This window comes from Mesorhizobium sp. M0276, assembly GCF_040321755.1.
GTDB lineage: Bacteria > Pseudomonadota > Alphaproteobacteria > Rhizobiales > Rhizobiaceae > Mesorhizobium.
Window position 1 is genome coordinate 1 of sequence record NZ_JAMYSC010000051.1, and the last position, 42,421, is coordinate 42,421.

Below are 42,421 nucleotides of genomic sequence, written 5' to 3' on the forward strand. Positions count from 1 at the left end.
CGCGGCTTCCTCTAGCCCCCGCTCCCCCTCTTCCTACTTCTGAGTTGCTCCTGGCTCCGTGGCGGCGGCGCGGGGTGGGGGCGGGCCGCCGGCGGGCCCCCCCCCCCCCCGGCCGCCGGGTCGCCCGAATTGGAGACCTGTTTGGCAGAGCTGCTGTTCACCACCGATGACTTTGCGCCGATTGGCATTCCTCGGTCGCACGTTCCGATGCTGCTCGATCGCGAGATGCGGCTGGTTGAACCAGCTTGCGCCTGGCTATTGCATGTTGCCCTCGTGAGGGGACGGACGCGCAGCATCCACACGTGGCGCACTTACGGTGAGGTTCTCTACGACTGGTGGCAGACGCTCGAAGCCAATGAGTGGGCCTGGAATGTGATCGGGGTGGCGGAAATCGCTGCCTACCGCGATCGAATGCTCTCCGGTCGCAGCGATCATACGAGGCGAGCGTTTGCACGGAGCACCATCAATGGCCGGATCAGAACGCTCGCTCTGTTCTACCGATGGTGTGTCAATGCTGGCCTGACCGAAAATGCTCCGTTCACTGCGAGCGAACTGGCCTTGTCGCGGAGCCGGCCGCAAGGCTTTCTTGCGCACGTTGACGCGACAGGCGGACAGCAGGTCGTCAACGAATTGACTGTCCGACATACGCCGACGCTTCCCAGGCCGCTTTCGCCAGCCATGCTGCGGCGTGTAATGGCCAATTTGGGATCACGCGACCGACTGATCGTTGAATGGGCCGTCGCCACAGGCATGCGCCGGATGGAAGTCGCCGGATTGGGACAACGGGCGATTCCGCGATCCAACTCGGATGCCCTGACAGCCATCAAGATCGAGGAGACCAAGGGTGGCAAGCCGCGGACCGTTTATCCACCATCGCCTCTGGTCGATCGGACACGCGCCTATATGCGTGAAGAGCGCACCATCATTGTCCGGCGTGCGCGATCGCGACATGGCGACTATAGGGAACCGGACGCGGTCTTCCTTACGGAATCCGGACGCGCGATCAGTGCGCGGCGCATCGGTGCAATGTTCGCGGCAGCTGCGGCTGCCGAAGGTGTCACCGCGAGCTTTCATGCGTTGCGCCACACCTTCGCAACGGCGATGCTCCGGTTCCTGCAACGGCGGGCACAGCACGAGCCGGAGCTCAATCCCCTCCTGACCCTCCAGGTGATCCTGGGGCATGCCGACCTCACCACGACCGCAATTTATTTGCGCGTTCTGGCAACCGATCTTACTTTTGTGGAGGCATCGGTCGATGAGCTGTATGAGGCTCTTCTGTGATGGCCCGGCGGCGCAAGGATTATCGGCTCGCGCCATCACCGGTACCGCTGGCGGGCGTGCCCGGTTCTCTGATCGTCAACTTCCTTGATCCCGACGGCAAGCTGGAGCGCAGCTTCGACTTCTCGGTCTATCGCAACAGGCCTGGGGTCGCGGCCGACAGCATCATGCGGGCCACAGCGCCGCAACACGCAGGGGCGCCTTCCACATACTCTGTCGCTGGTTCGGGTTCCTGGATGAGCGAATGCCCTCTCGTCTCAATGCGCGAGGTCACCTCGGACGTGTTAAGATCGTTCATCGCATGGCTCAATGCCAAGTCATGGGCAAAAAGCACGCGTCACGCCAGCTGGTCGCAGCTCAAGCAAATGGTCCGTTGGTTGAAGCGGAACTGGCCAGGGCTAGTTGCACCAAATCTTGAGATCCCGTTCAACGCCTTCCCAAGGAAAAACGCAGAGACGCGCCCTCGCGACGCCTTGACCCGATCGGAAATAGAAGCGGTGCTAGTCGCGGCCAGGAGAGACATCGAGGAGAGCTGGTCGACTTTCCAAACAGGACAAGCCCTGCTCTCGCAGGTCGATCGCAAGGCCATCGCGCGGGAGCACGATCTTAGCCGCCTCGATCTCAACGATCTCGGCGTTATGCTTGCTGTCATCGTTGAGCATTATGGCGGCGTCGTTCCTCCGCAGAACGTCACATTGGAAAGGGGTGCGGGCCGGTGGCGGCTTTACTTCGCAGCGCTCAGACATGGCGGGACCCCAAAGCTCGTCAGCTATCTTCATACCCTGCCCGAAACGCTCATTCCCTACATGATCGCTATCGGAGCGCAGAGCTATGCGAACCCAGAGGCACTTCGCGAGATGCGGCGGGACTGCATGAGCGAGCATCTGCTGCTCGATGGACGCGAGGTCATGACCTGGTCGAAAGGCCGTTCCAATCGCATGCAACGTCGCAGCTTCCTACGTGACAAGAGCCTCTCAGTGCCGAACCTGATCGACCGCGTTCTGGCGATGACAGCACCACTGCTGTCGCATGTCCCAGCGAAAGATCACGATCGGCTGTTCCTGGCGGCAAGCATAAACGGCACGCGGGCGATCAAGCTGATTCCCGACTATCTGATGAGCAAACATGTTCGGCTGTTCGCTCAGCGCCATGGTCTTGCCGATGAGAGCGGCGCGCCTCTTGCATTGACCCTGGCGGCATTGCGCACAACGGGACTTACACTGGCGCATGAGGCGCTTGGGCACGACATCCTGAAAACCCAGATACTCGCCAATCACTCTACGCCTGACACGACGCAGCGATATGTCGATCGGCCGATTGCACGCAGGGCGCAAGAACGGGTCATCGGCAATCTTCAGGCCCGCTTCATCGACGTTGTTCGAGGCGCGGATGGCAGCCATAGGCACATCGAACTCGACACGCAGGTGATCGACGCCAGACATGCCACCGCTGCAGGGTTCACCTGCAGCGATCCTCTGGCGGGTGTCGCAGAAGGTCAGAAGGCAGGACGTCTCTGCACGGCCTGGCTTGGCTGCTTCACCTGCCCGAACGCCGTGATCCCGCTCGATTCGGACGTTTTGGCGCGCTTGCTGTCCACCCGGGACGCCCTCGTTGCTGCGCGCAAGACATTGGCGCCAGACCGTTGGAGGCTCCTCTATGCACCGAAACTGGAAATCCTCGAGAACGACATCCTGTCCCGCTTCTCTCCCGAACTGCACCTTGCGGCGTCAGGCATGACGGCGCCAGCTTTGCCGGTGATTGAATGAAAGCGCGGCTTGATAAGACTACCTCGATAGCAACGTGGATGGATGCAGCGGTATCGCCGAAGAGCCGCTTTGGCGACGACGAATGGCTGCTTGATATCCGAACGGCTGGTCGTCGCGCCGATCAGAACAGAATAGGCTGGCTGCTGCCGGTACCGAAGGAAGCGCTGATCAGCACAAAGGCCTGGATTGCCCTCCACGTTGCGGCAAAGCAGTTCCTCTGGTCCATGACCGTCAATCCGCCCACAGGTCGAAAACGACTGTCGGCAAGCTCGGTGCAGAGCAAGAGCATCAACCTGAAAACCATGATCAGGTGGATGGCGATAGATGGACTGGAGACGTTCAGCAGCATCGATGCTGCGGCGGTGGAGCGGTTGCGGGCCTGGCTTTTGACGCGGCCCGGATACAGCGGAAAGCCCATTACCGCCAACACCATTGTCAATTACATGGTGGTGCTGAAGGACCTTTATCGGCAACGCGCAAAGTTCGAAGATGCACCGTTGATCGATCCTCTACCACAGGAAACAACCTACGAAGCGGCGGGACTGACGCCGGCAACGAGAGGTGCGATCCCCTTCATCCCCGACGCCATCGCGATCTCCCTGCTGAACATCGCCTTGCAGTGGGTCGAAGAGCATGGTCCGACGATCGTGAAAGCGGAAACCATCCGTCGCGAAGCGCGGGCCTTTGGATTGACACAGCGCCATCGTCGCGGCCCATCGCATTTTGTCCGTAGCGCCTTAGCCCGTGCCGCATTGGCGGGGCCGGCAGGCGAACCCTTGTTGGGTGCCTATGCGGTCCGCCATGCCGCCACCCATCTCGTCGAGGCCTGCTATATCGTCATTGCCGGCTTCGTCGGCATGCGCGTGAGCGAAATCCTCTCGATGGAGGTTGGCGCAATCGAGTTCCGCGCCATCGGCGAAACCGGCGTCAAGCAGGCCTATGTCGTGGCCAGGCTCTTCAAGACCGTCGACCAGCATGGCGGGCGGGCGGAGCGCTGGATCGCTCCAGAACCTGTCGTGACAGCGGTCAAGCTGCTCGAGCAGTTGAGCGCGCCGTTCCGGGAGGTGTCTGGCAAGCGCGAGCTCTTCCTTGTGAAAAATACGCAGTACGGCGAGATCGTACCGGTCACCCAGATGCACATCGGCTGGCGGATCAATGACTTTGCCCGTCATGTCGGAGTGCCATTGCATGAAGGAAAACCTTGGCCCTTCAGCACTCACCAGTTCCGCAAAACCTTCGCGCGCTTCGTCGCGCGTAAAGACCGATCGCAGCTCCTCGGTCTGGCCGAGCATTACAAGCACGCGTCGGTCGCGATGACCGCGCGCGGATATGTCGGCAGCGACTTTGATCTTCATCAACTGGTCGACCATGAAAGCCGCGAAGAGACAGCGACAGCGCTGGAAAGGCTGTTGGTGAGCGACCGGCTCGCGGGACGGATGGGCGAACGGATTGTCGCGGGCAACGCGCGCTTCCGGGGACGCGCCGGCGAGCAAGTGAGGCGCGATTACATAGAGTTCGTGCTCAAGGAAACGGACCTGCGGATCCATGCCTGTGACTACGGCTGGTGTGTCTTCCAGTCGGAAACCAGCCGATGCAGCGGCGAAGTTGCGCCGAACGAGGCAGGCCGGAGCCCTTCGGTCTGCCTGGGGTGCGCCAACATGGTGATCGAGGCGCGTCATGCGCCGTATTGGCGGGACCGGCGGGCCCGCAATGAAGCCTTGATGCCGGGCGCCAATCCGATGACGGCCGCCGTTCTCACAGAAGCGATCGACCAGTGCGAATACGTCCTGAACAAGATCGGAGGAGATGATGAGCACATCTAATCCGCCATCCGCGTCAGCAACGTCCGCCGCTCGTGCCTATCGCGCGGCTCTTGCCCGTCTGGTCCGCGGCGAAGGACGTCATCCGGATCATCAGGGCCGAGTGGTACGGATCAATCCGGCTTCCGTTGCGCGGGAGGCAGGCAAGAGCCGCAATCCGCTCTACACGACCCACCGCGACATCCTCGATGAAATCGAGGCAGCTTCGCAGGCACCGGGGCCGGCCAAGGATCTGGCTGCAAGAGTGCAAGAGATGGGAGCAGAAATTGCGCTCCTGCGATCGGACGCCCGTCGGCACGCCGAAGAAAAACGCAAGTTGGCGACCGAGAACCTTTCCCTTCTGCACAGAGCAAGGGTTGCCGAAGCGCAACTGGCTTCATTGCAGCGGCGAGCGGCAACGGCGCCCGCCGCTGAACTGTCTGTCAGGCCGCTGCGCTGACCTGGCTGGATGGTTGCCGGGCATGCATCCAGTCGGCCGCCTGTTGAGCCTTGCTGGCGGCGGTGAAGATAGCGGAAGAGTCATTGCGCAGGACCTTTAGCCAACTTGAGATGTACGAGGCGTCATCAGGTCGAGGACCCGCCACAATACCGAGGTCTGCAAGGATCATCGATGACCCCACCTGGGCAATAATCTCCTCCATGGCATAGGCCTCGGAGCCGAACCGTCCGGATAGATCGCGGTCAAGTCGATGCTTTGCTGCCGTTGCATGGAGCCCTTCATGAAAAAGCACACTATAATGAGAGGCAGCATCCCTGAATGAACTGAAACTTGGGAGATGCACCCGATCAGCCGATGGCAAATAATAGGCTTCATTGCCGCCATAGACGGTATTGATGCCAAGGTTGGCGTAGAAAGCATCGGCATGGGCGACGCGTTCTTCTTCTGAGTGCGCAGCAATAGGTTCCGGCTCGTAGCCATCGACCTGCGCGCAGTTGAACACGGAATAGCCGCGAGCAAAGAAGCGGCGGCGCTCCGCTCCATCATCCGAACCGCTGTCATCCTCGTCACCGTCACCGCCGATCTGCTTCCAGAAAACGACCGTCGTGGAGCGCTCGCCTTTACGCACCTGAGCGCCAAGCGCCTGCCACTGCCGATAGGTTCCCCAGAGGCCTGTTGGATACGCGGCGCTTTGCGCCGCGACCCACAAGGCGAGTGTGTTCACGCCCCGATAGGCCTTGCCGGAGGCGACGTTGACGGGCCGCGCCGTCGCGGAGCCGTTGTGGTGCCAAGGCATGACATACTCGCCGGCGCCGGCTTCGATAGCCGCAACAATCTCGGCTGTTATGCGGGCGTAGACATCCGCGCGATCGAGAGAAGCCATGGTCAGGCCCTCCCAGCAACAGGCGTCGCGACAAGGAGGACACTTGCGATGAAACCTAACTCGTGTGCGACGCACGAAACGTAAGAGTCCGGCGACTCGAACGGCTCGAAGACGGGCATTCCGATGATGTCGTCAGTGAGATTGTAGTAGGCCCTGTTGCCGCCGTGACGGATCCTGGCGCCGGTATTGGCGAAGAAGGCGTCGGCGGTGATATAGCGCTCCATCGGCGAGAGCGGCTCGATTGGCGCGGGGGTGAACTGCGCCGGCAGGTTGTCGATCTGGTCGCAGTTGAAGACGCAATAGCCTTTCAGGAAGGGGATGCGCTGCTCGATTTCCTCGCCGTTTTCGCCTTCCTCGGTCTTTTCGATTGCACCGGCATAGACGACGAGTGTGGAGGTTTCTCCCTTTCTGACCTGTGCACCCAGCTCCTGGGCCTGGCGATAGGTCATCCAGTAGGGGGAGGTGTACCCATTAGCCGTCGCCTCCATCCAGAGCAGAACGGTGTTGATGCCGCGATAGGGCACGCCATTGTGGCGCAGCGGCCGTGTCGGCGTTCCGTTGGCGCCCCATGGCTGGTGCCAGGGCCGAACGCCGGCCTCGAGCTGCTCGACGATGTTGTCGGTGATGCGTTGATAGACGTCCTTGTCCGGACGGCGGACGGTGGCGGGACGCTTGCGGGATTTGCTGGTCATGACGCTTTCTCCGGTCACGGGACCGGGGAAAGCCTCTCTCTCCCACTCAGGCCCGTTCGACCGGGCCTGTGCTTTCTCTTACTCTTGAAAGGAGGACCTCGCCCGCCCACCTTCTGCCGGCCAGGCAGGGGCGATGCTTGGCGCATAAGGTTTGTGAGCGGCCGCAGCCTGGGCGTCGCAAGAGCGATCGTAGCCCGGACGGGGCGAGACCCGTTTCGGGGCTCGACGAAGCTTGGCAAGCGCGTCCGCGCAGCGGATGCCGAGCCTTAGCGGAGCTGAGCGCGGCCGCGCAGCGGCTTGCCCTTTTCGGCCTGGACGTTCACCACAGCGCGACTAACTCCATGGAGAAAGCGCTTTTAGAAGGTATCCCAGGCGCCCCTTCCGCGTCAGGCGCCAGCCGAAGCCAGGGGAAGCGTGACGCTGATCAATTCGATGGGCGTATCGGAAGGGAAATGGCGAATAATTTTCGAGAAACTTGGCATACCTTTCTCGGCTCCAGTTTCTCGAGTCCTCGTACGCGCTCTCATCGAAAACAATATCATCCACGTGAAAGTCAACGACGCCGGTGGGAGAGCGATTGACAACGACCCACTCAGCCTCTTCCACGGCGCGGCGTTGATCTCTGGCCGACGCGTCGCGGCTGGCAATCATATTGCTGAAATACAAGATGTCCTGGGCCGGCAGGCTTTGGCGCAGAAGGATCGGGTAAAAGGAATAGCCGCTATCGTCTCCCCAGGAATTCAGCACATCCATCTCGAATTGGACTTTGTCAACGCCCACGGCCTGCGCTGCCTTTTTGAGGGTCATGATTGTCTGGGCATAGTTTTCGCGGGAGGTGGCGCAATCACCGCGGTCAATAATCTTCCGGGTCAGATGAACTTCGCCAATCCCTTTCTCTTTGAGCAGGTTTTGCGCGTGCTGATGGATGTCGAGAAGCTCGTCACAAATTGCGTTCACCCGCCCGGGGGAGAGCATTTGGATGACATCAATGACCGTTTTCTTTTGTTTGTCAGTCAGATAGCCGCACAGATTCCGGTCAGAAAAAAATGGGAAGCGGTGGATGCCAAAAGCCCGTTGGACAAAAAAGGCCAGGAACGCATACCCCAAGCCCTTGCCCCATGTAAAACCGCTGAATGGCTTGTTCTCGAGGCCGTCGCCATAGGTAATGCAGGCATAGAGAAAGTCGTCCTTTATCGAGAAAATCTGCCTTTCCAATTGTAGATGCCGCTCTTCGTGGTTGACGCACAACATATGACCGACCGGAAAGAGGGCGTCCTGTTTTGTCGTTGTCGCGATGATCTCCCGCGCTGCGACCTTGTGAGACGGCAGGGTTTGAAAATCGGATTGAAACTGCACCTGGTTCCTCCTCAGATGACCGCGGTGTGGGCGTTGTCGACTGTGCCGAGGTCCGTTCAGAGAGGCGGCGTGTCGTTGGCGGTTTCTTCGTCGAAGCCGAGCGACCTCTTCGGGACCCTCATACCATGGCGTGGCGAACGCAGGCGCAGAGGAACAGGAATGTCACGGTCCACACCCCGATCGCGGCGTTGGGGTTTAGGATGAAGGGGGTGAACGATGCGGCGAAGATGAAATAGAACAGGCAAAGTCGAATGCCGAAATCTGGCGCCCGAGATCGAAACAGTCTGACACTGCATCACCTGTTTTAGCTGAACGAATGAGACGTTGTCAGGATAGCCACTCAACAGTCGATTGTCGAACGGCGAATTGTAGCGCAGTGCAATTTCTGGGTGCCGGGATCGACTCGCGCCAGCTTGGTCGTTGGCGGAAACCTGGGATCTTCCAACAACGAAGGCCCGGCCGCAATCCCGGGAAACTGGCGAACTGCGCACCTTCTCCGCCGGAACCGGGTATCGGCGCTTTGCGCGCCGCTCGATGCACGCGAACGCCTCGCTGGGATCTGCGTTTCGCGTCGAGCGTTTGCATCGCTACCTGAACCCCGGGCAGTTCGACGATGATCGACTGCCATCATTAGCCCCTGTCTGCGGCCCAATCTCGACATAGCGTCCGATCGACCACAGGTACGCGATTATTTCTGCCACGAGATAATCGCGTTCGCCGTAGATTTCGGCAATCCGTCGCAGCTGTGGCTGGATGGCCTCGCGTTGGGCTGGCGGTAAATCAACATCGCCGAAGACATATCCGAAGTGGCCGATTGCACAGATGTTGCAGCCGAGATCGACAATTGATTGTACAAACGCCGGAATGTCTTTTTCTTGCATGGTCTTCGTATCAAGGCTTCGATGGCGACGCCGTCTGGCCCGTCGCGTCTCGAACTGCTTCCTCCAGCACGGCCGCCGTGTATCATTAGTAATGGCCGCCAGCGTCGACGCTTGAGTGCACCGCCTTCGGCAGGGAAGAAAAAGCCGGACTCGAATACGGCCCGGCGAAGGAAGCGTCAAAGCCTTGGGGGGAACTCTGTCCAGCGGCTTGGGAGGAGATCGCTGAACAAGCCTCTTTTGGCCCTGTTTTCGCTCGGTTGCGACGAAGATGATTCCAAATTGCGCCCGCGAACTGGATTTTTTTGCCACATTTCGGATTTGTTGAGACGAACAGAATGTCGGCGTGCAGCCGGATCCATTCTTGTGCGGACCCGGAGTTGGGCAGGGGAATCGCAGATAAGTTGATTTGCTCTTGCCAAGTAGGAAAAGAGGGATTCTTGAGAGGCTTTCTCGTTACAGAGGGGGCCGCAGTGCCGTTGGTCATGTCTATCCTGCGAGAGGTTCGAGATCCGCGCGATATCAATGCGCGGCATAATCTTGCGGAGCTTCTGTTCCTGGCGCTTGCAGCGACGCTGTGCGGTGCCAAAAGCTGTGTGGACATTGCTGAATTCGTGGAGGGGCGGGAAGACGATCTGAAAGAGATCGTCGAACTGAAGCATGGATGTCCGAGCCACGACACCTTCAGCCGGGTGTTTCGGCTTCTTGATCCGCAGGAATTGTCGAGCGCGCTGAGCGCCTTCATGTCGGCGTTGCGGCGCGAACTTGGACTTGGCCCGCCGCGTGGCGTGGTGGCTATCGACGGCAAGGCGCTCAGGCGCGGCTATGAGAAGGGGCGTGCCTTCATGCCGCCGCTGATGGTCAGTGCCTGGGATGCCGAGACCAGGCTGGCGATTGCGGCAACGCGGGCGCTGGCCTCCGACGAGGTCGGGGCGACGCTGGCGTTGCTGAAGAGCTTGGATCTTAAGGGCTGCACGGTCACCGCCGACGCCCTGCATTGCCGCCCCGACACGGCCCAAGCGCTGATTGCGCAGAAGGCGCATTACGCCTTCGGGCTGAAGGCCAATCGTGGCCGTCTGTTTGCCGCGGCTGAGAAAAGCTTTGCCGCGGCAGGCGAGATCGCCTGCTTCGAAACGCGCGACACTGCTCACGGCCGCACCGAAGTGCGCCGAGCCAGCATCTTGCCGCTTGCCAAACTCAAGGACCTGCCTGTGTTCCCAGGCCTCAAGGCCATCGGTCGCAATCGAAGCCCTGCGCACGGCCGACAATAAAACGGCTGCGTCGGTCCGCTACATCGCACTCTCCAAGCTGCTCACGCCCAGGAAATTGGCCGAGACCGTACGTGCCCACTGGACAATCGAAAACCAGTTGCACTGGAGCCTAGATGTTGTCTTCCATGAAGATGACGCCCGCACCCGAAAGGACAACGCTCCACAAAGTCTGGCCGTCATCCGAAGGCTCGCGCAAAACATCTTGGCTGCCCATCCGCTCGACAAACCAATTGCCAGCAAGATGCGAAGGGCAAACTGGAGCAAAGATTTCTTCTATGACCTCTTTACTCATATGCGATAGCCCTGCGGAGTTGGGGGATTCAGGCTTTGTCTTATGTCGCTCGAGGGTGAAGTACGAAATTTTGACCGGGCACGAGGTGTCGGTACTCTAAGGCGCTGCAACGTCCTTGCGCGCTTGCTCGCGCGGAATAACCAGCTTCGCCGTCACGCTTTGGAGCGGCTTTGCATGCGATCCCGCAGGTTTTCGAAGTAGCGGTCGTCGATTGGCTCGGTCGGCGGCGATGATGCACCGTCCATGAGCAGGTCGCGCAACTGTTCGCGATCCCGATCACGCCGGATCAATTCTCGAACGTACTCGCTGCTTGTGCCGTATCCTCGTTCGGAGACCTGTTGGTCGACGAAGGTTTTGAGGTTATCGGGCAAGGATATGTTCATGGTGCTCATGCGCGCAAAGATGCTTTATGGCAAAAAATGGCGAGGATGACGTAGCCGTTACACCTTCACCACGTATTCCGTCTTAAGCGGCGGGATGCCCTCGCGAATTGAAGAGCCGTGTGTAGTCGCATTTCGTTCCGTCGATATTTGACGCGGCGCCCGCGTCGAATGCCGGGAATGCTCGAGCACCCAATATAGCAGCCTCTTGCCGGTCTCTTCGGCGTTCGCTTGCGAAAATATCCGCCGGCCGGATTTCGAAGACAGGCCCGATCTCGCGCATCCGAGGGAGCGTTTTTTCCTTCGCGGCCTTGTATTCTTCGGTGTCCATGCCGAAGGCCTCGACGAAAAGGTTCACTGGGTCATAGTTGCCATAGACTGTCTCGAGCACGAAGTCGGGGCGGCATAGTCCCGAAGGCGTTTGCCATGCAAACAGCGGTTTGGTGATCCTGATGCGCAGTTGCGGCGCGGCTTCAAAGAGGGAGCGCTGCAACCAGAACAGCATGTGTGAAACGTCGCGTTCGAAGCCAGATTTCGACGGGAAACAGTGTATCGCCGTTGTAGACTGGCTGCGCATAGCCCTGAATTGCCCTGATCGGGCCTTGGTCATTCTCCTGAAAATCGGCATTGAGGATGGTGAGGAACGGACCGCGGCTTGCGGGATCGCCTCGCAGCGGCTGGCGCACTTTGGAGTGGATCTCGATCTTGCGCGCGTTCGAGGCAGGCGAGACGGCCTTGGCCGAGACTGTCGGCGAAAAGAGCAGCATGAAGCCGGTGCGGCGCAAGGCTTCGGGCCAGTCGGGGCGTGATTTGTCGAGCAGCGCCTGCCAGCGGCTGTATGGGTCAAAGTAGTCTGCCGCCCAAGTGGACATGAGCGCGCCGAGCGTCCAGGTGCGCAGAACCTTGAGCTCGCGTGCGGCATGGCGAAGTTTGGAGAGCTGAGGGCTGAGAGCGAATTCCGGCCGATCCTGCAGCGGCGGGATCACGTTCACGCCGGCTTTGCCCATCAGCCTCCAGAGGATGACGCCGAGCTTAGAGGGCCTGTCGTTGCGTTCAACGGACCGCCCCGGCGCCGACGCGTCGCGATCGGCAAGCCGGTCGGGGATAGCAGGCAGAGCATCAACATAGGCGCGCTCGGTTTTGGGCAGCGGTCTGATGTTGTATCCTTGGTCGAAGAGCGCAGGGGTATCATCCTGATCGACATGGAAGGGACACGTGTCGGCATGGTTTGGCCGATCTCCATGTTGATGCGGATCTCCGTCCTTTGGTGTGAGGCGGCGCAGCGTGAAGGTTTTTTCCTGCTGAATCGGCGCGAGCAGCGGCTTGAATTGGCTGGAAACGCAGTCGCATTCGATCCAGCCGTCCATAGTCTTGGCGCGTTTGATGGCGGTAAGGGCGATGCGATCATCGTCTTTGTTGCTGGAATTGCCGTACCAAGCGCGCAGCGCCATCGCTTCCCGCTCAGTGATGGGGGCAAGTGGATGGCCGGGGCTGTTGCGGACGACGATGCGCATTGGATTCTTTCGATTAGTACCCCATGAGCCAGACTTCATAGCCGAGATAGGCGGCGGCGATGACAGCGGCGACGAGCGGTTCGAGCCAGGAACGGGAAGCTGCGAAGCGGCTCCTTTCGATGCGGGCCGAACTATAGATGAAGACCGAACGACGGCGAGCGCATCATCGATCGTCAGGCATCCGACGATGGTGGGCGCCAGCGCCATTTGATCCTCCCCAATCCTCACGGATTCTAATGGCGGTGCGGATTGATCGCAATCTAAACGGGCATTTTGTACCGAATTCGTTTGGCGTTTTCCTGTTCGCAGGCGAGCTGCCCGCCTGTTCATCACCATGCAGCGCCCCGGAAGACTTCCGGCTATTTCGCAGGGGGCCGCTTCGGCTCGAAAGAAATGTCTCGATATTTGCCCATGATCATCTCGACTGGCATGGATGGCGAACTGCGCTACCGTCAAGATAATCTCAATCGGGCGACGCGTTTATGTCAAATGGCCGTGGTGGCCGCAGCTGTGCCCGGCCTATCAGCCGAACCCTTTGAAACTAGATTCATTTCCCCTCAAACAATAGTGCCGGCGAGTCGATTTACTGATTCGCATAGGGTTGTGGGAGTGCGACGCGCGGGCGAACTGGAAGGGCTTTTACTGGGCAGTGCGGAAAGCCTGCTCCGGTTTCCTTCGAAAGGTCCCGAACGGCGGATCGACGACCATCAGCGCCGGCTCCAGGCCACGGCCAGCGCATGATCATCAACGAGCGTCACGCCCAGCGTTGACGCCAGGCCCTGGAAAACCATGCCGCGCTGTCGCCGACGAGAACAATGTCGCAATTCGATCGACGAGCTTTGGAATCGGCGCAACCTGTGTTCGTTGGCAATGTACGAGCGCGTGAACACCTGCTCTCCGCCTCAACAGCGCAGCCGAGACCGGGCAGTTCTTTCTGGAGTTCCCAACCGCCGGAGTGCATTTTTCGCCAGACGCTCAAGAAAGAGCCCCGGGTGTACGAGATTTTATTGCCCTGGATCCAGACGGAACTCTCATATTGTTTGCTGGTCCAGCCGACGAAAGGAGGCTGGCATGGCTCTCGGGCAAAAGGCCGCTCCGTGTGTCGCAACAGACCACGAGCGGTTCTTATAGACCGCCAGCAACCTTGCGCGGCCATCCAACGCTTGGAGCCGAACACACCTTGCAGCAGCGCCGGCACATCCACATCGGCATCGAGCTGCGGCCAGTGCAGGCCAAGGCCGGTCGGGCTAATCCCGCTTTCGGTGGACAAGGCTCAGAAGAGCCGACATGGATAAATCGGTTTGTCGGGGGCGAGGATCGCCGGCAAGCGACACTCTTTCCCGAGTGCCTGGACGTTTAGGTGATGCAGGACAATCCGGTCCGACGCATCGAAGTCTTCATCGAGAACTCGACCTCGGCGCCGTCGGCTTTGCCGGGTCGTGCTGTTAGCGACCAGCGGCCTGCCTATCATCCGAGGCCGATCCTGCGGAGCCAGTTGCTGCGCCGTCTGTGGGGAGACCCGCTCCGGGGCACAAGCGGCGCGAACTCCCTTCTCCTTTCCATCAAGATATCGCAGTGCCGCTCTTCGCGGCGAACGGCTGCTCGACGCTGAAGCCGAACGCGGTGCTCGAACCTGGGCATAGCCAACCGATATCGCGCGGCTTCACTTTTTAGTCACTGCGCAGGATTTTTGCTTCGAGCGCGGCTGCGACGAAAGCTCTTCGTGCAGTTGGTGGATGAGCCTCGCCACGCAATACTTGCCGACAGGCGTCCATCGCTATCTTCCGTTTCTCGGTCCGACGACTAACATCACGGAGCAAGATAGCGGCCGCGTCATTGACGTCGAACACGACACGCTCCGAGCTGTGACGGCTAACCTTAACAACCACTGGCCGCTCAAATCTGCTCAAGCCGATCATCTCTCCGCCTCCTCGGTCGCACTTCTTTGCCAGCCGAGTGGTTCCGCTGCATCTTCGTCGCTGGACTTGGCACTTGCGACCGAATGCAGTGGGTCTGGTTTGTGATGGGGGTTGCGCGAGATCTGCCGTTTTGCTGTTGATTTTGAGAAGCTTTTGCTTTCGGCGAACTGTGAAATCTCGACACAGTGCCCTCCTTGGCGTGCTGCCCGCGCCAGCCTCGCACATTTCGCCTACGCCTACACTTGCACTTTTCCACCGCCCGACTTGCAGGCAGCGAGCCACTGCATCGCGGCGGTTGTATCTTCCAATATAGCGGCCCGTCTCGCAAAGCCGAAAAAGGCATTGCGCGCTGCGCTTACAGGTATTCGCCCGTCATATGCATCATAGCACGCCTTGAGGGCGGCTTCGTGGATCAAGTCTCTGCGGTCTCCTGGCCACTCATTGAGGAAATCGATGGCGTCGGCCAGGCTGGCAATCTCTTGCACGATGTACGTTGCACGCTTAACGAAAACTGGGCTGCGGAAAGCATCAGGGTTCATTCGTTCCTCCCGACCTGCTGAATACCTACTTTGCGTGATGAGCCGCCTCATCGACATCCGCCGAGCATTGCAGAATGTGTTGTCAGAGCGATGACGGTTTAAGAGGAAGGCAGCGGGTCGTAGTCCTCTGGTGCAGTAGGGGAGCTTGAGAGTCACGGTTTGGCAGCCCATCACCTCGGGCCATTGGGCAAAGATCTGCACGCTGACTCGAGCGTGGCTTGGCAGTCTATTTGGGCGCTCACATGCCAATGCGGCTTCGCACCCGCGATCGGTCAAAGTTCTCCTGTTGGTCGCTATTCGCTGAAGGAAGCCTCGACATTACCGACACGAGCGCGGGCGGTCGGCAGACCGCCGGTCGGTGGTACTCCGCATGCAGCGCCGTCGCCTTCTCCGAGAAACGTCCTCTGTGGATGGCTCCCGCGATGCAAGAGGTAATTGGACGTTACGGCGCGTTGGGCGGGTGCAGTCTTCTGTCCGGCCTGTTGATGCAGCCATCCGAGACTGCTGGCCCTGATGGGACCGGCGAACTGGATCTCAATCTGCCTATCAGGCTATGGTGCTCGGACATTCGACGGGTTGTCCCTGTTCCCGGCCTGACCAGTCTCGCCATCACATCGCGTCGCTCTCACAACCTACTGGTAGCCGATCGATCGGCCCGCCTGTTCTCTGTCCTAAAATTTATCTTCTTCGCAACCTTACACCGCAAGGTTCGCGGCATGACGAGCTTGAGGTCTCGCGCGTACCATGATCGCCCAGACCACACGGGCCATCTTGTTCGCCATGGCCACACTCGCCAAGCGCACGGGTTTCCTGGCGAGCAACGCGACAAGCCGAGGATCCGCTGCCGCCCCTCGAGTTTTGCGAAGGTGTCGGCCCGAGCCAGGCGGCGAACTCCCGACCCGTGCGGGTGCGACGGCAGTCGGCCACGAAGCGACGGGCAATATCCTCGTTCGACACTGCCAAGTCGGCTTCCCGAAACAGCCATTCCTTCAGTTCGCGCGCACCGCCCGGAGAAAGTACGAAGCTGTACAGCGTCCGCAACTACGGCAAGGTGCTCGTGCCGCGTTTCCTTGCGCGCGGCGTAGTCAACGAGATCGTCGGTATGTAGGCCAAGCTGCATCGGGGCGAGGCTTAGAGACCGCGCCGAGGTCGTTCGGGCCGCTCTGCGAGCCGGAAGCCGCCTCGCCCTTCGACTTTTCATTTGCGACAGGCCCTGATGAATTGCCAAGCCGAGCTGCAGCGGGAAACCTGTCAGGATAACAGGATCACAGCGTTCGGTTGCATGCCCGGCAGTCGGACTCATTGTCGGCCTTCTGACAATGTTGGGTATGAAACACTGCACTATCAAAACGATCGTGTTGTCTAAAAATGGTTTTCTGGATTGGCACGGCATTTGCTTTGCTGAATCACAAATACCTACGGCACGAACCTGCAGGAGTTCCTCCATGAACAGCCTCAGGCAGTCGCTACAGCAAGATCTGTGCATGCGAATCCGCCCTCCGGTTGCAATCGGAATGGGCCGAGCTTGTAACCAAACACTCCCCCTACTGCATGTGGGGACGCCAAAATCTCGCGACGCGGGCCACGACTGGACAAAAAGCCGCTCGATCGTCCCGCCGCTTAATGAAGTCCAGTGGTGGGACATCGATGAGCGCCTCGCGGAAGGCCGGACAGTTCCGCGATACCAACGTTACAGGGACGGCCTAATCTGTTTTGACTCGTTCTGCACAGTAGGATGGATGGCTAGCACAAAGGATACTTGAACGTGGACGTTTTCGAACGTGCTTCAATACCTGCGAGGAGGTCACTGACCTCATCCTTCTCGGCCGACCTGGCCGTACTGGGTGTCGCATTCGTTTGGGGCGCGAGCTATCCGGTCGCGAAAAGCGCACTATTCTATGCGCCGGTTTTGATCCTCATTCTTTATCGTTTCCTGATTACCACGATCTTTATGGCAGTGGTGGCAAGACATGAGATCGCGTCGATCTCTTGGGGCGATTGCATCCGTGGCCTCGTATTGGGGACAATACTTTTTTCAATTTTTATTGCTGAAACTTACGGTGTTGTATCAACAAGCGCAATGAATACGGCCTTGATCATTTCGCTTTGTGTAATTTTCACGCCGATCATTGACTATGGGCTATCGGGGCGACTTCCACCTCCGGGCATATTGGCAAGTGCCGCCATATCCTGCATCGGTGTCGGCCTTCTCACTGGCGGGATCGGCAAGTTCAGTCCGGGTGACGCGCTTGTGCTGGGGGCTGCGATTCTGCGAGCAATTATGGTCGTTTCCACCAAACGCCTTCTGGCCGGCCGGCAGATTTCGTCTGCGGCACTGACGGCCATCCAGGGATCGGCGGTGGCAACACTCACTTTCGTTTTAGCCGTGGGTCAATTCGGAATCTACGGCCTTATTGTGAAGGCCCCCCTTCAGTTTTGGGGCGCCGTCGCCTTCCTTTCACTCTTCTGCACGATCGCTGCATTCTACATTCAAAACGCCGCGGTCAGAAAATCCACGCCGACACGGGTTGGCTTGCTGATGGGAACAGAACCCTTTTTTGGTTTCGTCCTCGCGCACCTTCTCCTGACAGAATCTTTGACCGCAACGGGCTTGATAGGTGCCGGCCTCATCCTCGCCGGAACCTTTGCCGGCATCTTTTTTGAGAGCAGGACCTGACAAATGAACCCCGTTGCGAATATTGAAGCTGTCGCGGTGGATGTCGGAACTTCCATCGATAAGCCTTTGCTGGAACAGACGGTAGCCGGGTTCGGCGCGCGCTTTGTCTGTCTCGAAGGGCGGGAAGCTTTTGTCGAACGAGGCGTGAAACCCGCCATTCGGGCCCACGCCAAGTACCTTGGTAACTATCCGCTAAGCAGTTCCTTGAGCCGTCCCGTAATCGCCTCGTTGATTGTTGATCATGCAACATCAATCGGCTCACGGCTGCTTCTTCATACAGCAAGTCTTTCGCAGAATAGTCTTCCGCGCCTTAACAATAGCATCAAGAGCTCGGGATTTTCCGGCAACTTCGGCAGTCCGTATGAATGCTCGGTGATTTCCCGGCAGCAGAAGGCCGCCGCCCTCTCCAAGTTCGGGCTGACTTTTGTGACGGACCGCACCTGGAGCGGAGACGAAAACCTCTGGTGCCGGGAATTCGAGTCTGGACCTTTGGAAGATCCCGAGAACTTTTCTATCCCGGAAGAGGCGTTTGATTGGACGCGCAACATCGCCACAGAGCAGCCGGTAGAGATCAAACTCGGATTTATCGACGGAAATCTCGTGTCAATTGATGACCGTGATGTTGCACTGATCGACACAATCCCGCTCCTGAATAAAGCAGTTGGTAAATTCGGACACGGCCGCTTTGTCGGGCTCGAACACATCTCAACCGGTGAAAAGGTTCTCGAAGTCCGCGAGGCCCCCGCAGCGGCCATCATCATGGACGCGCTGCGGCACCTCGAAACCGCTTCCCTTGGCGTCGGATCAATCGTGTTGAAGGAAGGGCTTGAGCAAGCCTGGTCCCAGGAGGCGGTTTCAGGTGCATGGGTCCGCGCTCGAGGGCGTCAGCGGGAGCGTCAGCTACATAGTCGATAATACGCGCTTTTTACCTCGGTCCATCATAGCCAGCACGCCGAAATACATTACGGACCGCCACCTTTGGGAACACCAAGCCGCGAGCCACCAAGCGTCCTTTAAAACTTCCCCCTCGCCAAATTACCAAGACGGGAGACACCCATGAAAAAGGTCGCACCCCAGGCGCTATGCAGCCTCAGTCAAGAATGCACTGATCATCTGGTGACGAATGGATGGTGGTTTTCGAGAGGTGAGCGCACCGAAGCCGGCTTCGGCATCGAAATTGATGCTGGCTGGAAGAACTTTGCTGACCACTGGAATCGACTGCTTCTCGATGAATACATGCGTGACGGCGGGACCTATCGCTACCGGCGCTATGGTGCGTTTGAATATGACGCAGTTGACGGAATTTTTCGGCTCCTGCCGCATGCCCCTTACGAGCAATCGAAAGCCATCAACCACTTGAATGGCGGCTTCAAGCGCTACTTCGAGCCCTTTGAACAATCCTTTATAGATCATACTGTCTTAAACAAGATTCTGACAGGTTTCTGCAGAATTCTTTGTGAAACCACAGGACATGATCGTTGGAATATTAAGCTTCATCCCTACCGGATTGTTGCACGCGACGGTGTAAACGGCAAACCAGCACCCGAGGGCCTTCATCAGGACGGGGTGGATTTCATCGTTTCTTACATGATCGGGCGGGTTAACGTGACCGGCGGTATGAGCACGATTACTGATGCCTCGCAGCGGTTCCTCGGCGATGTCGAAATGAACCTTCCAAATGATTTCGTGATTTGCAACGATCGCAAGACGTTTCATGATGTATCACCGATCGTGACCGAAAATCCGAAAATGCCGTTCTCATAAAGCGAGATCGCTGTCCATACCTGTGGGAATGCTTGAGGCAGGGTCGGACATATCAAACGCCGCCTGATCAGTCGGATAATCTGCAAACGGGTGGAAGACCGCTCTTGTGATGTGTAGTTTGGGACTATATTCGAGGCTTGATTCCGTTGGACGCGAGTGCCTTCCGGCGCAGTACCGCCAAGAGAATTCGTCCACTGTCCGAGTCACCACACGGGCTCGCCGAACAGGAACTTGGAACGCTTCTTCATGCTGTCTTAGGTGATATAGCCGCCCGGAGTGCTGCGACATGTGCACGATAGCATCAGCTCGCGACGAAGGATTGCTAACGGCGAACTCATGCCGGTCGGCGAGGCGATACTGGCTGGAGCATCAACTCGGCCGACGAGAGTGGCCCACCATCCTAGGCAGGATCGGCCGACATGGCCGGCAGCCGGCATCGCGCGCCGCTCTGAAAAGAGCACAGCGGGCATCCAGACGCTGCCGGGTTGACTATGGGTGTCCGAACCGCGAAAAGGGGCCGCTCTTCATGAGTGGCGTGCGCCGGCAGTCTAACCCCAAGCCCCCCGCCCAGGCTGCCGGCGCGCTTCTAGCTTTCAAATACTTGATGCATTTGCGCTTTGCGTACCTCCGTGCATGTTGCTCGATGCCAGGCGGAGGCCTCTGTATCGCGCATCGATGCAACGCCCAGGCGTTGATCCCCATCATCGCGGCGATCGCTTTGCCGCGATCGCCGCAGCCGTTTTCGAGCACGACAATCATGCCAGGCGGTGTCGGCAGCGATGCGCATGCAAAAATTCACAGATGCATGCTAGACTTAGACTAGCGCATCCTCGCCATCGCGCTCGGCTATGAAGCCGCCTTCTTAGCTACGTCGCAAAGGTTATCCGGCCAAGGCCGGTTCAATGGAATGAAATGAGGCCTTTTGGGTCCTGAACTTTCAACTTCCAGACTGCCTTTTATGCGACTTTTCGAGCACAAATGGCGAACATACAGCAGGCTGAACGTCAACCTTTTGGCGCGTTCAATAGCGTTTCCAACTGTCCGACGCTTTCGAGCACCAAGTTGAAATTCGGCACAGGCCCAAAAATCATGGCGGTCATGGCACCATAGTCTCGCCGCAGGGCATCAACCATTTCGTCATGAGGCAGCAGGGCGAAGGTCGGCGGTTCAGCTGATGCAAGGTCGTAGTCCTTGCGGTTGAAAAACATGCGAGCATGAGCCACGCAGTCGGCGCCAAGGTCTGTATTCGCGATCGCCCGGCGGCCGGTTTCGGACTCCATGAGCCGATGAATATCATAGTAGTGTCGCGAGATCCGTTGGCCGCCACCACGCAGTTCACCGCGACGCTCAAACCAGCGCCGCAAGCCATGAAGGATCACGACCTTGTCCCAAAAGGTCCGCTCCGGATCGACCGTAGTGACGTCTGCCACACTTAGATCGAGACCTGGCGCGTCCTCGTCGACATAGGGTCGGATGATCTGCGGCGTGTTCGGATCGAGCGCTGACTTCGCGCCTGACTCAATCTTTACCGCCGGACGGACATACGCCTCAACAGGCGTCGCGGTCGGATACCAAAGCAGAAGGGTCTGCCTGTCATCGTCGTCAGTTCGTACCTGAAAGTCATTTTGCGGCAGTCCCGTGCGCTCTGCGGCTGCGGCTACCAATACAGTCAGGGCCTCCGCCATCGGTCCTTGGATATAGGCCGTACAGGCGTCCTTGATGGCATCCAGCTTCGCCTCGCGCTTGGTTCGACTGAGGTTCTGAAGTTCGGCGATCGACGTCCCCTCCCCCAGATCATCGCGGAACACAGTCACGTCGACGTCTTCCGAAAACCGGCTGATCAGGCCGAACCCCTTGGAAAGGGAGGTGCCGCCTTTGAATAGCAGCCGTGGACTGTCGTCGGGCATGCCGTTGAACAGCGCGTCCAGGGTCCAGCACACCCAGAAGTCCTTTTCGATATTCTGCGGCGTGGAGCTAAGACGCTGAGCTGTTGTCGTAAACAGGCCCGCCCTTGTCTCGGCGTCGGCGCTCAGAACTTGGTCATAAGCAGAATTCATTGGCTCGGCATTCTCGGTGGCGTAGTCCCATTCGGCTGGAGCTGGCCTTGGGATATCTCGGCCGCGTCCTTCAGCAGGGACTTCAAAAGAACTTGCATCCAAGCGGGAAGGGTTGGCAGGCCTTCGGCCAGATCGGCCCGGAGGCGCTCACCTTGGTCGGGATCGTTCAGCAGTCGGCGCAGACGCCGCAACAGTTTCTGGTTTCCGTCATCCTGGCCCAGCATATCGCGCAGCCAATGCAGCGCCTGGACGACGCGCATTGCCGGGCGCCCTGCCCAATAGAGTTTGCTGGCCGACGTGGGCCGGAAGGTGATGTCGAGGTTGCCAAGGCGAATCGGCCGCAACCGCGCGTCGGCGTGAACGACGATGCGAGCCGGCACCGCGTCAGTCAGACCGAGGTCATTTGCTGCGGTCATGCCGTCGACGAGGACCCGGATCTGATCGCGCCGTGCCACGGCGTCAATGACGCCACGGGGGTCTGGTGGGCTTTTCTGCTGGGTCAGGGTGTTGAATGTCGGTCGATCGTACAGTCCGCGATCAATCCGCCGCAGCTCAGCGGCCTTGACCATCCGCTGCAGCACCTTGTCCACCGCATCGCGATTGCCAAGGTCAAGAAAATCCGCGGGCGTCCAGACCGTGCGTGGTGGACTTGCCACCATGCGATCTTGGATGAGAGCCTTCAGGTCGGATCGAGTCTCGCTCATGTCCGAAATATGTATACGTATTTCGGACGAATGCAAGCCTGGAATGTCCGAAATATGTCCACATATTTCGGACCAGCAACCTGGCTAACTTGCTACCTAACAATCCAAGTAGCTGCCGAGGTCGACGTCCTCATCAAATGATTGATAGCGCAAAACGCCCTCATCGACGTAGAGCGGTTCGACACAATCACCCATTACTATCCAAGTTCGTGAATCGCTACGCTCGGCACAACAGCCTTGGCGATCTCACATAGGTGCTGGTGATGCGTAAGATAGATCACCTGACCGGCACTTGCCATTTCGCCAAACAACCTGAAGACCTCCTCGGAACGGACATGGTCGAAGGTTTCCATGATGTCGTCTGCGATAAAGGGTACGGAGGGCCGAAACTGCGCAAACTCGTAGTACCCCGCAAGCCTCAGGGCCAGATAGAGCTGAAAGCGCGCGCCCTTTGACAACGCATCGGCGACCTTGGATTGCCCATCGCGCTGCAACGCGATGAGCACTTCCCCACCCTTCACAGGTTGAGTTGTCAGGCCAGAGTACTGGCCGCGCGTCATAAGGGCGAACGCGTCTGATGCGCGCTCCATCATCCCGGAGCGGTGACGCTCGCGATAGAGACGCAGAGCATTTCCAGCCGACATTATTCCCAATTTGAGCTCGATATAGCGGACGGCCTTTTCCTCGATTTCCAGAAGGACGGTACGCCGTTCGGCATCTATGCGGGCAACAGCGCTGTCGCCGCCAATGGCGTCCAGCTTGTCGGTCGCACGCGTCTGCCGAATGAGCTGTTGCCGCAACGCCTCGTCAAGGTCGCGAAGCCGTTGCTCCGCTTCGGCCTTCTCGATTGCGAGACTGTCGAGATTGACGGCATCCAATATCGAACGCGCCTGCTCGAACCCTTCTACCGCGAGCTCGGACGACACCTGCTCCTGGAGTTCGGCCACGGCTGTGCGCAGGCGATCCCTGTCGCGCAGCAGTTCGTCGCGTTGCACGACTTCGGATAGCGTGGCCACGCCAAAGACGCTCAGGACCTCGTTCTTGCGCCGCTCATGTGCCGAAATCTCGGCATCGAGGATCTCACGCCCATCCTGCAGGCGCTGCAGGTCATTGACGAGGCTTACCTTGGCCTCGCGCGTGCGCTCGGCGCGCTCCAGGCGCTCGGCAAGCCGAATCGCCAGCTGTTCCGGTTCTTCGTCGTTGGTCGCCTCGCCTGCCTCGGCTGCAACGGCGGAAACCTCAACTAGGAAATTGTCCCTGTCGGCCTCCATCTTCTCAATACGCAGTTGCATGGCGTCCCGGTCTTGAAGACCTTTGGACAGTTCAGCCAATTGATCGAGGACGCCGCCGACGCCGGGCGCCGAGATGCCGCTCTCGAGCCAGGTCCCCTTGAGCGCTTCGGCAACGCCGGTTAGCCATTCCTCCTCTCGCCGCTCAGCGACTTCGATGGCTCGGCGTCTGGCGGCCAAGTCATCTTGCCTTGCGCTAACGGTCTTGAGCGCCTCGGTGCGCTCAGCGTCCACTTTGAATTGCCTCTCAAGGAACAGCTCTGCCACGGCCATGACCGTTTCCAGGCTGTCACCAAGATCTGAACCGACGCCTACGCTCGCCAGCGCACCGCTCAGCTCCAGGCGTATTCGCCCTTCCTCACCAACCGAGCGCTTGGTCTTCTTGCGGGAAAGCTCGATCTCCTCACATGCCGCGAGCGCATCGATCCGGGCAGCAATGCGATCCTCGATCATTTCGATCAGCTGTTCGGGGGATGTTTCCTCGCACGGTCCGAGCAAGTCTCTTGCCGCTGCGCGAATTTCCAAGAACACTGCCTCCAGATCCGAGCCGATGCGTGCAAGTTGATCGCGCGCATGCGCGATGTTGGCCGCGGCTTCAGCGAGGTTGCGGTTTGTGCTGCGAATCTCAACGAGCTCCCGGGCGTTAGCCAGACGGCCTGCCGCGACGCTGTCGTCTCGGGCCAGTGCTGCCGCGAAATCATCCGCAGTTTCGCCAGTCAGGTCATCGCGATGCCTTGCCCAAGCCTCGTCCCGGGCGCGCCGAATGGCGCCCGCCACATCATCGTCGGTGACATCGACCGAGGCACGAAGGGCATCCAGCCGCGCCGAAAGCAAATCGTGATTGCCTTGGTGCTCGGCAAGACGTTCGGAAAGTACGCCCCTGCTCTTACCGAGCTCTGAGGCCAGCGCCTTCCATGCGCCAAGCCGCCCAGCATTCGGAATAGCTATCCTGGCCAATGCCTGCGCATCTCCCGACCAGGGATGCAAGCGCGCGCTAGCGGCCTCCCATCGAATTGCACCTGCATCTGCGGCCTCGCGTGCCGCCTTGGTCTCCCTCATGTGCCCGCTGGCCCTTGCCGTAGACAAAGCCGAAACCAGCCTCGCCCTGGCAGGCTCGGGCACGGCCCGTTCTTCGCCGACCCGCTCGCGTGCCGCCTGGAGCGCATCAGCAGCGGCCGCAGCCTCCTCGCGCGCGACGTGCACGCTGGTAACGATCCCGGATCGCTGCTCGACCATGGTGCGCACCGCGCCAATGGTTGCAGCAGGCAAGAGCAGGTTGGCAGGGTCTGGCGCGGAGGACCTGCCAAGAGCGGCAAGGCAGGTCGCCACGGCATTGTCGAGGATTTGCAGCTCCGTCCTGCGACTTGGCAGGTCGAGGCCGGCCGAGACGTGGCGCACCTTTCGGTCGGCCAAGCCGCGAACCCGTTCGGAAATCGCAAGTATCACCGCGTCCACGTCGACCGAGGCGATTTTCGTCGTCACCCGTTCGAGCTCTTCCACACTCGCGGAAAGCCGCGTTCTCAGACTGGCATCGGTCTCGATCATGTCGGCGACGCTGCCCGTCCAGGTCCGTGACGGGGAAGCGATTTCAGGCAACTCGGCTAGTTGGGCTTCCTTACGTCGGATATCGGCAAGGATCGGGATCGCGCGAAGATATTTGGCGATGGTATCGAGCCGAGCCGACAGCACCGACCGTTCGGCGATGCTGCGGTCGTATTTTTCTGTCGCGTTCAGGCGCTCTGTCTCGAGAGTTTCGAACGTCGACGCCAAGGTGTCGATCGCCTCCTTCCCGGACTTCAGTTCCGCAAGCCGCTTCTTGAGCAGTGCAAGCTCGGTTCCGTGTGCCTGCTTGCGATAGAGCCTGTCTGCTTCGGCCTCGAGCACGCTCAGTGTATCGCTTGCGTACCCGAGGCCGGCGCTGGCCGTGAACAGCAGCTTGCCCAAGTCGCCGCGCGATTCCAGGATTGATTTTCCACCTGCTTCCAGCGTTTCGTCGTCCAACGAGAACATGGTCTCGTATGCATCGCGAGATAGCCCGGCGAGATGTGCTGATATCGCCATTTCGCTGACTGGTTGGCCATTTGCGTTCAACAATGAGTTGGTGCGCTGTTTCGTGCGTGTGAACGTGTGCTCCGCGCCGCCGAGTTCGAGCACCCCGCCGATCCGCATCGCGCTGTACTCGTGCAGGAAATTGTAGCGGCTGCGTTCCTCGATGCCAAACAGCAGGTCGAGATAGCCGGAAAGCGCGGTCGACTTGCCGGCCTCGTTCAGGCCGAAGACGATATGCAGGTCGGGACCGGATTCCGGTTTCGGCCCGAAGTTGATCGCTCTGTCGGTGAACTTGCCATAACGGATGAGATCAAGTCGCCGGAGCCTCATTGTGATCCACCGGCCTTGAGGCGGGCGGTGACCAGGTCGGCGCCGTTGGCAAGCACCCTGTCGAGGAACAACTCCAGCTCAGCCTCGTCCTTACCCGCGAAATCGCGCCCGTCAGGCGGAAGATCCGCGATCATCTTCTGTACCAACGCCCTCGCCTCGGCACGGAAAGCTTCCGAGCTGGCATCGGCACGCATGGATTGAGCGAGTTCGAAAATCGGATCAGCGACGCCCTCAGATGTTTCGGCTGCGGGTGGCGAGACGTTAAGTTCGAGCTTCTCCACCCAGGTTTCGCCTACCTGTTCCGAGACCTGCTCAGCTTCCGCGAGCAGCAGATCCCGGTCGCGGATCAGTGCCCACGACGAAGGCGACATGCCGGTCAGACCGAGGCGTACCACGGCATGGCGGGATCTGACGGAGGCCCGGATAGCTTCCAGCGCGGATCGGACACGCCCGACGACTTCGGACCATTCCACCGTTTCGGTCAGGTCGACGCTAACCCGCTCGAATTGCGCGATACTGGTCAGCCTTTCCTCGATCTCGATGGTGCGGTCGTCTCGTATCGTTACCAGGGTGACGGATTTCTCTCCGGCCTCGTTGATGTCCCTGCCCTGCGGAATTCCTGGCATCACCACTGTGCTCGCCCCAGGATGGACTTGGCGGACATGGATGTGCCCGAGCGCCCAGTACTCGAAGCCATGACTGTGCAGGTCGGCGACGTTGCAGGGCGCGTAGACGTCGTGGCCGGGCGATCCGGCCAGGCTCGTATGCATGATGCCGACATTGACCGCGCCTTCACGCGGAGCTGAATACTTGGGAAGCAGACTGTCCGGCGCCTTTGGGCTCGCGAAGCTCAAGCCGTGGAACATGACGTCAAGCCCGCCGGCTGTCTGCAGCGCTGACTGGGGACGGCCGCCGAAGATCGTGACCGTGTCCGGGAACACGAGCTGTTTCGATATCCGCGACATTGCGTCATGATTGCCACGGATCTTGAAAACCCTGATGCCGGCCTGATGAAGTCGTGTCATCTGTGACGCCAGAAACCGCGCCGTTTTCATCGACGTCTGGTCGCCATCATAGAGATCGCCGGCAATGACCAGGGCATCGACACGTTCCGCAAGGCAGAGGTCAACTATGGAGATGAATGCCTGACGGCTGGCGTCTCCGACAAGTTCGGCAAGGTCGGGGTTTCGCATCGCCAGCGAACGCAGTGGCGAGTCGAGATGAATATCGGCCGTGTGTACGAATCGAAATGCCATCGAGCGGTCTCCGCCCACGAACATATCGATGTTCGATCGCCGCCCGATAGAAGAATTTCACGACACGCGGTGTTGGGTGTCCAGACCCAGGTTACTGTCAATGGGCCCTGCCGCCGCTATCGTGTTAGAGGGTGCGGTGGTCAAAGTTCGACCCGCTATCCCGGCAACAGCCAGCGGAGTACAGCGGCGAGCGTTTCCTATCGACACCATTCTGGCTCAGCCAAAGTCAAGACGTCCTCTTCGTCCTTCCCGTCGACCAGGAGGAGCGCGACGAATAAACTATCTCAAACCCTCTCTTTTTAGGGGGATTATTTTGTAGAGGGCTAGTAAATTCGGCTCCTTTAGTTGAAAGAGCCATATAGGCGAATACTGTCGGGGCAATCTGCCTGCGCTTGTTTGATCTAACGGCAATATGTCCCGGCGCTGGTACGCTTGGCTAGGGAGGGAATATGAGCTTTGCCTCATGGAGAAAGTGTGATTTTCAAATTCATACGCCCCGCGATCCGGCTTGGGTCGGGGTAAGGACCGTTGGGTTAGGCGAAACCACAAAGGGGGGAACTGGCGCCCCAGCAACGGCGCAGGACGTGGATGTAGCGCGCAAACAGTGGGCGAATGAATTTCTGGATCAATGCTTCGCTGTAGCTTTGAACGCCATCGCCCTCACCGATCACCATGAGATGGTGTTTGTCCCTTACGTTCAGCAAGCAATCGCGGAACGAAAGGCGGCCGATGCCCAATTTGACTTCTGGCTTTTTCCAGGAATGGAACTCACAGCGGCTGGTGGGAAGCAATGCCTGATCATCTTTGACGCCGACATTTCGGAGGATTGGCGCAGACAGGCACAGGGGAAGCTTGGCATCGTCTATGCCGATCTTGAAGAAAAGCACGCCAAAGGGCCAAAGGTCACCCAACTCGCCTCCCACTACGCCGACATCGGCTCCGAGTTGGATAAACTCGAAGGGCTTCGCGGCAAGTACATCGTTCTACCGAATGTCTCCCAAGGCAACAGCCACACAGTCTTGACCGACGGGGGCCACGCGGATTTCCGTCGTATGCCTTATGTCGGCGGCTATCTTGATCAAGGCCAAACGCACTCCACGCTGGGGAGCAAAAACCAAAAACGGCTTTCCGGTCTCGACAAGACTTGGTGCACGCGGGAGATTTTCCCGCTTCCAACGTCGGACAGCCGATCGGCCGATTTTTCGATGGTTGGGTCAAACAGTACCTGGATAAAGCTCGCAGCTCCGACAGCGGAGGCAATCCGCCAAGCATTCCTTGGTCACAAATCCCGTATCACCATCAAGCCACCCCAACTCCCTTCCCTCGTGGTGTCTGAGATCGAGATCGACGGCTCCGCAATTTTGGAGAAAACTAAATTCCCTTTCAGCCCCGAGTTCAACTCCGTCATTGGCGGACGGGGGAGCGGGAAGAGCTCATTCCTTGAATATGTGTCCTTTGGCTTAGGCCGCAGCTGCTATGATGTGGAGCGCGACCATTATTCGGGAACACAACGCATGCGTGATCTGATCAACGACACGCTCATTGCAAAGGGTGCACGGGTCAAGCTAACTGTCACACAGGACAATGCGGCTTTTGAGATTGTTAGAGGCCCTGCCACCGCCTTTCAGCCGACGATTACCTATCCCAACGGCTCGAAGCAGACAGCAACGGTCAAAGAGCTCCGGGCATTATTCCCTGCCGTAGTGTATAGCCAAGGCGAGCTCGCAGAGATTGGAAAGCAGGCAGGCAAAAAAACCCAGCTTTCGGACTTACTCCAGTTTGTAAATCCGGATTACAAGCGCGAAGACGACCGCCTGACCCTCGACATTGAAGCTGCCAAGGTCACGGTCAAGGGCGGCGTACAAAGCCTCGCTGCGCACTGGATATTGCAATCTCAACTGCGCAAGCTCACCACGACCAAGGCGTCGCTCACTCAGCGCGTCGAAGCACTTGAAAAGACGCTTCCGGCCCTGTCAGAAGAAGATCAGTCCATTGTCGCGTATTTCGATAAGGCGAATGACTTTGAATCGAAGCGGCTCCAGGCGTCAAAACATGCGGACCAGATAGTCGAAGAGCTGGACAAATCGATTACGGAGCTCGTTAACGAACGCGATCTAGCGACCGATTTGGCAGATGACTCGGCGGCAATCCGCAAAGGCTATGGCGAATTGTTTTCAACGTTCAGCGCCGGCATAAAACAGTTCAAATCCGATATGAGAGCCAAGCGCTCAACATTGGCCGCTGCTGAAACCGAATGGGCGGCAAATTTTAAGGTGGCAAGGACAGCAAGAGACGAGGTTCTCGAAAAGCTGGGCGCACACAGGACCGCTACAAGCCAGATCATCAAGCTTCGCGAAGAGATCACCGACCTGACCAACCAGATCGGCGATTTGGACGCGAAAATCAAGGCCAATGCAGACCCGGCCGCCGGCTTGGATGAAAAGCTCGTTGCCCTCAGAGCACTAAATGATCGTCGTACGGAACGGACGCAGGAGTGGGCGAAAGAAATCGAGCGTCTGTCGAACGGGAAAATCAAAGCGATCGTAGATGCGGCGGGCGACGTTTCGGAGATCAAAGACGCAGTCGATCTTCTCGCCAATAAAACCGGATCACAAGAGGCAACCCGTCTCAAAGAATTGGATGATGCGGTTGCCAAAGACACGCCCATAGCGTTCCTCGATAAAATGCGCGCCGATAGCCTTTCGCTGTTGTATTGGCGTCAGATAGGCGCTGCTAGCGGTGAGAAGCAGCCAGATAGTGCAGTCTTGTTCGCAGTGCTTGGTGACACAGATCGCATTCGCGCGGCCTTGAGCGAAAAACTGGACACGACACGGGTAGAAACAGTTGCGGCCGCACTTCCGAAGCCCATGATTACCCTTTCCTATTCAGATGGCGCTAAGGAAATTGCCTTCGAAAAGGCTTCGGAGGGCCAGCGTGCGGCGGCGTTGCTCTTTATGCTTCTCGAGCAACCTGGGGGGCCGTTGATCATAGACCAGCCCGAAGGCGATCTCGATAATCGCATCATTGCTGAGCTTACTGACAAGCTGCACACTGCAAAGCAAAACCGGCAGCTCATTTTTGCCAGTCACAATGCAAACATTGTCGTCAATGGATCGTCAGAGTTGGTTGGCCATCTTGACGTAAAAGATACAGGCGAACGCCAGTTTGAATGCGCGGGTGCAATCGATACGCCATCGATTTGCAAGGTCATTACCTCCACCATGGAGGGCGGTGAGAAGGCATTTAAAGACCGCCAAAACAAATACGGGTACTGATTTCGAGGCCGCCGTTCAGGTGTATCTGGTGTAATCTGAACTCACCTGTTTCCCATCGGCGACATACTTCACTCGGCTCCATCACCTTCGTTGCTGAGCAAGAGGGCGACGCAGAAGCAAACTGATAGAAAAGTGCCTCAGCTATTGCGAGGAAGATGGCCCTCGCCCCGGAGCTTTCCTGACCATGACCGACTTTACAGTTTTTCCTCCTTCACGTGGTGATCCTCCGTCCTTCACAGGAGTGGCATTGCTGCAGGACCGGTGGAACGACTACAGTTTTATGACTCAGTACCACCTTGTGGTTTCGGTGCCGGAGTTCAGCGGCCTGATTGGAGCAGTGAAGATATTACGCCGCAGTCAGACCGAAACTGACGATCTGCAACTTCCAACTGGGCCTCTCTCGCCACTCGGTGACGACTTCGTTTCGCTCGGACAAGAGCTTGACTACTACGAAAGACTGGCCGGGTTGCCCGAGACGCTTCGCCAGGAGATACTGGCCTTTCTCCGCGATGCGCTAGCATTCCCGCAGCACGCTGAGACGTTCGCTACGGACAAAGGATGGAGTACCTCCATCCTGCGATATGTTGACTGGGACAGCTTCCGCCGTGACGCTGCGGTTCTGCTGAACCGCGACTACGATCGCGTCGCGCGCCTTGGCCTAGAGGTTTCCTTCCACGTTGAGGGTTGGGTCGATCCGCTTCGGATCGATTTCAAAGCGCCCGGTGGTCATTTGTTTTGGGACACGAGCGTGCTGCCCGAGAGAGTTGCGGTACTGATAGGTCGTAATGGTTCGGGCAAGAGCACACTGCTTTCGCGGCTTGCGCGCGTGCTCCACGCCTCCCAGCGCGAACGCGCGAGCGAGCCGCTGAAAGCACTCGGTGCGATCTCACCTCTCGGGATCGGCTTCACGCGAATAGTCAACGTTGCCTATAGTGCGTTCGATGCGTTTCAGCTCCCCGGGGTCGATTATCGTGAGCGGAAACAGATTGTCGACGACCTGGAGCGTGGCGTCGGCCGCTATCACTATTGTGGCCTTCGCGACATTGCATCGGAAGTTCGTCAAGCGGAAGGCATAGGTGACATCGATGGCACGCCCATCCAACCGCAGGACCTTGATCGGCAAGAACGTATTATTCTCAAGACGAGTGAGCAGCTGTCTAACGAGTTCGGAGCCATTGTTCTTCGCATCAAGGAGAGCGGCCGGCAAAACCTCTTCAACGAAGTCTGTCGCGTTCTGGCTTCAGACTCATCGTTCTTCGATCTCGGCTCCGATCCTGCTGCCTCAATTTTCGAGTATGCTGTTCCTTGGTTTCGTGTCTGGAGCACCGGCCATAAGATAGTTATGCATGCCGTTGCGTCGCTCGTCGCCTATACCGAGCCTAAGTCAATCGTCCTACTTGATGAACCCGAGAGCCATCTCCATCCACCGCTACTAGCAGCCCTCATGCATGCGGTACGCATCATTCTACGGCAGAACGATGCGTTCGCTGTTGTCGCAACACACTCACCTGTGGTGGTACAAGAAACGCTCGCTCGCCATATTGCGATCGTTCGGCGGTCGGGAGCGGAAATAAGGATATTCTCACCTCGCATAGAGACTTATGGCGAGAGTATCGGCGAGGTCACCAACGAAATCTTTGGCCTCAACGTCGACGCGACGGATTTCCATAGCGTGCTGTCTCAGCTTGTAGACACCGGGCTTTCCCTCGAAAGCATTGAAGGCCTGTTCGAGCGTGGGTTGAGCCTGCAGGCTAGGGCCTTTGTGATGACGAAGCTTGCGAGCAAAAGGACCTGAAATGTGGGTCATCACTCCCCAACAACTCGGCGATGTTGATGAAGCGCTAAATGCCGCCCTAACACTGACGAACGGTGCCGCAGTCTACGCGATGTCCCCTGCCGAGCGTGCAGCATTGCATGAGGTCTACCAACTATACGACGCGTGTCTCGGTCAACCACATTTGGACCTCACTCCGAACGTGCTCGATACCGCTCGTCCCCACATGCGTTCGGCATACGATCAGGTCCAAATTGGTGGGCGCCTGGCAGCGCTCCGTGAGCAACTCTTAGCGTCGACCGATCAGTGCCCCTATTGCGGTTTTGGGGAACCGCGCGACCTGGATCATTACTTACCTCGCAGCGTATATGGTGAGCTCGCGATATATCCTCGCAATCTGATTCCAAGCTGCAGTCCATGTAACAATGCAAAGAGAACGATAGTTCCTGGCTTGGGCCCAGCGCACGGCCCTGGATTAATACACGCGTATTTTCAAGCTTTGCCCGATATTGAGTTCCTAAAGGCGCAGATAACCTTCGAAGGTGGTGCTCTAGAAGTACGGTTTTGGATCGGTAGTCCTGATTTAGAGGCGGATCTCGCAGCTAAACTCGAATTTCAACTCGGTCGACTAAAGCTGAATGAGCGATTCCGCAGCCAGATTAATAAATTCCTCTCAGAGCAGCGTACCGCGATGCGCATGTTCAACGAGATCAGCCCCGAACTTTTCGCACAGTACCTTGGTCGCTGCGCAAATAGTCTATCCGGATCCTTTGGGCGGAACGATTGGCGGGTTGCACTGTTGCGCGCGCTATCCGAACATCCGGAATTCTGCACTGCGCCAGAGCTGTATATTGGAGTATGAGTTTCTCATTGTCGTACGACGCATCTGGCTAGGTTGCTACAACTCACCTGCAGCACTCTTCATCCGCTCCAGATGTTCCAGACAGATTTGTTCCTCAGACTTCTGAAGCTCCGCCGTCCGCTCGCCCAACCAGACAAGCTTCTTCCAGTCCGCACTGCTTTCCGCCAGCGCGTCCTCGAATTCGGCATGCAGGATTTCGACCACGCGGGCCAGTTCCTCCTGCTTGTGCTCCGGGAAATGCTCGATGCTGGTTTTCATCCTGGTCAAGTCTGATGAGCACAGATGGGAGTCGACGTGTCCGTTATAGCAGCCTTCGACATATACGAAAGGCTGCCATAGCCGAGGGCGAGCAACCGATTCCGCGGGTTATGCGACTTCATTCGTCGTATGGTTTCCCACTGCGTTGGCGGCGATTATGGGCAGGTCTTTGGCGCTGATTCTCTCAGCCATTGTGACCAATGTCATCAGGTGATCGCTCAGGAAATTGTCGAATTTTGCCAATGCCGGTTGGGCCAGTCGTGCAGCCAGGTCTTCTCCGTCTGGCGCCGGCGAACCGGCTATGTCCTGCAGAGTTTCCATGGCTTTCCCGGCCTCGCATTCCTGAAGCTCTATGGCATGGCCGAAATGCGATGCTTTGAACTCACGGGCCAGCAATGCCAGGGTTAGAGTCTGCAACTTCCTGGTTCCGACCCAGGGGAAAATCAGGACGCCTTCCCCATGCGCTATTATTGAACGGCGATCCAATTGGAGGTCCAGGAACGAACTGCGCGCTTCATCCAGCAGCCGGTTCGCGACAGGATCGAGATAGGGGTAGGCCTCGTCGGACGCGAGAACCGCGCGCATCGTTGCCACCACATGGTCGTGGATGGCCGCCCCCTTGCCGTTGAAGTGCGGCGGTTTTCCAGCCTGTGTAGGCTTGACCATGATAACCCGAGCGCGATCATCGATTTCGATGACTTGCCAGCGACGCCCGGCAAAAATGATCGTTTCGCCCCGTGCAACCGGAGAGCTCAGCGGATAGGTGCCGAGTGTGCGGGCATCGTGAATGATCCGGTACTCTCGTTCACTGGCGAATACTGCATAGAATTCATGCGATTCTGTAATGGTTTCCCCGGTGGATCCAATCATGAGCAAGCCTTCCGGAGACTGCTCAAGCAACTGGTTTTCAGGTGTGGCCATGCACCGGAGCAATTCGGCAAACAGCGTCCTGTCCACGGCTCGGAAGGGGCCGCGCTCGCATAACAGTTTCCAGGCGACCGTTGGGCTTGCGCCCCCGGTCTGTACTATCAGTGCCATCACTTGATGGACGAGCGTTGAAAGATGCAGGCCAGCTGGCAATGGCGGCTCACACCATCCCCCCCGCAGGCACTCAACCATCGCAATCGACTGAACCAGATCCAGCCTTAAGCGATCAATTGGGTGTCGCCCCTTACCAATGGGAGGCTCGATGACGAACATGCGCAGCGTTGCGGGCTTTCCGGCCCTGCGGCCGGATCGGCCAAGGCGCTGGCGAAGTGACGCCACCGAAAAACCCGGCCCGATCTGGGCGATTGTCTCCACCTCGCCAATGTCGATTCCGAGTTCCAGGGTGGTGGTCGCGACCGCCGTGGTCGGGCGCGGATCGTCTCGAAGCCGCGCTTCGACCTCCTCGCGCATGGCCCTTGCGAGATTGCCATGATGCGGGAAGAACTCATTTGGAAAGCTCGCTCCGTCGCACATCGAACGCAGCATGTCGGCATAGACCTCGACATTGGCGCGAGATCCGGCAAACAGCAGATTGCTCTGGCCGCGCAGCAGACGAAACAAGTCGGACGCAAGCGCCGCTGGGACCGTCGATTGTTCAAAAGGTTCGGCCGGCTTTCCCGGCGGATCGCTATCGTCTGCGGTAGCCGGAGCGGTGCCGTCCAGCAGGTAACCGCGGATCTGCAAACGGACCCCGTTTCCCTCGTCCTTGCCTTCCACGATCGTGACGCTAGCGCCCTTGCCGGGCCGCAGCGCCTCGGCAGCCAGGCTCATGTCGCCAAGTGTTGCCGACAGCCCAATTCGATCGATGCGGTCTCGCGCGGTCGCCACTTCGATCCTGTTCAGGATCGACTGCAGCTGCATGCCTCGCTCAGTGCCAATGAAGGCATGTAACTCATCGATGACCACCGCATCGAGGCGCGAAAACATCTGCGCAACCTCCCCGCCCCTGCGGACGAGCAACGCCTCAAGGGATTCCGGGGTGATCAGCACGACACCCGACGGTCGCTTTCGTGCACGGGTTTTGGCGTCCGCCGACACGTCGCCATGCCATTTGTGCAGGAGGACGCCACTCCCTTCGCACAGGCTTTCCAGCCGCCTGTGCTGATCGTTGATCAGCGCCTTCAGCGGGCTGACATAGAGGATAGCGAACCCATCGGCGCTTCCTGCGTGCTCGCCATATCGGGTCAACAACGGCAGGAAGGCGGCTTCAGTCTTGCCGGCGGCAGTACGCGCGGAGATCACGACATCGCCGCCCGCGAGAATGACCGGGATGGCTTTTTCCTGCACGTCCCGTAGCGACGGCCATTTCCGCTGCCAAATCCAGCGCCTGACGGGCTCGGAAAGCGTGTCAAAAGCGGAGGGTTGCAAGCTCGTCGTCCGCTCCCCCTTCGACGTCGTCGATGGGCTGGTCGCCTGCACCGCCTCGATCTTCCGCGACGTCCACTGCGCCGAGCATGTCTTTCCAATCCGTGCCAGGGTTTTGCTGGAGGATAGCGAGCAGATCGATGAAGGCTTTCACCGTGTTGCGCGGGGTCCGAAAATAGGCCTCGCCGATCCGGTTGGCGCAATGGTCCATGAATGCGTGGAGTGCCTCATCCGGAACCAGCCATTTTTCCTGATCGCCGGCCGCGAAGACGTCGCGCAACCGCTCTAGGAGATGGTAGAGTTCCTCCGGCGTCAGGTTCGGCAGGTTGACCACCGGACCGGAGTAATCGGCCAGGCCGTTGCCGGCAAAACTGTTTCCCGCAAGGCGGGACTGCAAGGCCTCGTAGGAGTAAAGGCCGCGTCGCGTGTCGAGCAGAAATTCCGGCGTGCCGCTCAGAATGAAGCCGATACCCTGCGTCGTACCCTGTAAGACATCGTTGAAGATGCGCAGGATCTGCTCGTAATTCTGTTTGCGGGCCTGGGCGCTCTGCAGCTTGTAGAGATTGACGAGTTCGTCGAGGCAGACCAACAGGCCGCCGAGGCCAGCCAGCCTTGTGAAGCGGGCGAGCAGTCTCAAGCCATCATAGAAGGACGCGTCATCGATGATGCTACGCACGCCCAGATCGCCTCGCGCCTCTGTCTTGGTCGTGTATTCGCCGCGTAACCAACGCAGCGCGGCGTCCTGCAAATTGCTATTCCCTTCCTCATAGCCCCGCGCATAGGCAACGATGACGGTTGCGAAGTCATAGCCACCGACCATCTCGCGAAGATCGCCAAGGCCTTCCTTGATGGCGATTTCAATAGTCGTCCCGCCTGAGGAAGCGCGTTCGGAGGCTTTCTGGATGTAGCCTTCCAGAATGTTTCTGAGCGCCCCTCCGTCCGGAGCGGTACGGGTCGCAAGGCTGGTGGCGAGCTCGGCATATAGCGTACGCGCCTGCCCGCCGGTGGCGTGGATGCGGCGATCCGGAGAAAGGTCGGCCTGGCAGACCGCAAGCTTGCGCTGAAGTGCGATCTGCCTGATGAGAAACAGGAAGAAGGTCTTGCCGGCACCATAGGCGCCTATGACGAGACGGATACTCGACCCGCCGTTGCCGATCCGCTCGATGTCCTGGATCAGCGCTTCAATCTCGCGCTGGCGCCCCACCTGAATATGCTGGAGACCGATGCGCGGCACGACACCAGCACGCAAGGCGCTGATAATGGTGTCTCGATCTCTCGGTTTGATTGGTGGAGGTTTTGTCGTCATACAGACATTCCTTCGACAGATACGGAAAGCGACGGAGATTGTGGAGTAGCCTCGGAAAACAGGCTGGCGTTGACGATGACAGGGTCCTCGCCGTCTAGGACCAGTTCGTCGAAGCGGTCGAGCGACCAATCGTTTAGTGCTTGCTTCGCGGCGCCCGGCATCAGATCGGCACCGCGCACCAAACGCTCAAAATCCGAAGCCGTCCAGTTTTCCTGCTCGATCAGTTGCGACAGAAGCCATGCATAGCGTCGCTCCAGTCCGTCGAAGCGCGTGTCCCCATTGGACTTCTCGATTTCCTCGATCGCGGGCTGAAGCTCGATCGGGGGCTCTGCTTCGTCCACGAAGATATCGGCAAGGACGCTGGACGTCGTCCGGGTTTCGCGCCGGATGGCTTCGAGACGTGAGATGTCGACACGCGTCGTAGGCGCCCTGGGAGGCGCCGGCGACACCGGAATGCTCGGCGGTTGGACCCCGGCGGGGATAACAAGGGGAAGATCGTCATTTCCGTCGCGCGGCCTAGTCTGCGGCGCGACACTGCCATGCAGTCGCGAATACAGCGAGTTTTCGTCCAGACCCATCTGCCGGAACAGCTTCTCGAGCTGCGACACTTCTCGCGCGTGAAGGGTTCCGTCTGCGGCTGCTACAGCCACCAATTCATCGGCGAGATCTTCGCGGCGGTCCGCTGGCACGTCCCCTATGCGTTTGGTCCAGTCAAGAACGCGGCCGGCATCGGCCGCGCATACCTTGAGCTCGGCTTTGAGGCGGACACGTTCGTCCCTCGACAGACCGGGCGCCTCGTCTATCTTCTCGAAAAGCCTGCGTTCCTCCAGGGGGTGGAGGAGACCGTCAGCGAACGCAATCACCATGCCGAGCATGATTGACAGTTGCATGGGGCGGTAGTGCTGGCCCGGTTCGGGATCGGCTTCAGCTTCGCGCTCCAGGGCAAAGACCATTGCCACTGCGTCTGGCTTTGCGGACTTCAGAGAAAAGCAAGGGTCGGCGGTGTTGCCATAGCCGAGCGCGGCCAGAATTCCCGACAGTTCCTTCTGCTTGCCCCGCGTGCCAATTTTGCCAGGCTCCATCCCGGCCAGTTGGGCGAGTTGCTGAAGGGATACCAGGGCACCATCGCTCACCAGTTTCCGGAGCCGGCTCAACGGCTGACCAGGAAGCTCTTCAGCATTCTTCACGCGCAAACCCAAAGGCAGCTGAGCCACGGCGGCAAGGGTAGGCCTTAGTCCTTCCGAACGGCCGAGCATGCGGCTGTAGTCGTCCAGCCGATCGGTGCAGTCATCAAAGATGCGGCGTGCGCCGCCTATCGGTTCGTTGCGGTTGGTGATGTCCGGCAGGTCGCCGCCAAGGGGGCGAATGTCGAGATCGAACGTCCCGCTGCACGCACGGTAGTTGACCTTCAGCTTTCGCACTCCGGCTGCCGCAACGCGCACACCATTGGGATATTTCTTCTCCACCGCTTCTGCGAACAGTTCTCGCAATACAGTCTGTGCCCGTCGCGCCGGCGTTCGCACCCGCGTCTCAGGATCGGCGATGACGTAAGCCAGCAAAAGATCTGGCTCTATCGCGTCTCCGCTGCGCACCCGCATGCCGAGGGCGACCTTCAGCATTATCGGGATGTCGTAGCTATTTTCCTCGACCTCCAGATCAAGCTTTTCCGGCAACTGAGCCGATTTGAGCTGGTAAGCCGAAAGCAGCTCACCGGCATAGCGCTTGAACGAACCATTCCCTCCGTACACCTGCAACAGCCTGCGAACCTCGGCAACGACACTATCGGCGTCGGCTGGGCTTTCCTCCAACATGAGGCGTCGTTCGAGACCGTAGAAATAGAGGAACACGTATCCGATATAGGCTTCGGGATCGGAGCGCGATCCAGCAAGCCAGTCCAGATAGGATTTTCGCGCCGCGGGCGAAATGCGGGAGTAAGACGGCCAGTAGCCCATCGTTTGACCCAACGGATCGCCGCGAGCGGCCACGGTCAACCTCGGATCGATCAGACAGTTCTCCGCGTCGACTGAACTTCCCTGTCTCGGCAGATGCTCACCTACATAAATCATGCCCCCGCGAATGTTATGGCTTCCGACCGTCGTTGCGGAATTAGCCGGAATCCAATGCGCCTGGCTCGCGGCGGGGCTCGCTCGCACTGGGGGTAGCCGGTCGAACCAGCGCGGCTGGTCCGACACGGCCGTGTTGGGAACAAGAATAGGGCCGCGCTGCGGAATGAAATCCGAAACCTGAGCATTATGCGATGCGAGCGATCCTTCTATTGTTGGCGCTGCGGGGGCGACCTTGGTGTCCTCAATGCTTTGCCAACCCGCTGCTGCGGGAGCGGCTGAAGGATTAGGCGCTGGTTCGGGCGGTCCAAAGGCTCCGCGTTGTCTGATGAAGTCGTGGACAGCTTTATTATGTGCTGCAACAGAAGTCGCGATATCTGATGGTAAGGTTTGTTTCTGTTCGACCGGTTGTCTTCTAACTGCAATATTGGCTGGAACGATCACATCGTTCCGAACCAAGAGGTGCCTGTTGCTTCTGGCCGCGTCGAGACTGCTATCAAGTTGGCTGCCCTTGCTTTCGTAACCCGACGGCTGCGTCTTATCCGTTGCGGCTGTAGGGGGAATGAGAACAGGACCGCGTTGTCGAATGGATTCCGTTGTCTGAGCATTGTGCGATGCGAGCGATCCCTCGTTTGTTGTCGTTACTGGAATGACCTTGGTGGTTTCAATGCTCTGCCAACCCGTTTTTGCGGGAACGGACGGCTGCCCGGCTGAAGGTTTGGCCCCTGATTTGGGCCGTCGGATCGCTCCTCTCTGACGGATGAAATCGTGGACGGCGGCGTTGTGTACCGCGAGAGAAGCCGCAATATCCGCCGGCAGGACCGGCTTTTGGTCGACTGGCTGCCTTCCAGCAGCATTGTTGGCTGGAACCATGCGAACGGTCGGGACATGGAGGCGATGCCTATTGGTTCTGGCCGACCGGTTCGGAGTGCGCTCAGGTTCGCTGCGCTTGCTTTCGGATGCCGTTGGAGCCGACTCCGCGGCTGGATTTCTTCGGCGTCTCCGCAGGAAGAAGAACGCGGCTGCGATCCCTAGCAGGCCCAAATAGATCAAACGCGGCGTTGGGGTGGTTGGCCGCTCTCTGACCTTGTTGGGCTCCGGCGCTAAACGATCGGATTTGGCTGAAGCCCCGTCGGTGTGCGCCGGCAAAGGCGGCGCCTGGCGGACATCGCCACCAGCTTTGCCGGCTTCCACGTTGCTTGTCTCTGGAGTTGTCTTCGTTGGAACATTAGGCTGCTCCAAAGTCGATGGGCGTGCATCCGTGGCTATGGGCGTCAAGGGGTGACGTGTCACCTGGAGCTGCGGAAAAAGCGCAGCTGACGTCGCTTCGTCCAAAATACCGGTCTGAGGGAGGTTGCTCGCTTTCTGGAAAGCCTTCAGCGCACTAACGGACCGACGTCCCCAGATTCCGTCTGCGGTCCCGAGATCGTACCCATGTTCAGCAAGGGCTTGTTGAACCTGCCGCGCAGAATATCGGGATTCCTGGGCAGTTGCGGTGTTTGCAACACTCAGCACTGTCGCCAAGGCGACAGCCACAGTCCAATGAAATGGCAACCTCATTCCCGTTTGCCCCGCCCTCCGGTTCTGAGCATAACTGGGATGAGTTCTTTTGAGAACTCACGCAGCTACATTTCCTCTTCCATCGGGAGCGGATGTTCAATAGCAGAAACTGCCGATGTCTTTTGGATTACACTTTTGCCCCTCGAGCTCGTCGCTGTACATCGCAAGCAAACTCACCCGACACAGCCATGTGATGGCCATCGGGGACGACTATGGCTGCAAGAATTCAAAGGCCCATGCGTAGCGCTTGGATAAATGATCCCGTCAGGCTCAGATGGGTGCTCGTGAAACGCCAGTGACCACCGGCGTGCCAGGTTCTGGCGCTGTGCCCGAACGACATCGGTCGGCACACCCATCCGAACGGCATTGTCGCCTCTGAGGTCGACCAGGCGTAAGTCTGTCGTGGTCGCGAGCTCCGCATAGCGCCGTCGGGTCAGCTCCACCTCCTCTATTGGAAGATCGTCAAGGATTCCTTCGCGGCGGTCGCGGAGCACGGTCTCTAGGAAGCACACCTTCAGGGAGTCACCGAGGTAAAGAACGCCAAACCGATTGGCGTCAACCCGGCGTCGAGGATCGCTGAATCGGCTCGGCGACTTCCCGTATCCCAACGGATCGGGATAGGTGCTCCAGTAGATCCGGCCGAACGTCCGACCCTGCGGTATGGTCTCGATTTCGAGCTTTGCGGCCGCGAAATCGGGTGGAGGTGGAACGCCGGGCATTCAGTCGAAATCGCCCCTGGCCATGCCTTCCGCTGCGGCCAACACCGCGGCATCGTCGCCTTGCTGAAGGGCTCGAAGGCCCGTCCGCCCATCGAGGACGCCGTGGCGCGAAACCAGAAACCGATAGACCGCCCAGGCACTGTTGCCCAACATGGCATGCAGCGCCGGCAATGCGCCGAAGGGACGACCGTCCTTGTCGAGTTGCCAGATAGGAAAGCGGAAGCCGCGTTTGGCGCCATCGATCCCGAGCACCTGTCCGGTTTGCCGCCTGGCGTTGACCGTCACCCGCGACATGCCAAGCAGCTTGGCAAAGGCATCCGCGCTCAGCATGTCCTCGCCGGCGACAATTTCGGCGACCCGCTTGCGGCCACGCGCGCGCGCTTCGGCAAGCGCCGCCTCGAGTTCGGCATCCGGCTTGCCCGTGTCCTCGACGGGAAAAGTATCGTCTGAAGCGATCGGTTGTTCCTCGACCGGCGTGATCGTCTGCGCACCAGCCGTTGGATCGACCTCTACCCGGAACGATACGCGATGGCCGATCTTGCGGCTGCGTGCGATCGCTTCCTGATAGCGTTCGAGCAACACCTTCTTGAAGGCTGCCTGTGCCGGCAGCTTCGCGGTGAAACTCAAGGCGGCGACTGCCGAATGGGATCCGGTCCCGCTATGATTGCTGCGTTTTGGAGCGGCCATGGTGACAACCTCCTGCTGTCACCAATATGGTTGCTGATCGCAAGTTCGTCAAGTTCGATAATTTCGTAAAGTTGGTAGCAAATGGCTGCGGACTAAACAATTCCCCATGCCCGAAACCTTCCCCTGCCCGTCATCTCGCGCAGGCCAAGTTCGCCGACCAGATTGAGCGCCCCCTGTTTTGTCACCTTTAGCCGCTCCTGGATCATGCCGGTCGAGACCAGCGGCCGCGACAGTACCAGCTCGACCAAGTCGGGCAGTTTCGAGCTGGCGCGGCGTTCGCGCAGCCGTCGCTCCATCTGGCTTTTTGCCAGCACCAGACGGTCATGCTCCTTCAGGCCAGCCACTGCTGCGTCGTGAATGGCATCGAGCAAGGCGAGCAGCCGATCGCCGCGATTGCGCGCCCGCCTCCGCT

At 58.9% G+C, this 42,421-nt stretch carries 31 protein-coding genes and 4 pseudogenes; 13 read left to right on the forward strand and 22 right to left on the reverse strand.

Translation table 11 applies throughout. The features are described from left to right. Positions 1 to 141 precede the first annotated feature (141 nt). From NKJ01_RS28865 to NKJ01_RS28880, 4 genes are read left to right on the forward strand one after another with little or no spacing between them, the layout of a single operon-like run. Entirely contained in the window at positions 142 to 1,281 is a 1,140-nt protein-coding gene (locus NKJ01_RS28865) for a tyrosine-type recombinase/integrase (RefSeq protein ID WP_352733293.1), read from the forward strand. Further along, positions 1,281 to 3,044 carry a site-specific integrase gene (locus tag NKJ01_RS28870; protein WP_352733296.1) on the forward strand — a complete coding sequence of 588 codons (1,764 nt, stop codon included), beginning with the start codon at positions 1,281 to 1,283 and terminating at the stop codon, positions 3,042 to 3,044. The genes NKJ01_RS28865 and NKJ01_RS28870 overlap by 1 nt, the downstream gene beginning before the upstream one ends. Further along, on the forward strand, positions 3,041 to 4,867 hold the full coding sequence (locus tag NKJ01_RS28875) for a site-specific integrase (RefSeq protein ID WP_352733299.1): 1,827 nt from the start codon (positions 3,041 to 3,043) through the stop codon (positions 4,865 to 4,867). The genes NKJ01_RS28870 and NKJ01_RS28875 overlap by 4 nt, the downstream gene beginning before the upstream one ends. Continuing rightward, positions 4,854 to 5,303 carry a hypothetical protein gene (locus tag NKJ01_RS28880; protein ID WP_352733302.1) on the forward strand — a complete coding sequence of 150 codons (450 nt, stop codon included), beginning with the start codon at positions 4,854 to 4,856 and terminating at the stop codon, positions 5,301 to 5,303. Before NKJ01_RS28875 ends, NKJ01_RS28880 begins: the two co-directional genes overlap by 14 nt. Here the strand turns inward: NKJ01_RS28880 and NKJ01_RS28885 are convergent. The 5 genes from NKJ01_RS28885 to NKJ01_RS28905 form a co-directional block, all read right to left on the reverse strand. Continuing rightward, positions 5,287 to 6,186 carry an ArdC family protein gene (locus NKJ01_RS28885; RefSeq protein WP_352733304.1) on the reverse strand — a complete coding sequence of 300 codons (900 nt, stop codon included), beginning with the start codon at positions 6,184 to 6,186 and terminating at the stop codon, positions 5,287 to 5,289. The two genes, NKJ01_RS28880 and NKJ01_RS28885, sit on opposite strands and share 17 nt — an antisense overlap. 2 nt (positions 6,187 to 6,188) lie before the next feature. Continuing rightward, a complete protein-coding gene (locus NKJ01_RS28890; protein WP_352733307.1) occupies positions 6,189 to 6,878 on the reverse strand; it encodes an ArdC family protein in 690 nt (229 codons plus the stop codon). Positions 6,879 to 7,211: 333 nt separating this feature from the next. Beyond that, positions 7,212 to 8,234 carry a hypothetical protein gene (locus NKJ01_RS28895; protein ID WP_352733310.1) on the reverse strand — a complete coding sequence of 341 codons (1,023 nt, stop codon included), beginning with the start codon at positions 8,232 to 8,234 and terminating at the stop codon, positions 7,212 to 7,214. A 587-nt stretch (positions 8,235 to 8,821) separates the two neighbouring features. Then, positions 8,822 to 9,115: a Y4lK-related protein gene (locus tag NKJ01_RS28900; protein WP_352733313.1), complete on the reverse strand. Its 294-nt coding sequence runs from the start codon at positions 9,113 to 9,115 to the stop codon at positions 8,822 to 8,824. An 85-nt stretch (positions 9,116 to 9,200) separates the two neighbouring features. Then, positions 9,201 to 9,599, reverse strand: coding sequence for a hypothetical protein (locus NKJ01_RS28905; protein ID WP_352733315.1), 399 nt, complete (start codon positions 9,597 to 9,599; stop codon positions 9,201 to 9,203). Here NKJ01_RS28905 and NKJ01_RS28910 point away from each other — a divergent pair. After that, positions 9,598 to 10,383, forward strand: coding sequence for an ISAs1 family transposase (locus tag NKJ01_RS28910; protein WP_352733318.1), 786 nt, complete (start codon positions 9,598 to 9,600; stop codon positions 10,381 to 10,383). The two genes, NKJ01_RS28905 and NKJ01_RS28910, sit on opposite strands and share 2 nt — an antisense overlap. Continuing rightward, the gene (locus NKJ01_RS28915; protein ID WP_352733321.1) at positions 10,301 to 10,684 is read left to right on the forward strand and encodes an ISAs1 family transposase; all 384 of its coding nucleotides are present in this window, start codon (positions 10,301 to 10,303) and stop codon (positions 10,682 to 10,684) included. Before NKJ01_RS28910 ends, NKJ01_RS28915 begins: the two co-directional genes overlap by 83 nt. A gap of 143 nt (positions 10,685 to 10,827) precedes the next feature. On the opposite strand, the gene NKJ01_RS28920 is transcribed toward NKJ01_RS28915, so the two are convergent. After that, on the reverse strand, positions 10,828 to 11,067 hold the full coding sequence (locus NKJ01_RS28920) for a type II toxin-antitoxin system ParD family antitoxin (protein ID WP_352733324.1): 240 nt from the start codon (positions 11,065 to 11,067) through the stop codon (positions 10,828 to 10,830). 156 nt (positions 11,068 to 11,223) lie between these two features. Then, positions 11,224 to 12,569 (reverse strand): annotated as a pseudogene (locus tag NKJ01_RS28925) (DUF8535 domain-containing protein); the annotation flags it as partial. A gap of 411 nt (positions 12,570 to 12,980) precedes the next feature. Between NKJ01_RS28925 and NKJ01_RS28930 the strand changes: the two are divergent. Further along, entirely contained in the window at positions 12,981 to 13,310 is a 330-nt protein-coding gene (locus tag NKJ01_RS28930) for a hypothetical protein (RefSeq protein ID WP_352733327.1), read from the forward strand. A gap of 929 nt (positions 13,311 to 14,239) precedes the next feature. Here NKJ01_RS28930 and NKJ01_RS28935 read toward each other — a convergent pair. The 3 genes and pseudogenes from NKJ01_RS28935 to NKJ01_RS28945 form a co-directional block, all read right to left on the reverse strand. Continuing rightward, on the reverse strand, positions 14,240 to 14,713 hold the full coding sequence (locus tag NKJ01_RS28935) for a DUF982 domain-containing protein (RefSeq protein WP_352733329.1): 474 nt from the start codon (positions 14,711 to 14,713) through the stop codon (positions 14,240 to 14,242). A gap of 11 nt (positions 14,714 to 14,724) precedes the next feature. Further along, a complete protein-coding gene (locus NKJ01_RS28940) occupies positions 14,725 to 15,027 on the reverse strand; it encodes a DUF982 domain-containing protein (protein ID WP_352733332.1) in 303 nt (100 codons plus the stop codon). Between the two features lie 695 nt (positions 15,028 to 15,722). Next, positions 15,723 to 15,875: pseudogene (locus NKJ01_RS28945) on the reverse strand (IS110 family transposase); the annotation flags it as partial. Between the two features lie 917 nt (positions 15,876 to 16,792). On the opposite strand from NKJ01_RS28945, the gene NKJ01_RS28955 reads away from it, so the two are divergent. From NKJ01_RS28955 to NKJ01_RS28965, 3 genes are all read left to right on the forward strand, one after another. Then, positions 16,793 to 17,704: a DMT family transporter gene (locus NKJ01_RS28955; protein ID WP_352733335.1), complete on the forward strand. Its 912-nt coding sequence runs from the start codon at positions 16,793 to 16,795 to the stop codon at positions 17,702 to 17,704. A 3-nt stretch (positions 17,705 to 17,707) separates the two neighbouring features. Further along, positions 17,708 to 18,619, forward strand: coding sequence for an argininosuccinate synthase domain-containing protein (locus tag NKJ01_RS28960; RefSeq protein WP_352733338.1), 912 nt, complete (start codon positions 17,708 to 17,710; stop codon positions 18,617 to 18,619). 141 nt (positions 18,620 to 18,760) lie between these two features. After that, on the forward strand, positions 18,761 to 19,468 hold the full coding sequence (locus NKJ01_RS28965) for a 2OG-Fe dioxygenase family protein (RefSeq protein WP_352733340.1): 708 nt from the start codon (positions 18,761 to 18,763) through the stop codon (positions 19,466 to 19,468). Positions 19,469 to 20,472: 1,004 nt separating this feature from the next. On the opposite strand, the gene NKJ01_RS28970 is transcribed toward NKJ01_RS28965, so the two are convergent. From NKJ01_RS28970 to NKJ01_RS28985, 4 genes are all read right to left on the reverse strand, one after another. Then, complete coding sequence (locus NKJ01_RS28970; RefSeq protein WP_352733343.1) at positions 20,473 to 21,525, reverse strand: nucleotidyl transferase AbiEii/AbiGii toxin family protein; 1,053 nt, start codon at positions 21,523 to 21,525, stop codon at positions 20,473 to 20,475. Further along, positions 21,522 to 22,265 carry a DUF6088 family protein gene (locus tag NKJ01_RS28975; RefSeq protein ID WP_352733345.1) on the reverse strand — a complete coding sequence of 248 codons (744 nt, stop codon included), beginning with the start codon at positions 22,263 to 22,265 and terminating at the stop codon, positions 21,522 to 21,524. Before NKJ01_RS28975 ends, NKJ01_RS28970 begins: the two co-directional genes overlap by 4 nt. A gap of 161 nt (positions 22,266 to 22,426) precedes the next feature. Beyond that, positions 22,427 to 25,897 (reverse strand): AAA family ATPase, encoded by a 3,471-nt coding sequence (locus NKJ01_RS28980; RefSeq protein WP_352733348.1) that lies wholly within the window; start codon positions 25,895 to 25,897, stop codon positions 22,427 to 22,429. Continuing rightward, positions 25,894 to 27,153, reverse strand: coding sequence for a metallophosphoesterase family protein (locus NKJ01_RS28985; RefSeq protein WP_352733351.1), 1,260 nt, complete (start codon positions 27,151 to 27,153; stop codon positions 25,894 to 25,896). The genes NKJ01_RS28980 and NKJ01_RS28985 overlap by 4 nt, the downstream gene beginning before the upstream one ends. A 449-nt stretch (positions 27,154 to 27,602) precedes the next feature. Here NKJ01_RS28985 and NKJ01_RS28990 point away from each other — a divergent pair, with 449 nt between their 5' ends. The 3 genes from NKJ01_RS28990 to NKJ01_RS29000 all read left to right on the forward strand — a co-directional run bounded on the left by NKJ01_RS28990 (position 27,603) and on the right by NKJ01_RS29000 (position 33,064). Further along, complete coding sequence (locus NKJ01_RS28990) at positions 27,603 to 30,428, forward strand: TrlF family AAA-like ATPase (RefSeq protein ID WP_352733354.1); 2,826 nt, start codon at positions 27,603 to 27,605, stop codon at positions 30,426 to 30,428. Positions 30,429 to 30,612: 184 nt separating this feature from the next. Then, entirely contained in the window at positions 30,613 to 32,223 is a 1,611-nt protein-coding gene (locus NKJ01_RS28995; RefSeq protein WP_352733357.1) for an AAA family ATPase, read from the forward strand. A gap of 1 nt (position 32,224) precedes the next feature. Further along, positions 32,225 to 33,064 carry an HNH endonuclease gene (locus NKJ01_RS29000; RefSeq protein ID WP_352733360.1) on the forward strand — a complete coding sequence of 280 codons (840 nt, stop codon included), beginning with the start codon at positions 32,225 to 32,227 and terminating at the stop codon, positions 33,062 to 33,064. 138 nt (positions 33,065 to 33,202) lie between these two features. On the opposite strand, the pseudogene NKJ01_RS29005 reads toward NKJ01_RS29000, so the two are convergent. From NKJ01_RS29005 to NKJ01_RS29040, 8 genes and pseudogenes are all read right to left on the reverse strand, one after another. After that, positions 33,203 to 33,322 (reverse strand): annotated as a pseudogene (locus NKJ01_RS29005) (nucleotidyltransferase); the annotation flags it as partial. Between the two features lie 108 nt (positions 33,323 to 33,430). Further along, positions 33,431 to 35,677, reverse strand: coding sequence for a DEAD/DEAH box helicase (locus tag NKJ01_RS29010; RefSeq protein WP_352733362.1), 2,247 nt, complete (start codon positions 35,675 to 35,677; stop codon positions 33,431 to 33,433). After that, positions 35,658 to 36,980 (reverse strand): ATP-binding protein, encoded by a 1,323-nt coding sequence (locus tag NKJ01_RS29015; RefSeq protein ID WP_352733365.1) that lies wholly within the window; start codon positions 36,978 to 36,980, stop codon positions 35,658 to 35,660. The genes NKJ01_RS29010 and NKJ01_RS29015 overlap by 20 nt, the downstream gene beginning before the upstream one ends. Then, complete coding sequence (locus tag NKJ01_RS29020) at positions 36,977 to 40,237, reverse strand: TerB N-terminal domain-containing protein (RefSeq protein WP_352733376.1); 3,261 nt, start codon at positions 40,235 to 40,237, stop codon at positions 36,977 to 36,979. Before NKJ01_RS29020 ends, NKJ01_RS29015 begins: the two co-directional genes overlap by 4 nt. A gap of 126 nt (positions 40,238 to 40,363) precedes the next feature. After that, a pseudogene (locus NKJ01_RS29025) lies at positions 40,364 to 40,603 on the reverse strand (peptidoglycan-binding domain-containing protein); the annotation flags it as partial. Positions 40,604 to 40,776: 173 nt separating this feature from the next. Continuing rightward, on the reverse strand, positions 40,777 to 41,322 hold the full coding sequence (locus NKJ01_RS29030; RefSeq protein ID WP_352733368.1) for an RES family NAD+ phosphorylase: 546 nt from the start codon (positions 41,320 to 41,322) through the stop codon (positions 40,777 to 40,779). Next, positions 41,323 to 42,009, reverse strand: a complete 687-nt coding sequence (locus NKJ01_RS29035) for an XRE family transcriptional regulator (protein WP_352733370.1) — start codon at positions 42,007 to 42,009, stop codon at positions 41,323 to 41,325. A gap of 92 nt (positions 42,010 to 42,101) precedes the next feature. Continuing rightward, positions 42,102 to 42,421 (reverse strand): helix-turn-helix domain-containing protein (locus NKJ01_RS29040; protein WP_352733373.1); only part of this gene is annotated, 320 nt, incomplete at its 5' end.

Coding starts and splice junctions, on each gene's coding strand:
- NKJ01_RS28870 (WP_352733296.1), top strand. CDS start 1,281: ATGGCCCGGCGGCGCAAGGATTATCGGCTCGCGCCATCACCGGTACCG.
- NKJ01_RS28875 (WP_352733299.1), top strand. CDS start 3,041: ATGAAAGCGCGGCTTGATAAGACTACCTCGATAGCAACGTGGATGGAT.
- NKJ01_RS28880 (WP_352733302.1), top strand. CDS start 4,854: ATGAGCACATCTAATCCGCCATCCGCGTCAGCAACGTCCGCCGCTCGT.
- NKJ01_RS28885 (WP_352733304.1), bottom strand. CDS start 6,186: ATGGCTTCTCTCGATCGCGCGGATGTCTACGCCCGCATAACAGCCGAG.
- NKJ01_RS28890 (WP_352733307.1), bottom strand. CDS start 6,878: ATGACCAGCAAATCCCGCAAGCGTCCCGCCACCGTCCGCCGTCCGGAC.
- NKJ01_RS28900 (WP_352733313.1), bottom strand. CDS start 9,115: ATGCAAGAAAAAGACATTCCGGCGTTTGTACAATCAATTGTCGATCTC.
- NKJ01_RS28910 (WP_352733318.1), top strand. CDS start 9,598: ATGTCTATCCTGCGAGAGGTTCGAGATCCGCGCGATATCAATGCGCGG.
- NKJ01_RS28905 (WP_352733315.1), bottom strand. CDS start 9,599: ATGACCAACGGCACTGCGGCCCCCTCTGTAACGAGAAAGCCTCTCAAG.
- NKJ01_RS28920 (WP_352733324.1), bottom strand. CDS start 11,067: ATGAGCACCATGAACATATCCTTGCCCGATAACCTCAAAACCTTCGTC.
- NKJ01_RS28930 (WP_352733327.1), top strand. CDS start 12,981: ATGATCATCTCGACTGGCATGGATGGCGAACTGCGCTACCGTCAAGAT.
- NKJ01_RS28935 (WP_352733329.1), bottom strand. CDS start 14,713: ATGTGCGAGGCTGGCGCGGGCAGCACGCCAAGGAGGGCACTGTGTCGA.
- NKJ01_RS28940 (WP_352733332.1), bottom strand. CDS start 15,027: ATGAACCCTGATGCTTTCCGCAGCCCAGTTTTCGTTAAGCGTGCAACG.
- NKJ01_RS28960 (WP_352733338.1), top strand. CDS start 17,708: ATGAACCCCGTTGCGAATATTGAAGCTGTCGCGGTGGATGTCGGAACT.
- NKJ01_RS28965 (WP_352733340.1), top strand. CDS start 18,761: ATGAAAAAGGTCGCACCCCAGGCGCTATGCAGCCTCAGTCAAGAATGC.
- NKJ01_RS28970 (WP_352733343.1), bottom strand. CDS start 21,525: ATGAATTCTGCTTATGACCAAGTTCTGAGCGCCGACGCCGAGACAAGG.
- NKJ01_RS28980 (WP_352733348.1), bottom strand. CDS start 25,897: ATGAGGCTCCGGCGACTTGATCTCATCCGTTATGGCAAGTTCACCGAC.
- NKJ01_RS28985 (WP_352733351.1), bottom strand. CDS start 27,153: ATGGCATTTCGATTCGTACACACGGCCGATATTCATCTCGACTCGCCA.
- NKJ01_RS28990 (WP_352733354.1), top strand. CDS start 27,603: ATGAGCTTTGCCTCATGGAGAAAGTGTGATTTTCAAATTCATACGCCC.
- NKJ01_RS28995 (WP_352733357.1), top strand. CDS start 30,613: ATGACCGACTTTACAGTTTTTCCTCCTTCACGTGGTGATCCTCCGTCC.
- NKJ01_RS29000 (WP_352733360.1), top strand. CDS start 32,225: ATGTGGGTCATCACTCCCCAACAACTCGGCGATGTTGATGAAGCGCTA.
- NKJ01_RS29015 (WP_352733365.1), bottom strand. CDS start 36,980: ATGACGACAAAACCTCCACCAATCAAACCGAGAGATCGAGACACCATT.
- NKJ01_RS29030 (WP_352733368.1), bottom strand. CDS start 41,322: ATGCCCGGCGTTCCACCTCCACCCGATTTCGCGGCCGCAAAGCTCGAA.
- NKJ01_RS29035 (WP_352733370.1), bottom strand. CDS start 42,009: ATGGCCGCTCCAAAACGCAGCAATCATAGCGGGACCGGATCCCATTCG.